Genomic DNA, 55,661 nt, shown 5'->3' on the forward strand with positions numbered 1-55,661 from the left:
CTTGCCCGAGCCACTTTCACCGGTCACGGCAACAATTTGTCCGGCACCAATACACAAGCTGACCCGCTTCAGAATCTCGGTCTCATGGATGGTCAGAGAAAGGTTTTCGATCTCCAGCAAGCTCATGCGCGCGCGACTCGTATTCTGGGATCAAGCCAATCGCGCAACCCATCGCCTAACAGGTTCAGTCCCAGCACAGTGACAATAATTGCCAGCCCCGGAATCAGAGCCAAATGCGGGGCAAAACTGACCATTGTCTGCGCATCAGCCAGCATTCGACCCCAACTGGGTGTGGGCGGCTGCGCACCCAGACCGACATAAGACAAGCCCGCCTCGGCTAGGATACCCAGCGAGAACTGGATGGTCCCCTGAACTATCAGCAGATTCGCAATATTGGGCAGAATATGTTCCGCCGATATCCGCGCCGCGCCTTTGCCCGCGACACGCGCGGCCAGAATGAACTCGCGTTCCCATAGGGACAAGGCCGCGCCACGGGTGATGCGGGCGAAGACGGGAATGTTGAAAATACCGATCGCGATGATCGCGTTGATCGCGCCTGCTCCGAACACCGCTGTGATCAGAATGGCGATGACTAGCGAGGGGAAGGCAAAGACCAGATCGTTGCCGCGCATGATCACCTCATCCAGCCATGATCCTTTACGCGCTGCCGCCGCCAGGCCCAGCGGTACGCCCAGCGCCATACCGATCCCCACCGCCACCAATGCCACCGCGATGGACGTACGAGCCCCCACCATGATCATCGAGAACATGTCACGCCCGAAATGATCTGTGCCGAACCAATGCTGTGCATTAGGCGGCTCCAGCTTGTTGGGGATATCCAGCGCCGCATAATCATACGGCGTCCAGACAAAGGACATCAGCGCCGCCAGCAAGACCAACGAGGACAATACTGAACCAAGAAGCAGGTTGCGGCTCATGACCGACCTCTCAGTCGTGGGTCCACGGCGGCATAGGCGAGGTCGACCAGAAAATTCACGGTGATGACAGCAAAGACAAGCAACATGACCACCGATTCCACCACGACCAAATCGCGGGCCGAGATCGCCTGAAACACCAGCCGCCCGAGTCCGGGCAGATAAAACACCTGCTCGATAATAATCGACCCCGCCAACAGAAACGAGAACTGCAGCCCGAGGATGGTCAGAACCGGGATCAGCGCGTTGCGCACACCGTGCCGCCACAGCGCTTGACGGCGTGACAATCCCTTGGCGCGGGCAGTGCGCATGAAATCTTCGCCCAGTATATCCAGCAGCGAAGACCGCATGACCCGCGCCAAGATCGCCGCCTGCGGCAAGGCCAGCGCAATGGCGGGCAATGTCAGAGAATGCAGGCCGGTCCAGACGCCTTTGTCCCAACCCGCAAAACCTCCGGCGTTGAACCAGCGAAGGTTGATGGCAAAGATCAGCACCAGCATCATCGCGAACCAGAAATTCGGCACTGCGATACCTAATTGCGTTACCCCCATCACCGTCAAATCCCCCGGCTTGCCACGACGGGCTGCGGCGTAAATCCCGGCGGGGAAGGCAATCAGGGTCGATAAGGTCAAGGCGTAAAGCGCCAGCGGCAATGACACCCATAGCCTGTCCGAAATCATCTGCGACACCGGTGTGCGATAGGTGTAAGAGGTCCCAAAATCCCCCACCATCATACCGCCAATCCAGTTGAAATAGCGCTGGATCTTGGACCCGTCCAATCCTAGCTCGGCCCGCAGCGCGGCCAGTGTGTCCTCTTGCGCGTTGACGCCCAACATGAACGAGGCCGGATCGCCTGGCGCCACCTCGATCACCGCGAAGATGACCACCGAGGCGACCGCAAGGCTGATGACCAGCGATATCAGACGTTTGAGGGCATAGCGCAGCATTGAAGCCACGTTAGGATCACATATCGCGCGGGTCCAGCACCTAAGGCACCAACAGATAGGCAAAAATCGCGTAACCGACAATGGCCGCATAGCCCAGCGGGTAAATCCACTTGATCGCGTAATTGTCCAGTTTTCTGGCTCCGTCCTCGTGCCCGGACACTTTCATCTTGCGCAAAGCCACGTTGAACACGATCAGGGCCCCGGTCATCAGGAACATGCATTGCAAGACGAAATCCAGAAAGGTCAGATAACCCAGCTTGGGCAAATCGGCTGAGATGGCCCAGTTAAAGGCCACGAAAACCAGCAGGTTGCCCCCGGCAATCTCGATCCGGCGGCGATACTCGTCAAGGAAGAACAACGCCCAACCCACCGAGATCAGAACCAGCATCGGCAAGAACACCCGGATCACGTAATAAGTCAGGTGCCGGTAGCCCTGAAACGCCAGCGCGACCTGATCGCTGTCCCGACCCGACAGCCCGATGACAGTGGAATGTACGACCTGTGGATTGTCCAACACCCACTCTTCCTCGCCCAACAGATCGCCTAGGCCGGAATACTCTTCCAGCGGATAGTAGGAGACATATTCGGACGGAAAGATCGAGACGACCTCGAAGAAGAACTCCTGCGTGTCGAACGGGTATTTGCGGAAATCGAAATGCGGGGCCTGCAATGTCAGCGAGGATTTCTCGACATAAACCACATGCCCGTCATGGCGCAGCGAGGCTGCGGCTTCGTGTATCCATTTGTTGGATTGCTGGTTGTGGATGACAAAGGCCGGAACAACCGCCCCGATATCCGAGGCATGTTCGGCCAGCGCACTAGGGTTAAAGACCTGAATCTCGCGCCCGACGGCCTCGCGGTCAAAGGCCAGCGCCGGGTCGGTCCATTCGACACGTAGAACGACAACGGCGCCATAGTTCTCGGCCTTTTGATCCACGCTGGTGACTTGATCGATACGGATGCCGATCCCCACCTTCAGCGGGTTTTCCGGCGTGCCAACCAGACCACCGAGCCCACCATCCAGCACATTTTGCGCCTGTCCCTTGCCGCCCAGCGCACACAGGCAGGCAGTCACAGCAACAAAACACAAGAAACGGACCAGATTCATTTTCAGGCTCACTCGGAAACAGGTAATCCGAGGCCGATATCGGCCCCGGACCCGATTATTCGGACCAACTGATCTGGGTCAGGTCGATGGCGGCCGTTGGCGCGTTCTCCCACAGGCCCTGAACACCGGCCTTGGCGACCCCCAGCTTGGCCAATTGGAACAAGTAGCCGTTGACATAGTCCGTGGCGATCAGGCGCTGCATATCGCCCAACAGCTTTTTACGTTCCTCCGGATCGGTGGTCGCGTTCAATGTCTCCATCAACGTCTGGGCATCCAGACTGTCATACTGGAAATAATAGTCGGGGCGGGCATAGATGCCGATATCCATTGGCTCAGTATGGCTGATGATGGTCAGTCCGTAATCCTTACCCTTGAACACAGATTCCAGCCACTGCGCCCATTCCACATTGATAATCTCGGCCTTGATTCCAACCTCGGCCAGTTGCGCGGCGATGATCTCGCCTCCGCGTCGGGCATAAGAGGGCGGCGGCAGGTGCAGGGTGGTCTCGAACCCCTCTTCATACCCCGCATCGGCCAGAAGTTTGGCGGCCTGTTTCGGGTCATGGGCCGAGGTGCCGGTCAGATCGACATAGGCAGGGTTGTGCGGTGCGAAATGAGTGCCGATGGGCGTGCCGTAGCCGAACATCGCACCGTCAATGACCGCCTGCCGGTCAATGGCATGGGCCAGCGCCTGCCGCACGCGGATATCATCAAACGGGGGTTTCTTGTTGTTGGTCGACAGGATGGTTTCCCCCTCGGTCGACCCCACCAGCACCTGAAAACGCGGGTCAGCCTCGAATTGAGGCAGGTTTTCGGGTGCGGGGAAGTTGTCGAAGACGTCCACATCTTCGGCCATCACCGCGGCAAAGGCGGCAGTGGGGTCCGAAATGAATTTGAACGTAGCAGTCTCTAACGCAGGTTGTTCGCCCCAATAGTTGGGGTTCCGGTTTAGCGTGATGCTATCGCCCTGCACCCAGTCACCAAAGGTAAAGGCACCGGTCCCCACCGGGTTGGTCTTGATGTTGTCGATGCTTTCGGGCGCGACGATCACCGCATCCCCCCAAGCCATGTTGAACAGAAAATTGCCGTTCGGCTCGGACAGGGTGACCTTTACGGTCAGCGGATCCACAACCTCAACGCTTTCGATGCCTGCAAACAGCGCCTTTTGCGCATTGGCACTGTCTTCGGCCGTAGCGCGGTCGAGGCTGAATTTGACGTCCTCGGCATCCATGACGGTGCCGTCATGAAAGGTCACCCCGTCGCGCAGCTTGAATGTATAGACGGTGCCGTCCTCGGAAATTTCCCAGCTTTCGGCCAGGCCGGGCACGACCGAGCCGTCACCCATAAAGCGGGTCAGACCCTCGAAGATATTTGTGTAAACCACCGAATCAATGGCCTGCGCGGCGGCGCTGGTCGGGTCCAGGTGTGGCGGCTCCAACTGCATCGCAATCGTAATGTCCGATTTGGCCAAAGCCTGCGAGGCAAACAGGCTGGCGCCCACCGCCAGAGCCGACGCAATACTCCGAAACATCTGCTTTGTCATGAAAAACTCTCCCTGTTTGAATCCTTGGAACCGGCTGTTTTACAGGCTTTTCTGCACTCAATGTCCCTTTAAACCTCGGGTCAATCAAGGAAATGTTCGCGCAACCGGGGTTTCTATAACCTTGTGCAATCTGCTATGCCGCACTGCAACATGAACCCCGCAGGAGCGATCATGAGCGCCACCGCCCGCAAAACAGCCCCGAATGCCGAGGATATCCGCGCCCGCAAAGGCAGCACACCATTGGTCAGTTTGACTGCCTATACCACACCAATGGCACGGCTGATGGATGCCCATTGCGACTTTGTTCTGGTCGGCGACAGCGTCGGCATGGTGCTGCATGGGCTGACCTCGACCCTGGGTGTGACGATGGAGATGATGGTGATGCATGGTCAGGCCGTTGCGCGCGGTCTGGACAGGGCGATGATGGTTATCGATATGCCCTTTGCCAGTTACGAACACGACCCGGCCCATGCCTTCAAGAATGCCGCTCGCCTGATGGCCGAAACCGGCGCAGGCGCGGTCAAGCTGGAAGGCGGCGTGGAAATGGCCGAGACCATCCGCTTTCTGGTCAAGCGCGGTATCCCGGTGATGGCGCATATCGGCCTGACGCCACAATCGATCAACACGCTGGGCGGCTACAAGGTGCAGGGTCGCGACGAACAGGCGAAGGCGGTGTTGGCCGATGCCCATGCGGTGGCCGAGGCTGGTGCATTTTCCGTTGTGCTTGAGAAGGTACCGCAAGGCCTGGCTGATCAGATCACCGCCGAGGTCGCGATTCCGACCATCGGCATTGGCGCCTCAGCCGGATGTGATGGGCAGATTCTGGTCGTGGACGACATGGTGGGCTTTTTCACCGCGTTTAAACCGAAATTTGTCAAACGCTATGCCGAACTTGGTCCGCAAGCCGAGGCCGCCATCGCGGAATATGCCTCCGATGTGCGCGCCCGCAGCTTTCCAGCGGATGAACATGTCTTTGCCGATCAGGCTCCGTCCAAAGGACCTAAGACATGACCGCACCCATTCTGCGCCGCCTAAGTGATTTGCGCGCGCTGACGACCAAATGGCGCGGCAACGGCGAAACGATCGGCGTCGTCCCCACCATGGGCGCGCTACATCAGGGGCATCTTTCATTGGCCGAGGCCGCGAAGGCCGGAACCGACCGGGTGATCGTTACGGTTTTTGTGAACCCCAAACAGTTCAACAACCCCGACGATCTGGCCAATTACCCGCGGACCGAGAACGAAGATGCGCAGAAACTGGCCCCTTACGGTGTCGACGCGATCTATGTCCCCGATCCCGAGGAGATCTATCCGCAGGGCTTTGCCACCACCGTATCAGTCGCCGGTTTGACCGATGTGATGGAGGGTGAATTCCGCCCCGGCCATTTTGATGGCGTCGCCACTGTGGTCGCTAAGCTGTTCCTGCAAACGCAGGCAGATCGAGCCTATTTCGGGCAAAAAGATTATCAACAATTGATGATCGTCCGCCGCATGGCCCGCGATCTGGACATCCCCATCGAGGTGGTCGGCTGCCCAACGGTACGCGAACCCTCGGGGTTGGCAATGTCCTCGCGCAACCTCCTCCTCTCGCCCGAGGGGTTGAACATTGCGGCCAACAAGCACCGGATCATGCAGGGTGTGGTCCAGTCGCTGAAAGCAGGGGCCGCGTTTGAAACTGTGGCCGCGCGGGCCGAGTCTGATCTGCTGGCGGCAGGCTTCACTCAAGTTGAATATATTCAACTGCGCTGCGCCGACACACTGGACCCGCTGACCCATGCCACACGGCCCGCCCGGCTGTTTGCGGCGGCTTGGGTGGATGGCGTGCGGCTGATCGACAATATTCCTGTCTGAACGCTCTGGCACGATCGTCATTGTTTGCGCTAAAGTCCGGCAAAACCAGACCGGAGGGGGGCGCAGGCGTGACCTATATTCTTGCCATTGATCAGGGCACCACATCATCACGGGCCATATTGTTTGACGCGGTAATGCAGCGCGCAGGCACCGCGCAGCACGAATTCACACAGCATTTCCCGCAGGAAGGTTGGGTCGAACACGACGCCGAAGAAATCTGGGAGAGCGTTCTACGCGTCTGCCGCGAGGTGATGGAAACCACCGGCGTCACCGCCGACCAGATCGCAGGCATCGGCATCACTAACCAGCGCGAAACCACTGTGGTCTGGGACCGCGCCACCGGTCAACCACTCCACAACGCCATCGTCTGGCAGGACCGCCGCACCGCCGAAATTTGCGCGCGCTACAAACGGGCGGGGTGCGAAGATGACGTGACCGCCCAAACCGGGTTGTTGCTGGACCCCTATTTCTCGGGCACCAAGGTTAAATGGCTGCTCGATACCGTGCCAGGCGCACGCGACCGCGCCGAGGCCGGAGAGTTGATGTTCGGCACCATCGACTGTTTCCTGATCTGGCGTCTGACCGAGGGGCGCAGCCACGCCACTGACGCCACCAATGCTGCACGCACCCTGTTGTTCGACATCAACAAAGGCGCGTGGAGCGCCGAGATTTGCGATCTGCTGGACGTGCCGATGAACATGCTTCCAGAGGTACACGATTGCGCCTCGGATTTCGGAAATACGACCCTATTTGGGGGAAATATCCCGATTCTAGGCGTGGCGGGGGATCAGCAGGCTGCCACTATCGGGCAGGCCTGTTTCCAGCCCGGAATGATGAAATCGACCTATGGCACGGGGTGTTTTGCCCTTTTAAACACCGGAGACAAACCGGTTGAATCGAAGAACCGCCTGCTGACCACCATCGCTTATCAGTTGGACGGCAAGCGGACCTATGCGCTGGAGGGATCGATCTTTGTCGCTGGGGCCGCTGTGCAATGGCTGCGCGATGCGCTGCAGATCATCGAATCGGCCCCCGAAAGCGGCGAGTTGGCGCAACAAGCCGATCCGAACCAGCATGTCGTGTTGGTCCCCGCCTTTACTGGCCTCGGCGCGCCCTATTGGAAACCTGATTGCCGTGGCGCGATATTTGGCCTGACCCGTAATTCCGGCCGCGCGGAATTGGCCAAGGCCACGCTGGAAAGCATTGCCTATCAAACGCGCGACCTTTGGCACGCCATGCAGGGCGATTGGGGCGCGGATACCGACGTGACACTGCGCGTGGATGGCGGCGCCAGCGCCTCGGACTGGGCGATGCAGGGGCTGTCGGACTATCTGGGGGCCGAGGTCGACCGCCCGGTGATGCAGGAAACCACGGCATTAGGGGCGGCCTGGCTGGCCGGCATGCGCGCCGGTGTTTACCCGGACCAACAGGGTTTTTCCGAAACCTGGGCACTGGATCGTCGGTTTGAACCGGAACTGTCTGCCGAAGAACGCGACGCCGCCTATGATCGCTGGAAACGCGCGGTTGAGGCCGCGATGGCCTTCTAGCTGTGATCCTTCATCAGCCGCTGTTTCTGCCGTGACCAGTCCCGCTTGGCCTGAGTCTCACGCTTGTCGTGCAGCTTTTTACCTTTGGCGATGCCGATCTTCAGCTTCGCCCGGCCCTTGTGGTTGAAATACAAAACCAGCGGCACCAGCGTCATGCCCTTGCGCTGGGTCGCATTCCACAGATTCGACAGCTCTTTGCGCGACACCAGCAGCTTGCGGCGGCGGCGTTCTTCGTGCTTGAAGACCTTGGCTTGCTCATAAGGCGCGATATAGCTGTTGATCAGCCACAGCTCGCCATCCTCGACCGAAGCATAGCTTTCGGCAATGTTTGAACCACCAACGCGCAGGGATTTGACCTCGGACCCTTCCAGCACGATGCCGCACTCGATATCGTCCTCGATCGCGTAATCGAAGCGCGCACGCCGGTTTTCGGCGATAACTTTGTAATTCGGGTCTGTCTTTTGCTTGGCCATGACGCGTTGATTTAGGTGGCTTGGGCGGCCCTTGCAAGCCGTTGCGGTCAGGACGTGGCCGAGATGATCAGATCAGGACCGAAAATCGTGTCGGCGTGACTGTGCAGATAGATCTTCAGCCACGGCGTGAACCGCTGCGGATGTCGTTGCACTTCAGCCAGCAGATCATGGTAGTCGATCCACCGGATATCCATGACTTCTTCCGGATTAGGCTCGATTTTAAGCGGCCCACGAACATGAGCCAGAAAGATATCGACCACTTCGTGTTCGATCATGTTGTTGCCAACATCGGCGTGATATTCCAGCCGGTGCCGGTATTCCGGGTACAAGCCGGTGATCCCCAGCTCTTCTCGCAAACGACGCACGGCACATTCCGAGGGCGTCTCGCCCCAATCGGGATGGGTGCAGCAGGTATTCGCCCACAGGCCCGGCGTATGGTATTTGCCCAAAGCCCGGCGTTGCATCAAGATCTCGGTGCCGCGCACGACAAAGACCGACACTGCCTTGTGCCGCAGGCCCTTTTCATGCGCCTCAAGCTTGTCCACGGGGGTCAATTCACCATCAACCCAGGCCGGGATCATGATTCCCATCTGTCGTCTCCTGCTGCCGATCCGCCAGGGCGGCGGGATGTATGGAATTGGCTGCCGCCGGACCGGCTTGGCTCTGCGAAGTCATGCAAGGGCATGATGAACCGCGTAACCCCAAGGTGACCTTGATCCAAGCTGTTATCAATCGCACGAAAGGCCGCAGGGGGCTGCGGCCTTTTGCAATCTTTCGAATGGTCTGGATTCAGACGTTATTCGCCCGAGACACTGACGATGTAGGCATAGACGTCTTCGCCGCCCTTCTTCAACTTGAAGGTCATTTTCGACTTGGCCGATGTCTCACCCAGGTAATCTTTCAAAAACGCCTTGGGATCCTGCGCGTATTCGACAAAGGTGGCTTCATCCCAGACCAGACCGTTTTCACCAGCCTCAACGATGCTGTCTCCGTATTTGAACCCTTCAACGGTACCCGCGGTGCGGCCCGCGATACCGTATAGGTTCGGACCGGTCTTACCGCCCTTGACGATGACTTCACCGGCCGGGTCAGCGATCTGATGGCAGGATTTGCATTTATTGAAGGCCTTTTTGCCGGCCTCGGCGTCACCTTCCGCATAGGCAGGAAGGGCCAGCAGGCCGACAATTGCGGTAGCGAGGATACGATTCATGAGTTTTGCTCCGATACGAATTGGCTGCACCGAATGGACCGTCGGCGCAAAAAAGAGTCAACGCGCAGATTGCCGCGCGAGGGTAATGTGCACTGCGGCATAAAGACAGTCCTTAACTTTTGTCATGTGGTGCGGTCCAACAGGGCAATAGATCGCCCGCTGCCGGGGTCGCCAGATAAATAGCCCGCGCAATAGCTCGTGCCAGACAGACCGAGGCCGCATGTCCGATCAGCCCCAAGCCGGCTTCGGCGTCGATGGTCTGCGCGCCAGTGCTGACTGCAAAGACCAGATCTCCGTCCCCTGGTGTGTGTGCCGGCAGAATGGCGCGGGCAATGCCATCATGTGCTGCCACTGCCAGTCGCTGGCACTGCGATTTCGACAAGGCAGCATCCGTGGCCACAATAGCGATTGTCGTGTTGCCCTTATCCGACTCGGCAAGTCGCATCGCCTGCGCCTTGAGGCTGGGGGCTGGAAAGCCAAGACCAGCACTTGAATCAGATCCTAAACCGCCAAATTCGTCTCCAAACTCGAACGGCGCTGCCCAGAAATGGCGGTCGCCGGGTGTTGTCACACTGCCCAGCGGGTTGGCCGCAACCAGGGCACCGACGGTCACCCCATTGTCCAGAACCAATGAGGCGGACCCGAGCCCCCCCTTGTGCCGCGCCGCCAAAGCGCCGGTTCCGGCCCCCGCTGTGCCTAACGCAAAATCCACATCTGCGTCGTCAAAGGCCTCCTGTCCCAGCGCGCGATAGGGGTTTTCAACCCAGTCCTTGTCTCCGCCGTTCAACAAATCAAACAGGATCGCGCCCGGCACAATGGGCACCACGCTATCGCCCACCGGATACCCCCTGCCCTGCGACCGCAATGCATCCGAGACGCCGGAACAGGCATCCAACCCAAAGGCCGACCCACCGGACAAAGCAATTGCATCCACTTGCGAGACCGATTTATCCGGCGCCAGCAGATCGGTTTCCCGCGTGCCCGGTGCGCCCCCCATCACGTGAAACGAGGCGGTAAAGGCCTGATCTGCCGTCAGGACAGTTGTTCCCGATTTCAACGCAGCGTCCTGCGCATTTCCGACCCTCAGGCCAGGGACATCGGTGATCAGGTTACGGGGTCCGGGGATCATGGATGGATCTCAGATACAACGGCCACCGTCGACCTCCAATGCAGCGCCGGTGATCATGCTCGCCTCGTCCGAACACAGGAAACAGGCGGCGTTGGCCATGTCGTCGGGGGTCGAGAAACGCCCCAGCGGGATGGTCGACAGGAACTTGGCACGCATTTCAGGCGTATCTTCTCCCATGAAGGATTTCAGCAGTGGTGTTTCCCCGGCCACCGGACAGAGCGCGTTTACACGCACACCCGAAGGCGCAAGTTCCACCGCCATTGTCTTGGTGGCCGTGATCATCCAGCCCTTGGACGCGTTGTACCAATTCAGGTTCGGACGTGGCGACAGCCCCGCGGTCGAGGCCACGTTCAGGATCGCACCCGCCCCGCGCGCTTTCATCGCTGGCACCAGCGCCCGTGCGGTCAGATAGACCGATTTCATGTTCACGTTGAAGACGCGGTCAAATTCCTCTTCGGTGACATTCTCTAGCGGCGTCGGCAGATGCGTGACACCGGCATTGTTCACCAAAATATCCAATTGCCCGAACCGATCCATCGCCATATCCGCCATGGCCTGCACCGAGACTGCATTCGCCACGTCGACCATCTGAGCAATCGCATTCGGCCCAAGCTGATTTGCCTGAACCTCGGCCGCGTCACCATTGATATCGGCAATCATGACCCGCGCGCCTTCGGACAGGAATTTCTGCACGATCCCGGCACCAAAGCCAGACGCGCCACCGGTTACAATCGCGGTTTTCCCCTCTAACCTCATGATCTTGCTCTCCCTTGCCCTATCAAACTAGCAAGGCACCGTGAAACTGCCAGTTCAATCTTCTGCGACCTTGCCGCGCAGCGCCTTCACATCCGAGCGCGCTTTTTTGGCCGCCAGCCGCCGTTTGACCGAGCCATAGGTGGGTTTCGTCGCAATCCGCCGCTTGGGTTTCTCCAGCGCGCGGACAATCAGTTCAGCCAGACGGGCGCGGGCAATCTCGCGGTTGCGGGCTTGGCTGCGGGTTTCTTCGCATTGAATGATGATCGCGCCATCTTTGGTCCAGCGCCGCCCGGCCAACCGTTTCAGCCTGTTTTTGACCGGATCGGGCAAGGAGGGCGAGCGCGCAGCCTCGAACCGCAGCTCAACTGCGGTCGAGACCTTGTTCACGTTCTGACCACCGGGACCGGACGAGCGGACAAAGCTCTCGGTCATTTCCCAGTCCTGCAGGGTGATATCGTCGGTGATGCGCAACATGAAGTGGACCTTATCCGGCACAAGCAGAAACAAAAAGGGCCGCCCCGGCGGGACGGCCCTTCGAAAGTACAGGAGGTTGGGTCGGTTAGATCAATCGACCAGCCGGAGCGAGCGCTCCGCCAAGGGCTGCCCTAACAGGCGATCCCCCCGGTTGTTCCGACACCTCTCTCCAATCTCTTTCTCGACACTGGATCACCTCCTTTTCTATCTGTTGCGGTTAACTTTGAGCCTGACACAAGATGCGCCATTCTCAAAGCACTTTTTTACGCAGGCTGCGCGGTCAACCGCGCAACGATCACCTTGAACGGGATCAGCGCAATCATCGCCAGCGACAACTTCACCAGCCAGTCAGCAAAGGCCAGCGTCACCCACAGGGGCACCATCGGACCAGTCAACATGAAGGGCACAGGCTCCCACGCCCAGTTGATCGCCGCATCAGCATTGGCACCGAAAACCGTGACAGAAGCTGAGAATGCGATGGTGAAAAACAGCGCGGTGTCCAGCGCCGAGCCAACCAGGGTCGACACCAGCGGCGCGCGCCACCAGCGACCACCGCGAAGCGAATTGAACACGGTGACATCAGTCAGCTGTGCAATCAGAAACGCCGTTCCCGAGGCAACAGCGATCCGCAGCGGCACGGCGGCATAGGTAAATCCGTCACCTTGCAGCATGATCTGGCTGCCGATCAGCGAACAGATGATGCCGGTGACAAACCCGGCGAACACCACCTTGCGGGCCGTGGCCACGCCATAGACGCGGTTCATGATGTCGGTGACCAGAAAGGCCAGCGGATAGGTAAAAGCACCCCAGGTCAGCAGCCCGTCAAAAATCAGGAACTGAACCAGAATGTTCGAGGCCACAACAATGGCGGCCATGGCAATAATGCCGGGTATATAAGCGCGTTGCATGTTTTCAGATGCCCGTTTTGACAAGGTAGCGGCGACTTGGCCAAGGGACCGTCCCAAGGCAAGCCGTGCGTTTAGACCTTTGGTTGGGGTGTGTCAATCCGGTAGCAGATACTCCACCAGTTCAGTGCGCTGAAGGACCAGAAAGTTGTCGTCCGAGATCATCGTGGCGCGCAACCGCCCCTGATCATCGCGCCAAACCGACAACCCTTCGAGGTTATCATGCGTGCCTGTGCCGGTCGTAAACAGGTTTTCTTCGGCACCGACTGAATCCTCTGTGATCTGCCACCGCCGCAGGCGGGTGCGGAACCCTGTCAGGGACAGGACTCGTTCCAATAAATAGAACCGACCATCTGGACCAAAATCGGCAGATACAGGCAAGAATTTGCCCCGCTGTGGCAACACGAAAGGGGTCGACCAACCCTGCCCGTCCCAGCGATAAACGGGGATGTCGCCTGCTTCGGTCCGGCTTCTTTCGGGAAGGGTATACAGCCACCCCTGATTGTCGATTGCCAAGGCTTCGAACGACCCATTCAGTTTCAGATTTTCAAACGCCTTTGGGCGCGGCAGCACCCGCGCTTCGGCGTCGGGGGTCGCGTACCGGGCAACGCGATGCACTGACTCAAATGAGATGTAATGGCTACCGTCCGGTGCGACCGCAATGCCCTCGGAATCCCCTGCTTCGCCGGATAGGGGCCGTCCTGTGCTAGAGAGAACCGGCCAGTTCCCGGTGATCCGGACCCCTGTAATGTCATCCTCGTCCCGCGCAATGGTCGCGCGGACAAGAACCGACCGGTCACTAAGCGCAAGCATATGCCGACCGTTGTCCGAGATATACAGGGCCGAAAACCCACCAAACCAATCCGCCGGGTGGCGCCAGACAAAGCTGTTTAGGTATGTGGCCGTCTTGACCTCAACCGCCCAAACCGCACCCGCCAGCAAAGTAGCAATCAGTTGGATTGCAAAACAGCGGCGCATTGCTGGGGCAAATCGGTCAGAACATACTCGCGGCGTTTCTTCGGCGCAGGCGCGTTCGGGTCAGGTGGCGGCGGGTTGAGGATGTTGCGAACCCATTGCTGCGCCTCGGCACACCCATCACCCTTGGGAGGCGCGTCCTGATTGACACAGCCGCGCGATCCCTTGGGGCATTTCAGACGCACGTGGAAATGATAATGATGCCCCCACCATGGCCTGATCTTGCGCAGATAGGCCTTGTTGCCTTTCTCATCATTGCACATCTGAACCTTGGCGCCGGGAAAGACGAAAATCCGCGCCACGCGCTTGTCCTTTGCCGCCTCACGCAGCACGGCGTGGTGCTGTGCCGTCCAATTGCCATTCACATAGGCCCCGTTGGCGCGGCGCAGGGAAATCGACGAGATATTCTCGCGCGCTTTGCGCGACAGCCGCATGTTGTCGCCGGGCAGCATCCAGATATCGATGTCCAACCCCAACTGGTGGCTGCGATGACCAGAAGTCATCGGACCACCACGCGGTTGGCTGATATCCCCTATATAGAGACCATTCCACCCCGGTTGCCGGGCCGCAAACTTGCTGAGGTCCTGTACGTAATCCACCGCCTCCGGGTGGCCCCAGTTGCGATTACGCGACAGGCGCATGGCTTGCCATGTCGGCCCCGTTTCGGGCAGTTGCACCGACCCCGCGGCACATCCGCGCGAATAACTGCCGAACGCGGCTGGTTTTTGCTGTGAACTTTGCTTTTGCGCCCCGAACAATTGCTTGGCCAAGGGCTGCGCCCCGGCTGCTCCTGCCAATGTCATCGCGGCGATTATTGCTAAAAAACGTAGTAAAATCATCTGCTCTGATCCCCTTCCGGTTTAACCCAGCGCATTAGGAACAGGCCCAGAATAAACAACAGAATGATCGGTGACACCCCCAACCGCGCACTGCCCGTAACAGTTGTGGCAATCCCGATTAGCAAAGGCGCGGCAAAAGATGTCGCGCGGCCGGACAGGCCGTAAAGGCCAAAGCTTTCGACTGGCGTTTTTGGGTCGGTATGGCGCACCATCATGGATCGGCTGGCCGATTGCAGGATACCGCCCATACCGCCGATCAGAACTCCGCAGCCAAAGAACACCAGATCCGGCAGGCCTGACCCTTCGGGCAAGGAGATGCCGTAAATCTGCGTCCGATCCATCGACACCACGGTGATGCAGACAAAGATCAGCACCCAGATCGCGACCAGAATAACTGGTTTAGGGCCGTATTTCTTATCCATCTTGCCACCGACCCACGCAAAGATGGCCGAGGCCAGAACGCTGACAATCCCGAACACTCCGATCTTGATCAGCCCCCATTCCAATACCAGCCGTGCATAGACACCGCCGAAACTGTACAGCCCGTTCAGCGCATCGCGGTAGAACATGGAGGAACCCAGATAGGTCGCCAGACTGACCCGGTGCCGCAAGTCTGAGATGGATTTGCCCAGCAGTCGCAATGCCTCACGCAGGCTGCCAGTCTTGTTACTGTCCGGGTCATCACGCACCCAAAGGAAATAGGGCACCATGAACAGGATGAACCAACCGGCGGTAAAGGGACCGACGAACCGCGTGCCCTGCTGGCTCGCCGCATCCAGCCCGAACATCGGGTCCATCCCAATCAGTGTCTTGCCGTTGGGCTGCTCGACGAACAGCAACAGCATGATCGCCAATGAAATCAACCCGCCGAAATAGCCAAACGCAAAGCCCGAACCCGAAATTTCGCCCACTTCATTGTCATCGCCCAGATCAGGCAGCTGAGAGTTGATGAAGATCAGCGCATACTCCGCGCCGACAAAACCCAGCCCAAAGGCCGACAGCATCAGCCACATGTTCGATCCATCTGGCAGCGTGTACCAAAGCGCGGCAGATCCCACCGCGTACATCGCCGAAAAGGCAAAGATCCACGGAATGCGCCGCCCCGACACATCCGCCATCGCACCCAGCAAAGGCGCGCCAAAGGCGATGATCAACCCGGTGATGGTCAGGCAATTGGCCCAAACCGTCTGCGCCCGCGCGGCCGCAGCCTCGGCATCCAACCCGGTTCCTGAAAAATACCCCGCCGCAACCCCGGCGAAATAGGGGCCGAACACAAAGGTGACCAGAAGGGTGTGATATGGTTGACTGGCCCAGTCGAAAAACCACCAACCCCAAATGCGCTTGCGTTTGGAAATCTCTGCCATAACTGCCCCTGTTTATTGTTGCATTCATAAGACGGGGCTTTAACCCAATTCGCAAGCGTTGTGTTGGCGCGGGCTTGCTCTTTGTCGCGGGGGCGCTTACCTCTCATCTCACGTATTTACCGGAGGCCCCATGCTGTCGTTGATCCAAATTCTGCTGCTGATCCTGGACATTGTCTGGTTCATCATTTTGGCCCATGTGATCATGAGCTGGCTGATCAACTTTCAGGTTCTCAACCTGCACCAGCAACTGGTGGCGCAAATTTGGTATGGCCTGAACCGGATATTAGAGCCTATCTATGGCCCAATCCGCCGCGTCCTGCCCGCGATGGGTGGGCTGGACCTGACGCCTTTGGTGGTGCTGATCGGGGTCTACGCGCTGCGGATCATTCTAATTAACAATATGGGCTATTTCGTCTGACCTCTTGTTCACCGAATCTTAGTATGTGATTGTCCTGTCTTAAGAGCAGATAAACCTTAAAACAGGGCAACCCCGCACATGTTCGACGCCGCGCCTTTGCTGCGAGATGTCTTTGGATTCGACGACTTCCGCCCCGGTCAGGAAGAGATCGTCGATGCCGTCACGCTGGGTGAAAACGTGCTGGCGATCATGCCCACGGGCGGCGGCAAATCCCTGTGTTTTCAGCTACCCGCCCTTCTGCGTGACGGGGTGACCGTGGTGATATCCCCCCTGATTGCCTTGATGCGTGATCAGGTGCGCGGGCTGCAAGAGGCCGGGGTCGAGGCCGGTGCGCTAACCTCGGGCAACACCCCCGAAGAAACCGATGCCGTGTGGGAGGCGCTGGAGGCCGGGCGCCTGAAACTGCTCTACATGGCCCCCGAGCGTCTGGCCGCCGGGTCAGCCTTGGGCATGTTGCGTCGGATCAATGTCAGCCTGATCGCCGTGGACGAGGCCCATTGCGTCAGCCAATGGGGCCATGATTTCCGCCCAGATTATCTGCGGATCGGAGAGCTGCGACGCGCATTGGACGTGCCTTTGGCCGCTTTCACCGCCACTGCGGATGCCGAAACGCAGGACGAGATTGTCGAAAAACTGTTCGACGGCACCGCCCCGCGTAAGTTCCTGCGCGGCTTTGACCGGCCCAATATCCATCTGGCCTTTGCCGCCAAGGACGGCCCACGCAAACAGATCCTCGACTTCGCCGAAGCGCGCAAAGGCCAATCCGGTATCGTCTATTGCGGCACCCGCAACAAAACCGAAGTGTTGGCCCAGGCCTTGCGCGCCGAAGGCCACACCGCCTGTCATTATCACGGCGGAATGGAGGCCGAAGACCGCCGCATCGTCGAAACCCGCTTTGCCCGCGAGGATGGGCTGATCGTGGTTGCCACCGTTGCGTTTGGAATGGGCATCGACAAGCCCGATATCCGCTGGGTCGCGCATGCGGACCTGCCCAAATCCATCGAAGCCTATTATCAGGAAATCGGCCGCGCGGGTCGCGATGGCGGGCCTGCCGAAACGCTGACCCTGTTCGGTCCGGACGACATTCGCCTGCGCCGGTCCCAGATCGACGAGGGGCTCGCACCACCGGAACGGCGCATGGCGGATCATGCGCGGCTGAACGCTCTGCTCGGGCTGGCCGAGGCGCTCGAATGTCGACGCAAGACCCTGCTGGGGTATTTCGGAGAACAGATCGAACCTTGCGGTAAATGCGACCTGTGCGACAGCCCTCCGGAAGTGTTCGATGGAACCACCCCCGTTCGCATGGCCTTGTCGGCGATCCTGCGCACCGAGGAATGGTTCGGCGCGGGCCATTTGATCGACATTCTGCTGGGTAATGAAACCGACAAGATTCGCGCCCGGCGGCACGACAACTTGTCCACATGGGGCATCGGCAAGGACTGGTCGCGCCCGCAATGGCAGGCGATCTTCCGGCAGATGATGGGCCACGATCTTGTTCGCCCCGATCCCGAACGCCACGGCGCGTTGCGCATGACCGAAGCAGCCAAGCCGATCCTGAAGGGTGAGGCACAGATCAACCTGCGCAAAGACACGATCCGCAAGGCCACCCGGAGGCCCGCCGTCAAGATGATGGTGTCCGAGGAAGACGCGCCGCTGCTATCTGCGCTCAAGGCCAAACGTCGCGCGCTGGCGGAAAGCGCGCGAGTTCCGGCCTATGTTATCTTTCCCGATCGCACCCTGATTGAAATGGCCGAAAAACGCCCGGCCTCTTTGGACGATATGGCCCGGATCAGCGGAGTTGGCGCGAAAAAGCTGGAACGGTACGGCGACACCTTCCTTGAGGTGCTGACCGGCGCGGTTGAAGAATTGCACCCAGCACGCCGCAAACTGGCGGGCCGCGAACAAGGGGATATCTATGACCGACTGCTTGAGGTTCAAACACGGCTTTCACGCGGCTCCGACGGGATTGACAAACCGCTGACCTGTTCGGCCTCACAACTGGCCAAGGTCGCACAACTGCGCCCCAATGACCCGCGCGGGATGGAACAGGTGCTGGGCAACCGTCGTCACGAAAGGTTTGGTGCCGCGTTTCTGGACGTGCTGCGTCAGGCGGGCTAGATACCCTGCATCAGGCAAGAAACGAGGGCGGATATGCTGGTAGTGGTTTCCCCGGCCAAGCGGCTGGATTGGGCAGAGCGGGACGTTGAGGTCACGCAACCCGACTTTCAGGACGACGCGATCCGACTGTCGAAAACCGCCCGCAATCTGACACTGGGCGATCTGAAAAAACTGATGGACCTCAGCGACGATCTGGCCCGTCTGAACCGTGACCGGTATCGAGCATTTTCGGACTCGCCGAGCGCTGAATTGACCCGACCTGCAGCGCTGGCCTTTGCTGGGGATACCTATCAGGGGCTGGAAGCGACCTCGCTGGATGCCGAAGAAATGGCCTGGGCACAAGACCATCTGCGTATCCTGTCCGGTCTGTATGGGGTGTTACGCCCGCTGGACGCGATTCAACCCTATCGTCTTGAAATGGGCAGCAAGCTGAAAACCCGGCGCGGCAAAAACCTGTATGAATACTGGCGCGATCAGCTGAGCAAGGCGCTGAACGCACAAGCTGATGAGGTTGGATCGGACATTCTGGTGAATTGTGCCAGTCAGGAGTATTTCGGCGCTGTCGACTTGAAGGCGCTAAAACTGCGGGTGGTCACGCCGGTCTTTATGGAAGACAAGGCCGGCACCCCCAAGATCGTCAGTTTCTTTGCCAAAAAAGCCCGTGGAGCCATGGCGCGCTACATCGTTCAACACCGCCTGACCGATCCCAAAGGTCTGTTGGATTTCGACACTGGCGGTTATGAATACCGCCCGGACCTGTCAGAAGAAGACAAGCCCGTCTTCGTGCGGCCCTATCAGGCCTGATCCAGCATCGATGGGTCGTAAGCAACCAATTCAACTGTGTTGCCCTCGGGGTCTTCGGTGAAAATGCCACGCCATCCGATCCAGCCGAATTTTTCAACGCGGTAGGGCTGACCGATTTTGCCATACCAGCGCATCACGGCCTCTTGTTCGGCAAAGGGCAATGACAGAGCAATATGATGCAGCGATGACCCGGCGCCGGTAGTGGGCTTGTCGGCGCCGGTCGGGTGCAACCCAGACCGCGGGGCGGCCGCATGGTGGAACAAAGCCAACACCTGTGTATGTCCGCCAAACCCTTCGGCGATGCGGAAAAAGGTGATGGCGCTGTTGTGATCACCGCTCAGGCGTTCCAGCCCGATCACATCTTCATAAAACGCCACCATCGCGCCCATATCAGCACAGCGAATGGCAATCTCACCCAAGGCACGAGGCTGAAATCCACGGTCAGTCATAGGCTTACCCTATTCAGCCTGTGCATCTTCGGCAATGACAGGCAAAACACTCTCGGGCTGATGGTCCAATATCATCTGGTGGATTCTCCGCTTTTGCAGCGGTTTGGTCAGATAGTGATCCAATCCGGCCGACAGAATGCCCTGATCATCCCCAGCCATGGCATGCGCCGTCAATGCGACGATCGGCACATGCCGATCCGTGTCAATCTCGCGCCGCCGGATTTCCGCCGTGGCCTGTTTCCCATCCATCTTGGGCATCGAAATATCCATGAAAATCAGGTCCGGGTCGAATTTCTGATGCTGGTCCACGGCTTCCAGCCCATTCGCGGCGAATTGCAGGTCAATATTCAAATCCTTGACCATCTTTTGCAGGATCAACTGATTGGTCCGATTGTCCTCGGCTGCCAAAACACGCATCTGGCGTTCACCCTGCGGCTCTGACGGTGCCTCGGGATCACTTGAAGCAGCTTCAGGCGTGACAGGCAGCCGCCCCAATGTCGTCAAGCGCGAATACAGTTCGGCGCGGGGAATAGGTTTCTGCAAAACCCCGTCAATCAGGTTACGTGCCGGGTTGGCGTGGATGACACCGGGATTGGCCGACATCACCACCACGGGCAAATCCCCCCAGCCCCGGCCTTTCAGCGTGGTCGCCAGTTCCAACCCATCCATGTCCGGCAGGTCGTGATCACACAGCAACAGGTCCACACTGCCATCAACAGCGGCCAGCGCCTCACCCCCCGAGGCGCAAACGGTGACTTTCGATCCCAATCGCCCTAGCTGTTTCGACAGGATGGCACGGTTCACCGCCAGATCCTCGACAACGACCACGTGGCGCAACCGACCAGCCAAATCAGGCGGTGTGGGTTGCGGGCCTTCGATGGTGGGCAACGAGATGCGAAATCCAAAACAGGAGCCCTCCTCAGGTTCGCTTTCCACCCAGACCGACCCGCCCATTAGTGTGATCAGCCGCTTGGTGATCGCCAACCCCAGCCCTGTACCCTCGAATGCGCGGTTTTTTTCATCTTCGACCTGATTGAATTCACCGAAGATGTGCCCGATCTTGTCCTCTTCGATGCCGATACCGGTGTCTTCGATCGCAACGTGAATATCGCATGTGTTCGTGTCTGCATTCGGCACACCAGTGACGCGGATCAACACATGGCCTTCGGAGGTGAACTTGACCGCATTGCCCACCAGATTGGTCAACACCTGCCGCACGCGACCGGGATCGCCCACGAACAAGGTCGGTAGGAACAAATCATAATCGACCAGTAAGGACAGCCCTTTGTCGCGCACGCTGGGTTGCATCAGCATCGCAACCTCAAGAATGCAGCGTTCAAAATCGAACTGTTCAGGGTGCAGGATCAGCTTGTCCGCCTCGATCTTGGAATAATCCAGAACGTCGTTGATGATCACCAACAACGCCTCGCCCGAGTTGCGGATGGTGTTGAGATAGAGCCGCTGTTCCTCGTCCAGCGGGGTTTCCGACATCAACTCGGTCATGCCGACAATGCCGTTCATCGGGGTTCTGATTTCATGGCTCATATTGGCCAGAAAGGCAGATTTGGCCCGGTTTGCGGCCTCGGCCCGTTCGCGGGCGGCCTTCAACTCAGCCTCATCCCGAACCGAGGCGGTGATATTCAGGCCCAAACTGACCACGTCACCGCCATTGCCGCGCTGGTCGATCATCTTGAAATATTCACCATTCCACAGCTTGATCACCACCGCTTCCGGCTGGGGTTGTGCCCAGCGGTTCAGCATTCTGGCCTGCCAATCGGTCGGAGATTCCGCGCCAATATCGATCAGCCCTTCATCGGTCAAAATCTCAAGGATACGCGCATAGGAAATACCCGGCGACACTTCATCCAACCCATCAAACAGGCTGAGATAAGTCCCATTGGCCCCAATCATGCGGCACTGATCATCGAAAAAGGCAAATCCGTCCTGAATGGTCTGCATCGAATGCCACAAGCGGCGCTCGGCCACTTCGATCTTGGCATTGGCTTCGGTCAGGTCGGATTTGACCTTTTCGTTTTCATCCCGAACCGTTTCGACCTCGGCCTGGGTTTCACCGATGCGTTTGGTCAGGGCCATCGCATGCAAACCGAGCTTGCGATTGGCGGCTGACAATTCGACCTGCTTCATTTCCAACAGCCGCTCGGCCGCCAGCCGCGCACGCCGTTCCTGTGCCAGTTTGGTTGCTAGACTCATCGTTTCTGATCCCAGGTAACTTGCGCCCAGCATCCCGACAGAGCGTGAAAAAGTGTTTAAGCCGTTGCCCGAACACGGACCATCGTGCCAGAGTTTTCGAAAACCCGGAGGTCTGCCATGCCGCGAAAAACATACTTGCCAATACTCTGCGCCATCACGCTGGGTTCTCATGCGGTGGCGGATTGCGCCACAGAAGCGCAGATTGACCAATATGTGCAGGACTATCTGACCAACACACCGACGACGGCCCTTTCTGCGGATGGCAGCATGGAAGACGCGTTGTGTACACAGGCCAAGATAGTCAGTGTGTTAGAGCCACATTTGGGGCCGATCATCGGCTATAAGGCAGGCCTGACCAGCGCCCCCGCGCAAGAGCGGTTCGGCGCATCTGAACCGGTTCAGGGCGTTCTGTACCGCGATATGATGCTGGACGACGGGGCCACTGTACCCGCCACATGGGGTGCGCGTCCGGTTTTTGAGGCCGATTTGGTGCTGGTTGTCGGCGACGCTGGCATCAATCAGGCGACTGCCCCGGTCGAAGTTCTTGCCCATATCTCAGCCATCCGCCCCTTTATCGAGCTGCCGGATCTTACCCTGGCCGAGGGGGAGCCAATCACGCCGGTTACCCTAACCGCCATTGGGGTTGCCCCGAAACTCGGCGTGTTAGGCTCTGAAATTCCCGTATCCGATCCTACAGCGATGACGCAGGCGTTGCAGGATATGACGGTCACACTCCGCGCCGCGGATGGAGAGGTACTGGCGCAAGCCCCAGGGGCGGCCGTTTTGGGGCACCCGGCAAATGCGGCCCTATGGCTGATGTCGAAAGGTATCGAGTTTCAAGCCGGCGACCTGATTTCCGTCGGGTCTTTCGGCCCGCTTGTGCCGCCTGCAAAGGGCAAAGGCGGGGCGTCCGTCACCTATGCGGGTCTGCCCGGTGATCCCACGGTCAGCGTGGTGTTCGAGTAATCAACGTCGCCCTTCGCGCAACCATCCGGCCAGCAAGAAGCCACCGGCCAGCACCAGCACCAGCCAGGGCGGTAAAAGCCCGGCCTGTGTGACATCGCGCGTCTCATAGGCTTCTCGCGGGGTCAGGCCGATCCATCCGCGCCCAGCAGCTGGACGCCCGGCGCGGACATTGCGGATAGACGGCAACCCGTCTTCCAGTCGGATTGTACCCCCGCGCAGTTCGGCCAGTACGGGTTTCAGCACCTCATCAGTGGCGATGGTGCGCTCAAACTCTTTCGGCGCAGCGGGGCCCAGCCCGATCACTGCCATCTGGTCACCTTCCTGAAGACGGTAGAGGCCAATCTCGGGTCCAAAATAGGTCGCCTCAAACCGCCCAGGGGAGACCTCATCGAGCGTTATTTCAAGCGTTTCGCCATCGGGGCGGGTGATGGTCACCGGTCCGACCTCATCCTCCAATGTCTGACGGACGATACGCATGACCTGCCCGTTGGCTTCGGCCCATAAGGCTTCTTCCTCAAGCTCGGGTTCTTTCATCATCCAATGGGCCAGACGGCGCAACAGTTCCAATTGCGGCCCGCCGCCCTCAAAACCCCGGCTCCACAACCAGGCATGGTCCGACGCCAAGAGCGCCACGCGCCCTTCGCCCACGCGGTCCAGCACCAGCAGGGGCCGCTCATCCACACCGGTCATCAACAGCTCACCCGTGCGGTGGTTGACGTCGATCTGGCGCAGCCATGCGCCCCAATCCTCGGAATCCCCCAGATCTGTCGTCACCGGGTGGCGATGGCCCAGATCGGTCACCATGGGCACGAAACGTTCCTCGATCACTCGGGCAGTGGGTTGTGCCGGCAGAATCGGCGCCAAAGGTGAACGGAAGATGCTGTCGGCGCTGGCAAAATCCGGCCCCGCCGCAATCAAAACAGCGCCGCCTTCGTTGATATAATTGGTGACATTGTCCAGATAGATCGCGGGCAGGATGCCGCGCCGTTTGTAGCGATCAAAGATGATCAGGTCGAAATCGTTGATCTTTTCCAGAAACAGCTCGCGCGTTGGGAAAGCGATCAAGGACAACTCGTCCACCGGCACGCCATCCTGTTTCTCGGGCGGGCGCAAGATGGTGAAATGCACCAAATCGACCGAACTGTCGGATTTCAACAGATTGCGCCAGGTCCGCCCACCCGGATGCGGCTCACCCGAAACCAGCAGCACGCGCAACCGGTCACGCACCCCGTTCATCTGGATCAACGCGGTGTTGTTGCGGTCGGTCAATTCGCCCTCTGCCTGAGGCACAGTGAACTGGATGACATTGCGCCCACCATGCGGCAGAGCGATGGGCAATTCGACATCGACGCCGATGGGAATGGTGAATTGTTCCGGCTCGGCCCCATCTACTGATATCTCAAGCGGCGCAGTGGTCGCCCCGGTAGGCGCAGCACCGCTGTCTTCCACGCGCAAGGTCAGGGTGACAGGTTCACCGATAATGGCAAAGGCGGGGGCATTGCGGACGATCAGGCGGCGATCCCAGTCGCTTTCACGTCCGGTTTGCAGCAAGTGCATCGGCGCGGGCAGGTCGGGGGCCTGCTCGACATCATGCACCAGACCGTCTGAAACCACCAGAATACCCGCAATCCGTGCGCGCGGCTCTTCGGCCAGTGCGGCGCTCAACGCGGCCATAACCTGCGTGCCTTCGTCCCCATCTCCGTCGGCGACCTTGATCCGGCGCAGCTCGGTATTGTCACGGGCTTCGATTTCAGCAGCCAAACCCTCGGCCGCCTGTGCGGTTTGGTCGGCGCGATCCGAAAGGGCCTGACTGGCGCTTTCATCCTCGATCATCAGCACGATATCAGTCAGTGGCGCACGGTCTTCGACCTGATAGACCGGACCCGCCAAGGCCGCGATCACCACCAGCGCCGCCAACCCGCGCAAGGCCCAACCAGACAGGCCGCGCCAAAGGGCCAGCAGAACCCCTGTGACCGCAATCGCGGCGACAATGGCCAGTACTGGCCACGGGATCAGCGGATCAAAGATGACTGTTCCGGTCATTGTCCCAACCTGTCCAAAAGCGCAGGCACGTGTACCTGATCCGATTTGTAATTCCCGGTCAGCACATGCATCACCAGATTGACCCCAAAGCGATTGGCCAGTTCACGCTGACGTTCCCCGGCATAACCACGCCCGACTGGCAACAGCGCCTGTCCGTTGCGGTCAATTGCCCAAGCCCCGGCCCAGTCATTGCCGCCAATCACCACCGGGGTCACGTTGTCGTTGAGATTGCGAAATGGCATGCCCTCGATCTGCTCGGCATCCACCGGGGCGGCCTCGACCCAGATTTCTGTACCAGCGTAGCGACCCGGGAAATCCTGCAGCAGGTAAAAGGCACGAGTCAGCACATGATCACCTGGAACAGGCTCTAACGCAGGAATATTAAGCGGAGCCGCCAGTTGTTGCAGTTTGCGCCCATTGGGGCTCGAGGCCCCAAAGCGCGCGATATCCGCATCACGTGTGTCGAACAGGATCATGCCACCCGATCGCAAATAAGCGTTCAGTTTAACATAGGCCTCAGCCGAAGGCTGCGGCTGATCCGGAGTAATCGGCCAATACAGCAGCGGGAAAAACGCCAGTTCATCGCGCTCAAGATCCACCCCAAAGGGCTCGGCAGGTTCAACTGATGTGCGATAGAACAACGTTTGCGACAAGCCACGCAGACCAGCACCTGCCACATCGTCAACCTGCGCATTTCCGGTCAGCACATGGGCCAGCACCAGCTCATGCGTGGCATTCAGTGCGAATTCTGTATCCTCGGGCGTCTGCGCCTGCGCCTCGGGCACCAACAGCATGGCACCCAGCGCAACCGCCGCCGCTTTGGCCAGACCAAGGCGGCCAGACAAGGCCAATGAGGCGATCACATCAATCGTCAGCAATAGCAGAGCGAGGCTGAGCAGGATGCCCCCGACAGGTGTCTCAGAATTCACCTCCTGCCCTTTGATCGGTACATCCGAAGGCCAGATTGCCGGGCTAATCACTGCCTCTTCTGTCAGAACATTCAAGGCCAGCTTCTGTTTGCCGCTTTCATAAAGGCCGGGCTGCAAATCGGGGCCGATTGTGCCCGAGATCAGCTCGACCCCGTCCACGCCAGCCAGATTGCCCGCATCGGACAGGGCGCCAAAGCCGTCCATCACTTGCAACGGCTCCCACGTGGTACCCTGTAGCTGCGAATCCTGCCGGGATTTCGCAGCCGAGGCCACGGCTAGACGGTCCAACATCTCAACAAACAGTCCCGAAAGCGGCAGGCTGGACCATTCTGCATCCGCCGTCACATGGAACAGAACCACCTGGCCCAAGCCCAGCGCCTTGCGTGTGACCAGGGGCGTGCCGTCGGACAGCGACGCAATCACCCGATCCGCCAAGTTAGGGTCTGGTTGCGCCATGACCTGTGTTGTGACCGTAACATCGCCGGGCACCTGCAAGCCGTAGAAAGGCGAGTTTTCCGGGAAGGGTGCCAGCCCCTTGGCCTCACCCCAGCTCATCGCGCCACCGACCGAGCGACCGCCGCTGCGGAGACGTACCGGCAGCAATATATCTTCGGAATCGCGGCCCAGGTCGCTGGCGGCCATGCGTGGACCGGCAAAGCGCAGCAATAATCCGCCCTGTTCGACCCATTCCACCAATGCCGTCTGCTCCCCGGGCGAAAGTTTGGCCACATCGGCCAGAACGATGGCATCAGGATTGGCAGGTAAAACTTCCGGCAACCCTCCATCCACGAAATCCGCAGTGGGGCTCAGGACCTGGGTCAGGTAGTGCAGCGGTGAGAGCAGTTCCAACCCTTCACGGTTCAACGTTCCGGCGATCAGGGCGACCTCGCGTCGGCGAAGGCTGTCATCCGTTAGCGTTACCGCACCGGCCGAACGCTGCCCCTGAATCTCGAACCTTGTGATCCGTCCCCGCAATTCGGATGGCAGGGCAAGCTCCACCTGCGCCGTTGTTTCATTTTCTTCGAAAACGGCATCAGCGCTATGTAGAATGCGCATGACACCCGCCGGGTCGCGGCCCTGAGCCACAAGCGTGACAGCCGTCGCCGGCCCGGGTTCAGATCGTCTTGCAGTCAGTTGAATAACCCCATCCTGATACACTGCCGGAACCATCGCCAGCACCGGGGCGGCAGTTTGATACACCGTCACGTCACCACGCGATTGCAAAGTGTCCAGAATTCGGGCGCTGTTCGGGTAAGCCAGCTTGTCGCTGAACCAGAATGTGTCAAAGTCCTCTTCGATCTGATCCAGCACGTCAATTGCCTGCGTGATCTGGGTTTCGCTTGGTTGCCACGGCACCGGAACCATCCCCGGCAACCGCCCGCGCCAGGCCTCTGCCGCCTGAAAGACAGGGGTTTCCGGCTCTGTAAGGCGCAAAATGGATACCGGACGGCCCGCGCGTCCGGCCTCAACCAACTGGGCGTCAATTTGCTCCAGCGTTGCTGGCCATCCCGTAGCCCCGGCCCAGCTTGCATCCAACACCAAAAGCAACGGGCCGGACCCGGCCTGAATACGTGACGGGTTCAATACCGGTCCGGCTAATCCGATGATGATCGCGGCAACTGCCAACATCCGCAGCAAAAGCAACCACCATGGGGTACGGTCCGAAACGCTTTCCTTGTCCTTCTGTCCCAAAAGCAATGTGACCGCGGGAAACAAGCGGCGGATCGGTGCAGGTGGAACCGCGCGCAGAATCAGCCACAGGATCGGCAGGGCCAGCAGGCTCAGCAATACCCAAGGGGATGTGAAGCTGATCACTGACAGAAATGCCGTCATCGCAAGCTCCCGTCCAAAGCGCGGTACAACCACAGCAGCGCCGCCTGTGCGCTGTCTTCGGTGTGGTGCAGGCCATATTGCCAATTTGTCGCCCGGCACAATTGCTGTAGCGCTTCCTTACGCTCCGCCAGCCGCTCAAGGTACCGGCCACGCAAAGCACCAGCTTTCAGTGTCTCGTGTTTCAGGGTTCGTCCGACACTCTCGAACACGGTGCGGCCGTGATAGGGAAAAGATTCCTCGCTCGGATCCAGAACATGCATCAAAACGCCCCGTACACCACGGTCGGCAGCTTTGGTCAGGGCCAGCTCCACCTCGCTCATCGGGCCCAGAAAGTCCGATATGAACACGGCACGCGCGCGCGGGATCATGGCGCGATGCTCGGGCGAGGCGTAATCGTCCTGCACATCGCCTGACCAGGCCTGCGCCAGTCGGATGATTTGCGCGTTTCCGCGCCGGGGCGGCAGCGTGGTGCCGGTTAGGCCCACGCGCTCTCCACCGCGTACCAGCAGGATCGAGATTGCCAAACCCAGCAAACGGGCCCTGTCACCTTTCGTGGGAAGGTTCTTGTTGGACGCAAACCGCATCGAGGCACCCTGATCCACCCACAGCATCACCGATTGCGCGATTTGCCACTCCCGTTCACGCACAAACTGCTGATCCCCGCGGGCCGAGCGCCTGTGATCGATCATCCGACGGCTGTCACCGATCTGCGCCGGGCGGTATTGCCAGAAATCGTCACCAAGGCCCGAGCGCCTGCGTCCATGATCGCCCAGCAACACGGTTCCGGCCAGATGTTCGGCGCGTGCCAACAGCGGCGGTAGCCGGGATGCCTCGGCCTCGGATCTTTCCCGCAGGGTCAGCGCGGCATTCACGCCGCGGCCTCGGTACGGATTAACCCGGCGGCCGTCGAGTCGATCAGCTCAGCCAGACTATCACCACGCGCGCGCGCCGCGAAGTTCAGCGCCATCCGGTGGCTGAGCACCGGGCGGGCCATGTCCAGGACATCTTCGGCATTTGGCGCCAACCGCCCCTGCAACATCGCGCGGGCCCGCACCGTCATCATCAGCGCCTGCGCCGCACGGGGACCTGGACCCCAGGCAACTGTTTCTGCGACGCGCTCGGACGCACCTGCCTCTTCTGGGCGGAACGCACGAACCAGATCAAGAATCAACTCCACAACCGACTCTCCCACCGGCATGCGGCGCAGCAAAACCTGCGCGGCCAGCAGTTCATCTTTGGTGAAAATCTGATGGGCTTCGTCTTCTTCGACCCCTGTGGTTGCAAGCAAAATGTCTCGTTCGGTCTGGCGGTCAGGATATTCAACATCGACCTGAACAAGGAACCGGTCCAGCTGCGCCTCAGGCAGGGGATAGGTGCCTTCCTGTTCAATCGGGTTTTGCGTGGCGAGAACGTGGAACGGCTCGCCCAGCGAGCGATCTTCGCCCGCCACGGTTACGGTGCGTTCCTGCATTGCCTGTAGCAGAGCCGACTGAGTCCGCGGGCTGGCGCGGTTGATCTCATCCGCCATCAGCAACTGACAGAAGATCGGGCCAGAGATGAAGCGGAAGTGGCGGGTGCCGTCATCGGCGGTGTCCAGAACCTCGGACCCCAGAATATCGGCAGGCATTAGATCGGGCGTGAACTGGATACGATTGCCATGCAGGCCCATCACCGTCGACAAGGTTTCAACCAATCGCGTCTTACCCAGCCCCGGCAAGCCGATCAACAAAGCGTGACCGCCGCACAACAGCGCAGTCAGGGTCAGGTCAACGACCCGTTCCTGTCCGATAAAGCGACGGGTGATCGAGGCCTTGGCCTCTTGCAGCTTGTTTTCCAGCGCTTCGATCTCGGACACGAGGTCGGCAGGTTCGCTCATGACTTTCCCTTCCGTGGACTATTATGATTGAAGTGTATCGCGCTGAGAGGAAATGGCAAAAGCAATGAGCGGACAAAAACCTGTGACCCCTTCACCTGATGGTCTGGCAGCATCAGTCAAAGCAACCAAATCCAAGGGTTTGCCGCCTGTTCACCTGTGGAATCCTCCGTTTTCCGGCGATCTGGACATCAAGATCGCAAAAGATGGCACCTGGAGTTATTTAGGGTCGCCCATCAACCGGTTCGAGCTTGTGAAGCTTTTTTCCTCAATTCTTAAGAAAGAAGACGGGAAGTATTACCTGGTAACCCCGGTGGAAAAGGTTGGAATCACCGTCGAGGATGCGCCCTTTGTGGCCGTCGATTTCGATATCGAAGGGGAAGGTGACGGGCAGAGCGTGACTTTTAGCACGCATGTCGGTGACCGCGCTGTGGCGGGGCCGGATCATCCCATCCGCATTGTCATCGACGAGGAAACAGAAGAGCCGTCGCCCTATGTATTGGTGCGCACAAACCTTGAGGCGCGGATTGATCGTAAAAGCTTTTACCGCCTTGTGGACCTTGCCCAGCATCAGGATGGCTGGTTCGGCGTTCGGTCGGGGGGGCGGTTTTTTCCTTTGATTCCGTCCGAGGACCTGCCGGATTAAGCCCGTCGCGGGACCCGGCGATCCTGCGCCAGAACCACAGCGACAGCGACGATGCTCGCGCCCAGCGCGCGGGTCCAATTCCACTCTTCGCCCAATACCAACATGATCAGCATCACATAGAAGGGTGCGATGTTGATATGAAACGAGGCCAATGCCACGCCCAGCTTGCCCACCGACGCGATGAACAGCACCTGACTCAGCCCCAGCGAAACCAGCGCATAGATGACCAGCATCCCCATCTGCTGCACATCAATCGGTGCCGAGGGCAGGATATCCATGCCAGCCTGACCCGCCGCAAAGAACAGGAATGCAGCCACGATCAGCCCCCCAACCAAGGTAATCGTGCTGCGCCCGGTCTGGCTGAGTTCGGGGAAATCCCGCGCTGTCGCCATGCTGGCCCAACAAAACAGCCCGGTTGACAGGATGGCACAGCCCGCACCCAACCCCAGCTGCGCCGGAGCTACCGCACTGGTGGCGATCAGCCCGCCGACGATCGACACGACCAGACCTACCGCAAAGTTCCACCGCAACCGCCGTGTGCCGGTCGCCAGTTCCAACAGCGTCGCGAACAAAGGCGCGCAAGAGGCGATGATGGCCACTGTCACCGGGTCGGTCAGTTTTTGCGCCACAATGATCAGGAACATGCCAGCGCCCAGCGTCCCGCCAACAAACAACGCATGTCCCCAACGGGCGCGCAATACGCGTGACGGCCCGTCAATCAGCAACCAGACCGGAACCAGAAACGCCACCGCCAATACCAGTCGTGCGGCAAACAGGGCCACCGGAGGCCAGCTTTGCAACAGCACCTCGGCGGCCGGAAATCCCGCCGCCCAAGTCAGCATGGATGCAACCGCCAGACCATTGCCAGACACCGCGGATGTCCGTCCGCCAGACACAGTAAGGGCGTTCCCGCGCACGGGGTCAGGGCTCATTACCATCGTGTTCAAACCTTCTGTTGGCACGGCGCGCAAAAATGATTCGCCGCGTTGCCCCAAAAGTCTCTGATTTGATCCAGGCGATCTGGCCGATTTTCGACAATCTGTCGTTTTTGATCCCCTTCCCCAAAAATCGCCGTCCCGTTAAGGTCCGGCCAACAACTGCCCGAGACCGCCCATGCCCAAATTTGCCGCCAATATCTCACTGCTCTTTGCCGAGCTTCCGTATCTGGAGCGTTTCCAGGCGGCGGCCGAGGCCGGATTCAAAGCGGTCGAAATTCTGTTTCCTTATGAACTGGCTGCAAAGGAAACACGCCGCGCCCTGCTGGCAAATGGACTGGAACTTGTTCTGATCAACGCGCCGCCGCCCAATTACACCGGGGGTGAGCCCGGCTATGCCGCAGTTCCGGGCGGCGAGGCGCGGTTTCAATCCGATATCCGCCGTGTCTTGCGCTATGCCGAGATCCTGCGACCAGGGCTGATCCACATCATGTCAGGTTATGCCACGGGTTCGGACGCGCAGGACTGTTTCGTGCGCAACCTGCAATGGGCCGCCGATTTTGCCCCGCAACAGCAGTTCACGATCGAACCGCTGAATCCGGTTTCCCAGCCCGGGTACTTTCTGAACGATTACGATCTGGCAATGCAGGTGCTGGACCATGTGAACCGCCCCAATGTCGGCCTGCAATATGACAGCTTTCATGCTCATATGATCCACGATGACGCGGAAACTGTCTGGAATCGCTTTCACCCGCGGATCGTTCACGCCCAGATCGGCGCCGCCCCCGACCGCTGTGAACCGGGGCGCGGACCGACAGATTTCCAACGTCTGTTCGAAGCGATGGACGCAACGGGTTATTCCGGCTGGGTCAGCGCCGAATATATTGCCTCCACGTCACGAACAACGGACAGCCTTGACTGGATGCGAGGCTAGCTCTGGCGTTTTGACGGAAAATACAGCACATCAGGGGAAACAAGACCATCAGGATGCCCGCAATGATCCCCGCCCGCTTTTCCCGCGCCTTGTTCAGCCTGATCATGTCGGGCCTCATGTCCTGCCTGGTGACCGGGATCGCGACGGTAAAAGCCATTGGGTTTGGCCCCAACACCGTCAGCGACTGGATAGCGTCCTGGGCCTTTTGCTGGCCCATCGCCTTCACCGTCATCCTGCTGCTTGGCCCATCCGTGCAACGGTTCGTCAACCGCCTGGTCAGGCCACAGGACTGACCCGCTGTGAAGAGGGCCCGCCGGGCCTGATGAACTGCGCCGCCCTTGTTTTTAGCAGCTAGTGCGCCTCGGCCCAGTTGGCCCCTTGCCCCGCGTCCACGCTCAGCGTTACATCCAACTTCACCGCCGGATCCGAGGCGCCTTCCATCACGTCGCGCGCCACGTCGATCACCTGATCCACCGCGTCCTCAGCCACTTCGAACAGCAATTCGTCATGCACCTGCAACAGCATCTTTGCGGGTAACGCATTGATCGCATCCGGCATTCGCACCATTGCACGGCGGATCACATCTGCTGCTGTACCTTGGATCGGCGCATTGATTGCCGCCCGGCGCGAAAACCCAGCATGTGGGCCCTTGGCATTGATTTCGGGCGTATGGATTTTGCGCCCAAACAGCGTCTGCACGTAACCATGCTCTTTGGCAAAGGCGACGGTGTCGTCCATGTAGCGGCGAATACCGGGGAACCGCTCGAAATAACGGTCGATGAAACCCTGCGCCTCGGCTCGTGGGATGCGCAGGTTGCGCGCCAGTCCAAAACCCGAGATGCCATAGATCACACCAAAGTTGATCGCCTTGGCCTGACGGCGGATATCCGGCGTCATCTCGTCCAGCGGCACATCAAACATCTCGGACGCGGTCATAGCGTGAATGTCCAAACCATCTGAAAACGCTTTTTTCAGAGCCGAAATATCGGCGATATGCGCCAGAATCCGCAATTCGATCTGGCTATAGTCAAGACTGACCAACACATTGCCAGGCTCAGCAATGAATGCCTCGCGAATACGGCGGCCCTCTTCCGTGCGCACCGGGATGTTTTGCAGGTTGGGATCGGTCGAGGCCAAACGCCCCGTGTTCGCTCCTGTAATCGAATAAGACGTATGCACCCGTCCTGTATCAGGGTTGATATGAGTTTGCAGCGCGTCCGTGTAGGTCGATTTCAGCTTGCTGAGCTGACGCCAGTCCAACACACGACGCGGCAATTCATGCTCGGTTGCCAGATCTTCCAGGATATCGGCCCCGGTCGAATATTTACCGGTCTTGCCCTTCTTGCCCCCCTCAAGACCCATCTTGTCGAACAGGATCTCACCCAGCTGCGCAGGTGAGCCGACATTAAAGTTCTCACCGGCCAGTTCGTGAATTTCAGCCTCTAACCCGGCCATTTTCTGTGCGAATGCGTTGGACATGCGGCTCAGCACATCGCGGTCGACCTTGATGCCATGCATCTCCATCTCGGCCAGAACTGGCACCAGTGGGCGTTCGAGCGTCTCGTATACCTTCGTCACCTGCACCTGATGCAGCTGCGGCTTGAACAGCTTCCACAGGCGCAGTGTAATATCCGCATCCTCGGCAGCGTAAGCCGTAGCTTCATCAATCGGAACCTTGTCGAAGGTGATCGCCGACTTGCCCGAGCCCAGCAATGGTTTGATCGGGATCGGCGTGTGGCTCAGATACCGTTCGGACAGGGTATCCATACCATGTCCGTGCTCGCCCCCATGCATCGCATAGGACATCAGCATAGTGTCATCGATCGGGGCCACGTCGACGCCATACCGTTTGAATATCTTGGCATCGTATTTCATGTTCTGGCCGATTTTCAGGATCGATGGATCCTCAAACATCGGTTTCAGCAGGGTCAGAGCCTCATCCAACGGCATTTGCCCATCGGCCAGCGCATCCGATCCGAACAGATCATCCGTTGCACTTTCGCGATGAATCAGCGGCACATAGCAAGCTTCACCCGCCTCAACGCACAGTGAGATACCCACCAGCTCAGCGATCATTTCATTCAGCCCGGTGGTTTCGGTATCGACCGCGATCCAGCCACGCTCATATGCCTGATCAATCCACTTTTGCAGCGCCCCGGCATCGCGTACGCATTCGTATTTCGACGCATCAAAGGGGACGGCCTCAGCCTCGGCCTCTTCGACCGCAGGTGTGGGCGCATCAGCGATTACCGGGGCCTCGGCCCCCAACTTGTCGGCGATGCGCTTGGTCAGGGTGCGGAACTCCATCTCGGCCAGAAAACCCAGCAGAGTGTCCGGTTCGGGGTCTTTCACCTCAAGATCATCAAGGGTGAAATCCAGCGGCGTCTGTTCGTCCAACTGCACCAACTTTTTCGACAGCTCGATCTGATCGCGCTTTTCGATCAGCGTCTGACGGCGCTTAGGCTGTTTGATCTCTTCGGCACGGTCTAACAGGGTTTCCAGATCGCCATATTCGTTGATCAGCAGCGCCGCAGTCTTAATCCCGATCCCCGGCGCACCCGGCACGTTATCGACGCTGTCACCTGCCAGCGCCTGCACGTCGACCACCCGTTCCGGCCCAACACCGAACTTTTCGAACACCCCATCGCGGTCGATGCGCTTGTTCTTCATTGCGTCCAGCATTTCCACGCCGCCGCCGACCAACTGCATCAGATCCTTGTCCGAGCTAACGATTGTCACCCGTCCGCCGGCATCGCGCGCCTGCACGGCGAGGGTCGCGATGATGTCGTCGGCTTCATAGCCCTCCAACTCTTTGCAAGCGATGTTGAACGCCTGCGTCGCCTCGCGCGTCAGCGGCATCTGCGGGCGCAGATCTTCGGGCATCGCCTCGCGGTTGGCTTTGTACTGGTCATACAGGTCATTGCGGAAGGTGTGCGATCCCTTGTCGAAAATCACTGCCACATGGGTCGGCGCGTCCGGCCCGGCATTTCCTTCGACATATTTCTGCAGCATGTTGCAGAACCCGGACACAGCGCCAATCGGCAACCCGTCGGATTTCCGCGTCAGTGGGGGCAGCGCGTGATAGGCCCGAAAAATAAAAGCTGATCCGTCGATCAGATGCAGATGGCATCCTTTTCCGAAATTGCTCATGTACGCGCTCCGTTCTGGTTGGGAACGGTTCTGCCACAGGGTTGTGCAGGTGACCAGCGCAGAAGACAAACAAACTGCGGATCCGCTTGCTTAGCCGAGGTTGAATACCCTGCGCGCCTTATCCCAGACCAGCCCTGTACGATCTGCGATTTGCTGCATCTGCTTGTTTAGGGACCGATCATTCAAACGACGACTCAGTGACCGCAAGGGAACAAGGTTACGCTCACCATACCCATCGATCAGAAAAAACATCCGGGTCTGACCGCGCAACCCGTAGACGATGTTTTCCGCATGGATGTCACGGCCCACAATCTGCAGTTCGAACAACTTTTCCACAAAACGGTTGAGGTCACCCAGCATCTGATCGCTCAGCCCCTGCTGTCGGCACATCGACAAAAGATGGTTCGCAAGCTGGCCATCGCTGGATTGAATCCGTTCAACCACAACCCCCGGCCCGACATCTGTCTGCACAACGCCGAACGACCGTGCCAATGGCAGCTGCGCGATTTCCTCACCGCTTTTCAGCGCGGCTTTCATCTCACATTCGATCTCTTTCAAGGCGTTGCGAAAGGCGGTGTCCGGCAATATCCGCCGCACCAACCGTTTAGAGAACGAGCGGTTCCGGCGTGTACGGGGCCGTGTCACCTTGATCAAAAGCGCGGGCTGATCCGGGTAGGCATACACATTTCTGTGGCCGCCTTTGGCCAGTGGCTCCTGATCCGATAGCCGCAAAAGCTGCACTGCATATGGCATCCGGCCTCCGTTTCGCGCGGCACCTGCCACTCTGTCAGCTTTGTGCCTGGCTGCCGGACAGCACATATTTGCAATCGCAGTACGGACACTCGACCCAACCGATATCCTCGGGGATTTGCAGCCAGACGCGCGGATGGCCCAATGCGCCTTCGCCGCCGTCACAGGCGACACGGGCGGTTTCGACGATCTTGGTTTCCGGCGCTTCGATTGTCACGGCTGGCGATCCTTCTTCGGTTGTCGGCCTCGCGGGCATGCATTAGGTGCGTTTATGAGCGATGAGCAAACCGGGGGCAAGGGTCACATGGCCGATGCGGCAATCAGGATCGAAGGGCTGCGCAAAACCTATCGTGGCGGCAAGGGTCAGCCCGAGAAGAGCGCATTGAAAGGCATCGACCTGACCGTTCCACGAGGGTCAGTCTTTGGCCTGCTGGGGCCGAACGGGGCCGGAAAATCGACCCTGATCAACATCCTGGCCGGGCTGGTGGTGAAAACCTCGGGCCATGTATCGATCTGGGGCTACGATCAGGACCAGAACCCGCGCCAGTCCCGTGCTTCCATTGGGGTGATGCCGCAGGAACTGAACCTCGACCCGTTCTTCACACCGCGCGGTGCGCTTGAGGTGCAGGCTGGCCTTTACGGCGTGCCCAAAGCACAGCGCCGCAGCGATGAGATTCTGGAGTTGGTTGGCCTCAGCGACAAGGCCGAGGCCTATGCGCGAACCCTCTCGGGCGGGATGCGGCGGCGGCTGCTGTTGGCCAAGGCGCTGGTGCATCATCCTAAGATCCTTGTGCTGGATGAACCGACGGCGGGCGTGGATATCGAACTGCGTCAGATGCTGTGGGCCAATGTGCGCAAGCTGAATGAACAGGGCATGACCATCATCCTGACCACGCATTACCTGGAAGAAGCACAGGAAATGTGTGACGAGATCGCCATCATCAACCACGGCGAAATGATCGCGCAGGACAGCACCGCCAACCTGCTGGGCCGGGTGGACAGTCGCACCATGGTGATTGCTCCGGATAGCCCGGTGATCGATTTGCCGACGACCGAAGGCGTCGAAGCCGCTTTGCGAGACGATGGCACCCTGGTATTGAGCTATCGCAGCGCCCAGACCAGCGCCGAACAGGTTCTGGAATCCGTACGCTCTGCCGGCATCCGCATCCGCGATGTTCGTACCGAAGAAGCGGATCTCGAGGATGTCTTCCTCGCCCTTACCTCATCCCGCGCGAATGAGACCCCAGCAGACGATCAGGATCAGCCGCGCCGGGGCCTGCACCGGGTCAAGCTTTAGACCCGGTCGATTCGAGCCTGGTAGCAATTGTTTCGCGCGGATCGGACGTGGATATAGCCCACATCGGGGCGGGCAAAGATATCCCTAACCGCAGTGGCAATCTGGTCTGTGGGTGTGATCGCTCCGGTGCCATAGACGATCCGGTCATCGGTTCCGTAGCCCTTGATCAGATAGTCGGGTGACGTGGTCAGAATTTCAGGCAGCCCTTTCCCCTCGTACCGCTCACACTGTGCAGCGCATAGAAATATCGGACCCGTTTCTGCGTAAGGATGTGTCTCTAGAAAAGGCCGGTGCGCCAATATCAGCATCTCTTCGCCCTCAGGAATATTCTGCAGGCAATGGCGGCATGGATTGCCTGTGCCTGTGGATGTCGCGCGCTCTGGCGTGGCACCATAAGCATCCGGGTGACCAGCCTGAAGGGCGCGCACTTCGTCGGTTGCCAATGCGGTGATCTTGAACATTTTGCGTCTCCTTTTGCCCAATCATGCCCACCCGGAAAATCCCAATCGACCCGTTTCCTGCGCAAAGGACTCGAAAAAGAACAAAACGTGAATATAATATAGAATCGCCATGTATGCCGAACTGTCGATCACGTCGAATTTCACCTTTCTCACCGGGGCTTCACATCCCGAGGAATATATGGAGCGTGCCGTCACCCTTGGCCTACCGGCCATCGCGATTGCCGATGACAATTCGGTCGCCGGAATCGTCCGTGCCCATACCCAAGCGCGCGAAATCGCCCGCAAGGTACGTGAACGGCTGGAGTGGGAAGCGCAGAACACCTCTATCGGCCCACCTTGCCCCGATCACATCCCCAAACCGCCCTCTTACCCCATCCACGCGGTGCCGCGCCTGATTCCAGCGGCGCGGCTGATCTTTACCGACGCGCCCACCGTCACCGCCCTACCCCTGAACCGGCAGGGCTGGGCCAACCTGTGCCGTATCCTGTCCAAAGGCCGCCTGCGCGCCGAAAAGGGCGACTGCATTCTACAGCTGTCCGACCTGTTGGAATTCTCCGACGGTCTCCACCTGCTGCTCTGGCCACAGGCGACACCGTCTCCGGGCGGCGCGAACGGATGGCGGACACAGGCGCAACAGCTGACGCGCCGCTTTGCCGGACGGATGCATCTGTTGATGCACCCCCGGTATGATGGCGCAGATACTGTCTATTTCTCTTTATTAGAGACTGAATCAAAGCAACTCGGCATTCCCACCCTAGCCAGTGGCACACCGCTGATGCATCACGGCACCCGTCGCAAGCTGGCCGATGTGGTGACCGCCATCCGCCTACGCCGCAAAGTCGATGAGCTCGGTCGCGAGGCGCTGGCCAACGGGGAACAGCGCCTGCGGTCTGAGGCCGAGATGCTGCGGATATTCAAAGGCCACGAAGGCGCGGTCACCCGCGCCCATCAACTCAGCGAACAGCTAACCTTTTCTCTGGACGAGCTGCGCTATGAATACCCAAGCGAGGGCAGCGAGCAGGAAACCCCGACCCAACGCCTGCACCGCCTGGCGCATGAGGGTTTAAAATGGCGCTATCCGGCGGGCGCGTCGGAAAAGGCGCAAAAGATGCTGGCGCATGAACTGACCCTGATCGGCAAGCTGAAATACGAACCCTATTTCCTGACCGTGCGCGACATCGTCCATTTCGCCCGCTCACGCGGTATCCTGTGCCAGGGGCGGGGCTCGGCGGCCAACTCGGTGGTCTGCTTCTGCCTTGGCATCACCGAAGTCAGCCCCGAGATGGGCACCATGGTCTTTGAACGCTTCGTGTCCGAGGCCCGCGATGAGCCCCCCGATATCGACGTCGATTTCGAACATGAACGGCGTGAAGAGGTGATCCAGCACATCTACGACCGCTATGGCCGCCACCGTGCGGGTCTCTGCGCCACCGTGATCCACTATCGCGGCAAACGCGCCATTCGTGAGGTCGGACGGGCGATGGGCCTGACCGAAGACACCATTTCAGCCTTATCCTCACAACTCTGGGGCTTTTTCTCTGCCGCCGGGCTCGAGGCTGAACGCATGCGCGAAATCGGTCTCGACCCCGAGGATCGCCGCCTAAAACAGACTCTAATGCTGGTCTATGAGATCAACGGCTTTCCCCGCCACCTTTCGCAACATGTCGGCGGTTTCATCATCACCGAGGGGCGTTTGGACGAGCTGGTCCCCATCGAAAACGCCACGATGGAGGACCGCACAGTCATCTGTTGGGATAAGGACGACATCGACTCTCTGGGTATCCTCAAGGTCGATGTCCTCAGCCTCGGAATGCTCACCTGCATCCGCAAGGCGTTTGACCTGATCGGCCAACACCACCAGACCAGCTATACGCTGGCCACCCTGCCGCCCGAGGACCCAATGGTTTATGACATGCTGTGCAAGGCAGACAGTATCGGCGTGTTTCAGGTAGAATCACGTGCGCAGATGAACTTTCTGCCCCGGATGCGGCCCCGCAATTTCTATGATCTGGTGATCGAGGTCGCCATCATCCGCCCCGGCCCCATCCAAGGCGACATGGTCCACCCCTATATCCGCCGCCGCAACGGAGAAGAGGAGGTCAGCTTCCCCTCGGACGCGTTGGGCGAGGTGCTGGGGAAAACGCTGGGCGTTCCGTTGTTTCAGGAACAGGCAATGCAGATCGCCATTGTCGGTGCCGGGTTTACCCCGGAACAGGCCGACCGCCTGCGCCGGTCGCTGGCAACCTTCAAGAAACATGGCAATGTCAGCGAATTCCGCGCGCTGTTCCTACGCGGCATGAAGCGCAATGGCTATGACGATGACTTTGCCGAGCGTTGTTTTTCGCAGATCGAAGGCTTCGGCTCTTACGGTTTTCCCGAAAGCCACGCGGCCAGCTTTGCGCTGTTGGTCTATGCCTCGGCCTGGATCAAATGCCATCACCCGGGGATTTTCGCCTGCGCGCTGCTGAACTCGCAACCGATGGGGTTCTATGCCCCCGCCCAGATCGTGCGGGATGCACGCGAACATGGGGTTCAGGTGCGCCCGGTCTGCATCAATGCCAGTTTCTGGGACAATGTGATGGAGCCCGACGGCCATGGCGGGCTGGCCCTGCGGCTGGGGTTTCGCCAGATCAAAGGCCTCAGCGAGGAAGACGCCAGTTGGCTGACCGCCGCACGTGGCAACGGCTACCATCAGGTCGACGATGTCTGGCGTCGTGCGGGCCTTGGACCGTCGGTGATCGAACGACTGGCCGAGGCCGACGCCTTCGCCACTTGCGATCTGACCCGGCGCGAGGCGCTGTGGCAGGCCAAGGCGATTGCGACTGCCAAACCGCTGCCGCTGTTCTCGCGGGATCTGGAGGGCGAGGCGCTGGACGAGCCCGAGGCCTATCTGCCTCAGATGACATTGGGCGAACAGGTGGTCGAGGATTATGTCGCCACCCGTCTCAGCCTCAAGGCGCATCCGGTGGCCCTGCTGCGGCATATTCTGACACCGGACCAGCGCGACAAAACCACCCCTGTAGCGTAACCCCTGAACCGGCTATTGACCGCGAACAGAATCGAAACCCCGAGATCACCCATGTCCAGACCGCCCCTGCCTCCGCGATTTCCCGCGACGCCCGAGCAAATCAACGCGCAGGTCAGCGCTTTCTATGCGCGTGTCCGGGAAGACAATGTGCTGGGGCCGATCTTCAACCGACATGTCGATGACTGGCCCGCGCATGAGGAAAAAATTGCCGCCTTCTGGCGCAACGCCATCCTGTACGAGCGTAGCTATGACGGCAATCCACAGCGGGTTCATATCGAGCGGCCCGATGTAAAACCCGAATTCTTCGCCCATTGGCTAGATCTGTTCGAAGAGGTCGCCACCCGGATACTGCCACCGGAAACCGCCATTCCCTGGGTCGCCTTGGCGCGTCGTATCGGAGTGGGGATGAAAGCGGGTGTTCAGTCTGCCCGTCAGCCTAAGGACGCGCCGCCGATCCTGCGATGATCGGATATCATACCGGCTTTGACATGTTAGCGGTAAAATAGGGGCTATCAGACTCTGCAAAATGGGTTTATGCAGCGCTAATAGACAGCCCGAGATCGCTCCGTGCCGTCCTAAACACCGCACATCACCCGAGGCCAGACTCATGAGCACTCAAAACACCACCCTCCGGGGTCTTGGCTATGCGTTTGCAGGCTTTGCAGTTTTTGCGAGTCATGACGCACTGATCAAAGTGCTGGGCGGGACCTATTCGGTGATGCAGATCATCTTTTTCGCCACGCTGTTTTCCTTCGTGCCGATGGCGGTGACAATCCTGACCGACCGGACAACCGGGAACTTCCTGCCCCATCACCCTTGGCTGGTACTGCTTCGCTCGGCCTTGATGGTTTCGTCCATGGTCTGTGCTTTCTATTCCTTTTCGGTTCTGCCGCTGGCCGAGGTCTATTCGCTGCTGTTTTCCTTTCCGCTGATCGTCACCGTCCTGTCGATTCCGATATTGGGAGAGGTCGTCCGCGCCCAACGCTGGGCTGCTGTCGGCGTCGGCCTGATCGGCGTGCTGATCGTCCTGCGTCCTGGCGCGACCGATATCACCCTGGGCCACCTCGCCGCCCTGACGGCCGCGTTCTGCAGCGCCTTTGCATCCGTTCTGGTGCGCAAGATCGGGAATGAGGAACGCTCGGCCGTATTGATCTTATACCCGATGCTGTTAGCCATTGCAGCGATGAGCCTTGCCCAACCCGCCGTGTATCTGCCACCCTCGCTGCTGCATCTGGCAATGATGGCGCTGGTCGGCGTGTTCTCGGTCATCGCCCAGCACCTGATCATCCTTGCCTACCGCGCCGCGCCCGCCGGTGTCATTGCGCCCAGCCAATACAGCCAGATCATCTGGGCCACGATTTTTGGCATGGTTTTCTTTGGTGAACGCCCGGACATCTGGGTGGCGGTTGGCGCAAGCGTCATCATCGCGTCCGGTGTCTATGTAGTCTGGCGCGAAAGCCGCACCAACACCACCTCGGCCAACACCCCTGTTCTGCGGGTACGGTCACCGCGGTCAGATACCGGGGCGTCACGGCCGGGGGAGTAAGGGCAAAAACACGCAAATTCAGGGATCTCTGACAGCCTTTTTCAGCTGTCCTTATGCCTGATCATAAAGTGGCCGTTCGCCCCTTTTTCTTCAAATTTTCCGGTCGCACGCACCAAATCGCTCAACCTCTTGTAACCGTAAGTACGGGAATCGAAATCCGCGTAGATTTTGCTGAGTTGGCTGCCAACGAGCCCAAGCCTAACCCATCCGTCTGGCTCATCTGTGTTCCGAACCACATTGTGAATCAACTGGAAGGCATGGTTCAGATCATATTTTGTTTTTTGGGGGGCCGCAGTCTCAGCCGGCTGGCTGACTGATGCAGTTTTTTCGATATTCTCAACGTAAATAAATCTATTGCACGCTGTGACAAAGGCTTTGGGTGCCTTACGTTCTCCAATACCAAAAACATCCAATCCCTGTTCCCGGATCCGACTAGCAAGTCGGGTGAAGTCGCTGTCAGACGACACCAGAACAAACCCACCAAACCGTTCCGAGTGCAGAATGTCCATGGCATCAATCACCAACGCGATATCGCTGGAGTTTTTACCGGATGTATTGGCAAATTGTTGGTGGGGAACAATGGCGTATTTGGCCAATGACTTAGCGTCCCAACCTTGTGGCGACCCGTTCGAGAAATCACCGTAAATGCGCCTCAGGCCAGCTTCGCCTAAAGTAGCTATTTCTTCAAAAATCTCTTCGGCATGTTTTGCGGGCACGTTGTCCGCATCAATCAGAACCGCAAGGCGGTCTGTCCTTCCTGTTGTCACCTCAATCCCTCAACTATAAATTTTATTCGTAACAAGGAATGTAATGACAAAAAGGGCGGGCAAAAGCCCACCCTTTCAGATTTTTCAAGTTTTATCAGTAAACAACCACCGACCGGATGCTCTCACCTTTATGCATCAGGTCAAAGCCGTGATTGATGTCGTCCAGACCCATGGTGTGGGTAATCATCGGGTCAATCTCGATCTTCCCGTCCATGTACCAATCAACGATCTTGGGCACATCGGTCCGGCCCCGCGCACCGCCAAAGGCGGTGCCGCGCCACGACCGGCCTGTGACCAGCTGGAAGGGGCGGGTCGAGATTTCGGCACCAGCAGGCGCTACGCCGATAATGATCGATTCTCCCCAGCCCTTATGCGCCGATTCCAGCGCGTCACGCATCACACCGACATTACCGGTGGCGTCGAATGTATAATCCGCACCGCCCTTTGTCAGGTTGACCAGATAGGGGACCAGATCGCCCTCGACCTCTTTGGGGTTCACGAAATCGGTCATGCCAAACTTGGTGGCCATTTCCACCTTGGACGGGTTCAGGTCAACGCCAACGATCTGGTCAGCTCCGGCCAGACGCAGGCCCTGGATCACGTTCAGGCCGATACCGCCCAGACCGAACACGATGGCGCGGCTACCAATCTCGACCTTGGCGGTGTTGATCACCGCGCCAATACCGGTCGTCACGCCGCAGCCGATGTAACAGATCTTGTCGAACGGAGCGTCCTCACGCACCTTGGCCAGCGCAATCTCGGGCAGGACCGTGTGGTTAGCGAAGGTCGAGCAACCCATGTAGTGCAGGATCGGATCGCCATCCAGCGTCGAAAAGCGCGAGGTGCCATCGGGCATGAGGCCCTTACCTTGGGTTTCGCGGATCGCCTGACACAGGTTAGTCTTGGGGTGCAGACAGTATTCGCATTCGCGACATTCCGGGGTGTAGAGCGGGATCACGTGATCGCCCGGCTTCAGGCTGGTCACTCCCGGGCCGACCTCGACCACCACGCCCGCGCCTTCGTGGCCCAGAATGGCGGGGAACAGCCCTTCGGGGTCAGCACCCGACAGGGTGAATTCATCGGTGTGGCAAATGCCGGTGGCCTTGATTTCCACCAGAACCTCGCCCGCTTTGGGGCCTTCGAGGTTTACTTCCATCACTTCCAAGGGTTTGCCGGCCTGAACGGCGACGGCGGCACGGGTACGCATATCGTTGTCTCCCTGTCTTCTTTGCCCCGACCCTGCGTCAATCGCAGAGGGTTTTCAACTGCGCTTTGGTGACAGATCGGCTAATGATTTGATATTGCAGAAACGACATTGCCGCAAAGAGGAACGCCAATGCGCCGATTTATTCCGATTTTGATCTTGCTGGCCGCTTGTGCCGAAACGCCACCCGCACCGGAAGACGCCCGCCTTGCACCCGAAGCCGCACCGGTCGATCTGGCCTTTTGCGAGGGTGAACCCTTTGGCGATTCCATTGGTCAGCCGGTTTCGACCATTCAGGGCCAGCTGCCCGAACGCGCGCGTGTGTTAGGGCCGGATGATTTGGCCACGCAGGATTACCGCATCGACCGGTTGAACGTGTTCGTCAATGACGCCGGGATCATTCAGCGTCTGACCTGCGGGTAGGCGTGGACTCGGGGCATGATTCTACGGTAAGAACAAAATGGGAACATTTTGATGTCTGCCGATGCCCAAACGACGAATACTCTCACTCTGGTTTCCCCGTCTGGGGGCTGAACGGCTGGTCCGCGCTGCGCGGGGCCTGCAGGATGGGCCTTTGGCCGTGGTGGCCGAGCAGGCGAACATGCAGGTTGTCACCTCGCTGAATGCACAGGCTCAGGCCGCCGGGTTGCGCGTGGGTCAGCCGGTGCGCGATGCCCATGCCATGTGCGCGAATCTTGTGACGCGCCCTCGCAATACCCCCGCCGAGACCGCGTTTCTAACCGCTTTGCGCCGCTGGGCAGGCAAATTCAGCCCCTGGGTAGCCGAAGAATCACCGGACGGGCTGATTGTCGACCTGTCGGGCTGCGCCCATCTGTTCGGCGGCGAAGAGGCGTTGCTGAGCGTACTTGAGGTCGACTGCGCCGATATGGGCCTGAGCGTACAGATGGGCATCGCCGACACGCTGGGCGCGGCCTGGGCGTTGGCGCGATACGCCGGGCAAGAAGCCACGTCCGACCGCAACGGCGACGCCATCAGCCAAGAGGCCCGTGCCACCCGTGCCCGCGCCACCAAACGGCGGCACTGGACCAAAGGTGGCGCCGCGCCGCAGGTGATGGCCTTGGGTGGTGGCGCGCGGATTGCAGCGCCGGGACAATCCTATGGCGCGCTCAGCCCCCTGCCCATCGCGGCGCTGCGGTTGGAGGATCAGACCGTGGCGCAGTTGAACCGGCTGGGCCTGCGCCGGATCGGCGATCTGTTGGGCCAGCCGCGTGCCAGTTTGGCGCGGCGGTTCGGGCGGGGTCTGGTGCTGCGGTTGGATCAGGCCATGGGCAGCGCGCCCGAACCGGTCTCGCCCGCCCGTCCGCCCCATCGCTTTGCGGTGCGGATGACCCTGCCCAACCCAATCGGTCTGATCGAAGACGTCATGGCCGCCATTGATCGGATACTGCCCACGCTTTGCGCAAAACTGGAGGAGAAAGGCCGCGGCGTTCGCACCCTGCGGCTTGAGGCACATCGCGCCGATCAGGCCGCTGAGATTGTCGAAGTCGGTCTCGCCCGTCCGACCTTTGACAAATATCGTATTCGCCCTTTGTTAGAGATGAAAGTCGACAAGATTGATGCGGGTTATGGCATCGACATGCTGCGGCTTGTGGCAGTCCAGACCGAGCCTATCCACGCCCGCACCATGGCGGGCCATGCCGAGGCCCGCCGCGCCGTGCGGGATCGGCTTGAGGGCAACACGGGCGTCGATGATCTGATCGGCAAGCTGGGCGCACGCGTGGGGCTGGAGGCGATCACGCGGCGGCACCCGGCGGCCTCACATATCCCCGAGAAGACGGCGCAGACGCTGGCCGCAGCCTGGTCGGAACCGGCGCATGACTGGCCTGCCCCTCCGCGTCCCCGCCCCTTGCAGATGTGGCAACCCGAACCGGTGATGGCGCCGGAAACCCCGGACGTGCCCAGCGCCTTTCGCTGGCGTGGGCGCGACTGGCAACTGGCACAAGCCACGGGCCCGGAACGCATTGCGCCGGAATGGTGGCTGGACGATCCCAACTGGCGCAGCGGCGTGCGCGATTACTGGGTGGTGGTGACCGAACAGGGCGAGCGGCTGTGGCTGTTTTATGGCCATGGCGGTACCATGTCGGCAGGATGGTTTTGCCAAGGACAGTTTTGTTAGAGTCTATTTTCCACGATAAACCAGCCAATCAGGCAGATAGTCGATCAGACGCACCAGCCAGGAAAATGGTGCTGGAAAATCCGTACGGAATCGGCGACGTGACATCGCTTTGACCACACGATCTGCCGCCTCCTCGGGCGTCATCAGCATCGGCATCTTGAAAGTGTTCTTCTCGGTCAGGCGGGTCTTGATAAAGCCCGGATTGACGATGCGCACCGTCACCCCTGTGCCCGCCAGGTCGAACCGCATGGTCTCGGCCAACGAAACAAGTGCTGCCTTGCTGGCCGCATACCCCACCGCTGCAGGCAAACCCCGATACCCCGACAAAGACCCAATCAGCGTGATATCCCCGCGCCCCCTGCGTACGAACCTGCGTACAACCTCACCCAGAACCCGCAGGGCACCCGTGTAATTCACATCCGTCATCGCCAGCACGGCCTCGGAATTCCAATCGGCAGAGCGCATCGGTTCATAAGCTCCGGCGTTATAGACCAACCCGTCCACCTCTCCGGCCTCGACCGCGGCACGACGTACAGCGTCCAGATCTGTCACGTCGCACGGAACAGCTTGCGCATTTGGCAGGGCAGAGCAAATCTCGGTCAGACGCTCGGTATTGCGGGCAGACAGGATCAGATGTGCGCCCTGACGGCTCAGCGCCTCGGCCAAAGCCCGGCCCAGCCCTTCGCTGGCGCCAACGATCCAATAGGTTTTTCCTTCAAAGCTGCTCATGCCCTGGCCAATACAGTTGTGTCTATGATTTTACGGCCAGAGCGACGCACTGGATCAAACTCCAGACGTCACAACATAGTGCTTTTGCGAAAAACTTCTAATCCGATTGATCCACCCCGGCATTTCCTGCGTATCCTATTGTAAAATGTCGCACAAAGAGGATGGCATGTTCGACGAAACCCGAGGCGTACGCAAGAAAATCGCGGTAGTAGGTGCAGGTATCTCAGGTCTGTCGGCCGCTTACTATTTGTCAAAAAACAACGATGTGACCGTGTTCGAAGCCGAACCCCGGCTGGGCGGCCATGCCCGAACCGTCATGGCAGGCAAAAACGGCGACCAACCTGTCGATACCGGTTTCATCGTCTTCAATTATGCCACCTACCCCTATCTGACGCGCCTCTTCGATGAGCTGAACGTGCCCGTCATCAAATCCGAGATGAGCTTTGGTGCCACCATCGACAACGGCCGCATTGAATACGGTCTGAACAACCTGCGCACCCTGACGGCGCAGAAACGCAACCTCGCACGGCCTGCCTATTATAAGATGATCGCGGACATCCTGCGCTTTGGCAAAGAAGCCCCCGAAGCCGCACGTGACGATGACACCACGATCGGAGAGCTGGTCGATCAACTGCGCCTAGGCCATTGGTTCCGCCACAATTACCTGATGCCGATGTGCGGCGCGATCTGGTCCACTCCGGTGGAGTTTGTGGATCAGTTCCCGGCCCGCTCGCTGGTACAATTCTTCCGCAACCATGCCCTGCTGGCCAGTGGTCGCGCCAATCAGCATCAATGGTACACTGTCAAGGGCGGCAGCATCGAATATGTCCGCCGCATCGATGCCGCGTTACGTGAGCGCGGTTGTGAAATCCGTCTGGCCTGCCCGGTTGAGCATATTCAACGCGGCGATGCCGGTGTGACTGTCCACAGCCAGGGTCAGGTTGATCTGTTCGACGAAATCATATTGGCCACCCATTCCGATCAGTCCCTTGCCATTCTGGGCGAGACCGCAACAGATGCGGAAAGAGCTGCGTTAGGCTCTATTCGTTATCAACCGAACACGGCTATCCTGCATTGCGACCCAAGCCAGATGCCCCGCCGTCGCGCGTGCTGGTCCAGCTGGACCTACCGTTCGCAAGCGGGGAATGTTGGCGTGACTTACTGGATGAACCGACTGCAGAATATTCCAGACAGCGATCCGCTGTTTGTGACGCTGAACGCATCTTCGGAAATTCCTGCGGGTAAAATCTATGACAAGGTCGAGTTTGCCCATCCGGTGTTCGACAAAGCGGCCCTGAAAGCTCAGGGGCAAATCCGCGAGATGCAGGGACAGAACCGAACCTGGTTTGCCGGGGCTTACAACCGGCATGGCTTTCACGAAGACGGGATTGCCAGCGCGATGCATGTTGTTGAGCGTCTTAACGGCACCCCGCACACACTCGGAGCTGACAATGGCATTCCTGCACAAGACCCGGCCATCCCTGCCTCGGCTGATCTCTGATACCTGCCGCGCTGCACTGTTTTCTGTGATCGTGCTGGCCCCGGGCGGGTTGGCCGCGTCACCGATCACCCAGACGCTGACTGATGCGCAACTCAGAGGCAGCGCAACCTTCCGGTTTTTGGGCATGCCGATCTACGAAGCCAAGCTGTATACGCCGCAAGGCAGCGCGCTCAATTGGACGAAGGACTTTGCATTGCAGCTGACCTATCGCAAATCCCTGAAACAGAAAGCACTGGTTGAATCGACGTTGGATGAGATGGCTCGACAAGGAAACCCTGCCCCGACGCAGGCCCGGTTGCAGAAGTGTTTTCAGGCGGTTAGCAAGGGCGACAACTATATTGCAATTTCGGAAGGCCCGAACAAAGTTGGATTTTGGCGAAACGGCCAAAAGACCTGTACCCTGTCCTATCCCGGCGCCAAAAGCGCCTTTATGTCCATTTTTCTGGGCGACAACACCCGATCGGGCAGTTTCACCCGACAATTGAAGGGCGGATGATGCTGTACCCTCGTGTCAGTCTGTATGCGCTGATGCTCGCTGCGGCGGGGATACCGCTATATATCCATCTGCCGCGATTTGCTGCCGTCAATCTTGGTATCGGGTTGGGTGTGATCGGCACCGTTCTGCTGGTGATCCGGTTAATCGATCTGGTGCAGGATCCGCTGATTGGTTGGGCCATAGACCGCTGGCCAAACGCGCAACTGCTGTTTGCTGCGACCGCTGCGATTGGTTTGGCGATCGGGTTTCCAATGCTGTTTGGACTGCCGCCGGGAACAAATATTGCCTTATTAGTCTCTGTTTTAATCTTACTGTTCTCAGCCTACAGCTTGGGCACCATCCTGCTTTACGGTCGCAGCGCGACGCTTGCCATACAGCCAGAGCCGAAAGAGTTAATAAGAATGGCCGCATGGCGCGAAGGCGGGCAGTTGACAGGTGTCATCCTTGCAGCCAGCGCCCCAGCCTTGTTCGTAGGATTCGGAGCCAGCGCGCAGGGCTATCCCGCCTTTGGCCTGTTTCTGGGCCTGATCGCGATCTTCACCCTGACCCTGACGATCCCAATCTGGCGCCGACCCCCGATTACTGGCGACGGCCTGTCGTTCAATGGGCTCGCACAAGCTGGTGCGCTGCGCTTGCTGCTGCTGGCGCTGGTCAACAGCCTGCCAGTTGCCATCACTTCGACCCTGTTTTTGTTCTTTGTCGAAGATCGCCTGCAATTGCCGGGAAAAGCCGGACCACTGCTGATCCTGTTCTTCCTCAGCGCCGGGGCCAGCGTTCCGCTTTGGGCAAAGCTGGCTAATCGGATTGGCCCGAAACGAACACTGATCATCGCCATGCCCCTGTCGATCGCGGGATTTGTTGGCGCAGCTTTGTTGTCCGCCGGTAATCTGACCGGGTTCGCCGCAATCTGCCTGGCTTCGGGCGCGGCACTGGGGGCGGATATGGTGGTGCTACCCGCGATGTTCTCAGTCGCGCTGACGCGGGCGGGGCTGAACGCATCCGCCGCATTTGGCATCTGGTCATTCGCTGGCAAGCTGGGCCTCGCGCTCGCTGCCTTTTTCACTCTGCCGCTGCTGGAACGCAGCGGGTTCACCCCAGGACAGGCAAACTCGGCCGAGGCGTTGCGGACGCTCACCCTCGCCTATGCCGTGCTGCCCTGCATCCTGAAACTCGGCGCGTTCGGGCTGCTCCTGACGTTGCCTTCTGAGGTCTCAGCCAAATGACTATCGTAGCTATCCTACTGCTTGCCATCCTTGTTCTGGTCGCAGCTCAGCGCCGGTTCCTAAGCTTTCGCTCGCAATCCCCTGCCGATTACAGCGGCACCGGGCCTGCCTTTAAAATGAAAGGAGTCCTGAACGGCGAAATCCTGTCCGAAGGGCTGATCTATGGCCCCAATGGGAAGATGTCGAACAGCTTTGTCGCCCGTATGGTGGGGAAATGGGATGGCAACACCGGCACGCTGACCGAGTATTTCACCTATTCCAACGGCAAGAAGATGGCCCGCAAATGGCATCTGACGCTGGGCACGGGCAACACGTTTACCGCGACGGCAGATGATATCGTCGGTGAGGGTCACGGCACAATTTCGGGATCGACCGTGAAGCTGACTTATCGGATCATCCTGCCCCAAGACGCGGGCGGGCACACACTGGACGTCACCGATTGGATGTACCTGACCGAGAACGGTGTGATCATGAACCGGTCCGAGATGCGCAAATTCGGCATCAAGGTCGCTGAACTGGTCGCCACCATGCGCCCCGCGCCCGAAGCTAAAGCTGCGCATGTCAGCGGTTCAAATGGCTATGACACCGCGGTAGAAACGAGGACCTTGCAATGACGCCCCGCCGCATCCTGATCGCGGCCCTTGCCATCGCGGGGCTTGCCGCGCTGACCGCCTGTTCCGCCAAGCCGCGCGTACCTAAAAGCTTTCTGTCCGACCGGCAGTTGAACCTTGAGGAGTTCTTTGAAGGCAAAACCGTCGCCTATGGTCAGTTTCAGGATGTTCTGGGCAATGTCCCCCGCCGATTTACGGTGGATATCCAAGGCACTTGGGATGGTGAAACCCTGACCCTGATCGAGGATTTCGTCTATGACGACGGCGCCACCGAACAACGCATCTGGACCCTAATCAAAACCGGTCAGGACACCTGGACCGGAACTGCGCCTGGCGTTCTAGGCGCTGCCAGCGGGGTCGAGCGTGGTGATACCTTCAACTGGACATACAAGATCGATCTGCCGATCAAAGACGGCACCATGCGGGTCAACTTTGACGACTGGATGTGGCTGCTAAGCGATGATCGTCTGCTGAACCGCGCCTATGTTTCGCGATATGGCGTACGGCTGGGCGAGGTCATCCTGTTCTTTGAAAAACAGTAGGCCACCGAAAAGGGCGAACCTAAAGGCCCGCCCTTGAATCTAGGTCAATCAGGTCACTTTAGAAGTTGAACCAGACACCAAAGTCGGCCTGAATCCGGCCGTCGTCGTCACCGTCTTTAACTTCGCCAACGGCACCACGCAGTGAAGCGCCCGCACCCAGATCATAGATGGCGCCCACACCGATGTTGCGCGTGTCATTATCGGCCGATCCGTCACCATAGACCAGCTGCAACGTGGTCGCTGCACCCAGGTTATAGGCGACCGAGAAACCGTAAGCAGTGCCGTTTTCATCATCATCGGCCACATCGTCGTCCGCCAGGAACAGCGTTCCGTAGAAGTCATTGAATTCGGCACCCAAAGTGAAGACGGTCAGGCTTTCGTCGTCACCATTCACCAAATCCCGCTGACCGTAAGCCAACGAGGCCGTGATGCTGCTGAATTGGTAGCTTGCAAAGACATCCCACCGGTCTGTGTCTTCGGAAGAACCGTTCAGAGCCTGAGTCTGCTGGTCGTACGAACCCCCAAATGAGAGATCGCCAGTAGCATACTGAAAGAACACGGCATGCCCACCAGAGCCCGTGGAGTCATACTCGAGGAACGAGTAGTTCACGCCGGAATACTGACCCAAAAACTCTTCCAGGCCGGGCTCGGTTCCGAAATAGTCGTCCAGGTTGTCGAACGACCCGGCCACGTTGCCGGCGTCAACACGCAAGCCACCATAGATAACAGAGAACCGCGCGCCGTTCAGACCAGCATTGTTGGCTTCGCCAGTGCTGGAGTTTTCGTCAGCCTGCAGGCGAACACGGCCCTCAAAACGCACCCCACCGTCAGTTTCGGTGAAACCGTCGATGTTCAGCCGGAAGCGCGAAATTAAAATAGCGTCGTTGGTGTCGACCTCAGCCGTGCCAGTGGTGGTTTGACCAGGAGTTTGAACGACGGCACCTCCCACGATCGAGGTGGTGGTCACGTTGGTGTTAACATTGGTGACTGCACCGGCACGGTCCTCAAGGTAACCAATACCAAAACGGCCATAACCGCTGAGGTTGATGCCGGACTCGGCCGCAGCGATGCCTGCGGTTGCAATTGTTGCGGTCGACGCAAAAAGAAGTTGTTTCATGATAAGTCCATGAGAGTGTGAGGAGTTTGGCTTCAAAGTGTGGCTGAGCGCCTAGTCGAACAAATCGCGGGCATGCTCAACAGGGCCCGCGGACATTCGAACGTCTTGCCCTCGGCTTGCGTTGCAACTTTGCACAGGTGAAATCAGATAAACTAATTTTTATTGTTTATTTTTAGATAATTAGCATAGCTTCCAGAAGCCGTTACAAAAAGTTGATCGCAGAAAAAGGCCGCGACCACTTTAATTTAGAGAGACTGACCCAATAGCCGTAAATGGTGTTTTCGATACTCATGCCAACGCCTTTCGGCCACGCTGATCGGTAAAATCCAACGCTTTCGAATATACCTGCTCAGCCTGCCAAGCTCTTCGGCAGATCAGTTGCCGTAATAGACAAATGACAGCGACCGGCTGACACCTCCGGGCGGTTTCGGAAAGGGCGAGGCCGCTGCCACCTGTGCCTTGGCCGCCCGTTCAAGATCTGGTGTGCCATTGGTATCCACAACTTCGACATAGTCCAGGGTTCCGTCCGGCTTGATCACGAAAAACACCCTCGCAAAGCCCCGCGCTGCTGTATAGACGATCGGCGCGCGGTTTAGATGAACCAGAACCTCCCCTGCATAGTTGGTTCGGTCCGAATTTCCCGGCCCCCGCCCGCCTGAGCGCCTGCCGCTATTGCCCGATGTAAATCTGTCGACACCTCGGCGCGCGTATGTGGTCAGGGGGGATTCAATTTCGCGCGATGGATACCGAAGGTTGCTGAAATCCCGCACGCTACGCAACACGTCCCGCGGCTCAGACTGTGGGCGACGATCCGGCAGTTGTGGGCGGATCGAAGAGGCCACGGCCAGCTCTGATCCTTCGCTGCTTTCCTCTGCCTGCGGTGCGGATTCGACTTGGGCTGCGGGAATATCGGGCTCGACCGCCTCGCTTTCAATGGGGATATCCGGTGCAACTGCTGGCAATACGTCTTCCGACGGGTCCGGCAGCGCGGCAAGCTGCTCGGCCTCAACCGGTTCAGGTGCCGCGGCCTCAGTAATCGGCTCGGTCACCTCGGGGTTGCTTTCTGGGATTTCGACAACCTCGGCAGTTTCTACGTCCGGAGTTTCTTCCACCTCGTCACTGGCGCTCTGGTCGCCATCCGTGGTCTCTTGGGGTTCGGGGGCTTCTGACTCGACCGGTTCGGGGGAAACGGGCTGCAACACTTCTGAGGTGCCCGTATCGGGCGCAAAGGTTTGTTGGGGATCGTCCGAGGCCACATGCACTTCGCTGGTTGGAATCTCGGCAGGTTCGGGCGGGTCTTCGACCGGAGGTTCAGGCGTTTCCTCCGGTTCGGGCTCAACAGGTTCAGCGACGGCTTCAACCAGATCTTCGAAACTGTTGCCCAGTTCAACCCTGTCGGGTGTATCAGTGTCACCTGATTGTCCGGTCAGTCTGGGTGCGGTCAGGCTTAGCCCCGTCAGATGCAGCAGCAGCGACAGAAGCGCGGCCAGAACCGCAATGACCACCGACCCCCGGATCATTCCAGCGCCTTTTCGGTCACGACAAACACGGATACGGCGCCCAGTCGCCGCAGTTCAGCCGTCACTTCCATCAGCCGAGCGCCCGGCGCCTCGCGATCCGGGACGATACGTACCGGTCCGGGGTCGCGCCCTGTCATATAGGTTTCGGGGTCCATCGGCGCGCCGCGAAAGCTGAGCGTTCCGTCCCGGTGCAACACCAGCGCATCGGGCGGTTCGCGGCCTTCCAACTCGGACGTGTCGACCAGATTCAGATCAGGGTCCAGCGGCGTGGCCACCGTTCCCGCGATCAAAAAGAAGATCAGCATCAGGAACACGACATTGATCAGCGCAATGGTCGAGTCGCGTTTGCGGCGGGGGCGGCCAGGACGGATCATTCCAGCACCAGAACGCTGAGGCCCTCGCGCCCGCGCAGCAAAACCAGCAGGTCCACCAGCCGCTGCGCCGTCGTGTCAGGGTCCAAACTGACCAGCACCTGCCCGGTCGTCACCTGTGTGGTCAGGTCCGCAAGCGTGACCGGAGTACCGTTCAGAACCAGCCTTTCTTCTCCCAGCTGCACAAAGGCGCGATCTTGAGGTGTGTCCGCGGTCGGGTTGCCCGCTGTGGCAGCGCTCAGCTCGATCTCGCCATATTTGGAAAAGGTCGAGGTCAGCATGAAAAACAGCAGCAACAGAAAGATCACGTCGATGAGCGGTGTCATCGCCAGTGGTCGCCTGACAAAGGGTGCGAGGTTACGCATGTCCGGGCGTGGCCGCCATGCTCTGTGCGTCCTCGGCCAGCGGGATGGCCTGCCCCGGCACCAGTACGGTGCGCAGCGCCTTATCGGCGAACACCCGTTCCCGTGCGGTGCGGCTTTCGAACCACGACAGCACCATCGAGGTCGGCATCGCCACCGCCAGGCCCACCGCAGTGGTCACCAGCGCCACCCAGATACCACCCGCCAACAGCGACGGATCAACCGAGGACCCGGCGGTTTGCAGACTGCGGAACGCTTCGATCATGCCCAGAACCGTACCAAACAGACCCAACAGCGGCGCCAGCTGCGCCACCGTATCCAGCAGACGGAAACCACGTTCAAGCCCGGCCAGCGCCAGCCCCGCCTCGGCATCCAACCGTTGATCCAGACCGGGTGCGTCCGGCGCATCCATCGCCACGCCGACCAGCGGCGCAAGATAGCTGTTGCTTTTGGCCAGTCGCGCGCGGGCGGCTTGCTTGTCACCGGCATCCCAAGCGTCCAGCGCCTGCGACAGCACCCGGTGCCGACCAACACCCGAGGCGGCGAATTGCCAAAGCTTGTAAAGCGTCACCGCCAGCGTCACCACGGACATGGCGATCAGGATGGCCACAACCGGCCCGCCCAGGGCCAGAATT

General features: G+C 59.2%; 55 protein-coding genes (2 of these 55 only partly in view). 21 read left to right on the forward strand and 34 right to left on the reverse strand.

Features of this window, described 5'->3' with window-relative positions; translation table 11 throughout:
- The 5 genes in view from ACR0JB_RS10015 to ACR0JB_RS10035 are tightly spaced (at most 55 nt apart) and all read right to left on the reverse strand, a layout consistent with a single transcriptional unit that may run on beyond the window.
- Positions 1–126, reverse strand: the start of a protein-coding gene (locus ACR0JB_RS10015; protein WP_480789891.1) for an ABC transporter ATP-binding protein. It extends 1,473 nt beyond the left edge of the window; the window shows 126 of its 1,599 coding nt (coding positions 1–126); it begins with the start codon at positions 124–126; the stop codon falls past the left edge of the window.
- Positions 123–938: an ABC transporter permease gene (locus tag ACR0JB_RS10020; RefSeq protein ID WP_170360830.1), complete on the reverse strand. Its 816-nt coding sequence runs from the start codon at positions 936–938 to the stop codon at positions 123–125. The genes ACR0JB_RS10015 and ACR0JB_RS10020 overlap by 4 nt, the downstream gene beginning before the upstream one ends.
- Complete coding sequence (locus tag ACR0JB_RS10025) at positions 935–1,882, reverse strand: ABC transporter permease (RefSeq protein WP_170396643.1); 948 nt, start codon at positions 1,880–1,882, stop codon at positions 935–937. The genes ACR0JB_RS10020 and ACR0JB_RS10025 overlap by 4 nt, the downstream gene beginning before the upstream one ends.
- A 40-nt stretch (positions 1,883–1,922) precedes the next feature.
- Positions 1,923–2,990, reverse strand: a complete 1,068-nt coding sequence (locus ACR0JB_RS10030) for a ligand-gated ion channel (RefSeq protein WP_170396645.1) — start codon at positions 2,988–2,990, stop codon at positions 1,923–1,925.
- A 55-nt stretch (positions 2,991–3,045) separates the two neighbouring features.
- Positions 3,046–4,533 carry an ABC transporter substrate-binding protein gene (locus ACR0JB_RS10035; protein ID WP_170396647.1) on the reverse strand — a complete coding sequence of 496 codons (1,488 nt, stop codon included), beginning with the start codon at positions 4,531–4,533 and terminating at the stop codon, positions 3,046–3,048.
- A gap of 171 nt (positions 4,534–4,704) precedes the next feature.
- Here ACR0JB_RS10035 and panB point away from each other — a divergent pair, with 171 nt between their 5' ends.
- The 3 genes from panB (at position 4,705) to glpK (ending at position 7,930) form a co-directional block, all read left to right on the forward strand.
- Complete coding sequence (gene panB / locus ACR0JB_RS10040; RefSeq protein WP_170396649.1) at positions 4,705–5,544, forward strand: 3-methyl-2-oxobutanoate hydroxymethyltransferase; 840 nt, start codon at positions 4,705–4,707, stop codon at positions 5,542–5,544.
- Complete coding sequence (gene panC, locus ACR0JB_RS10045) at positions 5,541–6,383, forward strand: pantoate--beta-alanine ligase (RefSeq protein WP_480789892.1); 843 nt, start codon at positions 5,541–5,543, stop codon at positions 6,381–6,383. The genes panB and panC overlap by 4 nt, the downstream gene beginning before the upstream one ends.
- Positions 6,384–6,451: 68 nt before the next feature.
- On the forward strand, positions 6,452–7,930 hold the full coding sequence (gene glpK / locus ACR0JB_RS10050) for a glycerol kinase GlpK (RefSeq protein ID WP_170396654.1): 1,479 nt from the start codon (positions 6,452–6,454) through the stop codon (positions 7,928–7,930).
- On the opposite strand, the gene smpB is transcribed toward glpK, so the two are convergent.
- The 10 genes from smpB to ACR0JB_RS10100 all read right to left on the reverse strand — a co-directional run bounded on the left by smpB (position 7,927) and on the right by ACR0JB_RS10100 (position 16,055).
- Positions 7,927–8,403: an SsrA-binding protein SmpB gene (gene smpB, locus ACR0JB_RS10055; protein ID WP_170360845.1), complete on the reverse strand. Its 477-nt coding sequence runs from the start codon at positions 8,401–8,403 to the stop codon at positions 7,927–7,929. The genes glpK and smpB overlap by 4 nt on opposite strands.
- 47 nt (positions 8,404–8,450) lie before the next feature.
- A complete protein-coding gene (gene idi, locus ACR0JB_RS10060; protein WP_480789893.1) occupies positions 8,451–8,993 on the reverse strand; it encodes an isopentenyl-diphosphate Delta-isomerase in 543 nt (180 codons plus the stop codon).
- A 206-nt stretch (positions 8,994–9,199) separates the two neighbouring features.
- Positions 9,200–9,613, reverse strand: a complete 414-nt coding sequence (locus tag ACR0JB_RS10065) for a c-type cytochrome (protein WP_170349719.1) — start codon at positions 9,611–9,613, stop codon at positions 9,200–9,202.
- Between the two features lie 112 nt (positions 9,614–9,725).
- A complete protein-coding gene (locus ACR0JB_RS10070) occupies positions 9,726–10,742 on the reverse strand; it encodes a P1 family peptidase (RefSeq protein WP_480789894.1) in 1,017 nt (338 codons plus the stop codon).
- A gap of 9 nt (positions 10,743–10,751) precedes the next feature.
- Entirely contained in the window at positions 10,752–11,498 is a 747-nt protein-coding gene (locus tag ACR0JB_RS10075) for an SDR family oxidoreductase (RefSeq protein WP_480647688.1), read from the reverse strand.
- A gap of 54 nt (positions 11,499–11,552) precedes the next feature.
- The gene (gene arfB / locus ACR0JB_RS10080) at positions 11,553–11,972 is read right to left on the reverse strand and encodes an alternative ribosome rescue aminoacyl-tRNA hydrolase ArfB (RefSeq protein WP_170396658.1); all 420 of its coding nucleotides are present in this window, start codon (positions 11,970–11,972) and stop codon (positions 11,553–11,555) included.
- 263 nt (positions 11,973–12,235) lie between these two features.
- Positions 12,236–12,880 (reverse strand): queuosine precursor transporter, encoded by a 645-nt coding sequence (locus ACR0JB_RS10085; protein ID WP_058282690.1) that lies wholly within the window; start codon positions 12,878–12,880, stop codon positions 12,236–12,238.
- A gap of 93 nt (positions 12,881–12,973) precedes the next feature.
- Positions 12,974–13,855: an esterase-like activity of phytase family protein gene (locus tag ACR0JB_RS10090; RefSeq protein WP_170396660.1), complete on the reverse strand. Its 882-nt coding sequence runs from the start codon at positions 13,853–13,855 to the stop codon at positions 12,974–12,976.
- Positions 13,828–14,691 (reverse strand): penicillin-insensitive murein endopeptidase, encoded by an 864-nt coding sequence (gene mepA / locus ACR0JB_RS10095; protein ID WP_170376310.1) that lies wholly within the window; start codon positions 14,689–14,691, stop codon positions 13,828–13,830. The genes ACR0JB_RS10090 and mepA overlap by 28 nt, the downstream gene beginning before the upstream one ends.
- Positions 14,688–16,055, reverse strand: coding sequence for an MFS transporter (locus ACR0JB_RS10100; protein WP_170396663.1), 1,368 nt, complete (start codon positions 16,053–16,055; stop codon positions 14,688–14,690). The genes mepA and ACR0JB_RS10100 overlap by 4 nt, the downstream gene beginning before the upstream one ends.
- Positions 16,056–16,185: 130 nt before the next feature.
- Between ACR0JB_RS10100 and ACR0JB_RS10105 the strand changes: the two genes are divergently transcribed.
- The 3 genes from ACR0JB_RS10105 (at position 16,186) to yaaA (ending at position 19,395) form a co-directional block, all read left to right on the forward strand.
- Positions 16,186–16,473, forward strand: a complete 288-nt coding sequence (locus ACR0JB_RS10105) for a YggT family protein (RefSeq protein ID WP_170349712.1) — start codon at positions 16,186–16,188, stop codon at positions 16,471–16,473.
- 78 nt (positions 16,474–16,551) lie between these two features.
- A complete protein-coding gene (gene recQ / locus ACR0JB_RS10110) occupies positions 16,552–18,591 on the forward strand; it encodes a DNA helicase RecQ (protein ID WP_170360861.1) in 2,040 nt (679 codons plus the stop codon).
- Between the two features lie 33 nt (positions 18,592–18,624).
- Positions 18,625–19,395, forward strand: coding sequence for a peroxide stress protein YaaA (gene yaaA / locus ACR0JB_RS10115; protein ID WP_170396665.1), 771 nt, complete (start codon positions 18,625–18,627; stop codon positions 19,393–19,395).
- On the opposite strand, the gene ACR0JB_RS10120 is transcribed toward yaaA, so the two are convergent.
- Positions 19,386–19,844, reverse strand: coding sequence for a VOC family protein (locus ACR0JB_RS10120; RefSeq protein ID WP_170396667.1), 459 nt, complete (start codon positions 19,842–19,844; stop codon positions 19,386–19,388). The two genes, yaaA and ACR0JB_RS10120, sit on opposite strands and share 10 nt — an antisense overlap.
- Positions 19,845–19,853: 9 nt before the next feature.
- Positions 19,854–22,055, reverse strand: coding sequence for a response regulator (locus ACR0JB_RS10125; RefSeq protein WP_170396669.1), 2,202 nt, complete (start codon positions 22,053–22,055; stop codon positions 19,854–19,856).
- A gap of 117 nt (positions 22,056–22,172) precedes the next feature.
- On the opposite strand from ACR0JB_RS10125, the gene ACR0JB_RS10130 reads away from it, so the two are divergent.
- The gene (locus tag ACR0JB_RS10130; RefSeq protein WP_170396670.1) at positions 22,173–23,021 is read left to right on the forward strand and encodes a 2-keto-4-pentenoate hydratase; all 849 of its coding nucleotides are present in this window, start codon (positions 22,173–22,175) and stop codon (positions 23,019–23,021) included.
- Here ACR0JB_RS10130 and ACR0JB_RS10135 read toward each other — a convergent pair whose 3' ends face one another.
- The 4 genes from ACR0JB_RS10135 to ACR0JB_RS10150 are packed head-to-tail and all read right to left on the reverse strand — an operon-like array spanning position 23,022 to position 29,702.
- Positions 23,022–25,064, reverse strand: a complete 2,043-nt coding sequence (locus ACR0JB_RS10135) for a hypothetical protein (RefSeq protein WP_480789895.1) — start codon at positions 25,062–25,064, stop codon at positions 23,022–23,024.
- Complete coding sequence (locus ACR0JB_RS10140; protein WP_480789896.1) at positions 25,061–27,826, reverse strand: DUF4159 domain-containing protein; 2,766 nt, start codon at positions 27,824–27,826, stop codon at positions 25,061–25,063. The genes ACR0JB_RS10135 and ACR0JB_RS10140 overlap by 4 nt, the downstream gene beginning before the upstream one ends.
- On the reverse strand, positions 27,823–28,698 hold the full coding sequence (locus ACR0JB_RS10145) for a DUF58 domain-containing protein (protein WP_170349704.1): 876 nt from the start codon (positions 28,696–28,698) through the stop codon (positions 27,823–27,825). The genes ACR0JB_RS10140 and ACR0JB_RS10145 overlap by 4 nt, the downstream gene beginning before the upstream one ends.
- Complete coding sequence (locus tag ACR0JB_RS10150; protein ID WP_170360874.1) at positions 28,695–29,702, reverse strand: AAA family ATPase; 1,008 nt, start codon at positions 29,700–29,702, stop codon at positions 28,695–28,697. The genes ACR0JB_RS10145 and ACR0JB_RS10150 overlap by 4 nt, the downstream gene beginning before the upstream one ends.
- Before the next feature lie 64 nt (positions 29,703–29,766).
- Between ACR0JB_RS10150 and ACR0JB_RS10155 the strand changes: the two genes are divergently transcribed.
- Positions 29,767–30,345 (forward strand): DUF1285 domain-containing protein, encoded by a 579-nt coding sequence (locus ACR0JB_RS10155; protein WP_170396677.1) that lies wholly within the window; start codon positions 29,767–29,769, stop codon positions 30,343–30,345.
- On the opposite strand, the gene ACR0JB_RS10160 is transcribed toward ACR0JB_RS10155, so the two are convergent.
- Positions 30,342–31,277: a DMT family transporter gene (locus ACR0JB_RS10160; protein WP_170360879.1), complete on the reverse strand. Its 936-nt coding sequence runs from the start codon at positions 31,275–31,277 to the stop codon at positions 30,342–30,344. The genes ACR0JB_RS10155 and ACR0JB_RS10160 overlap by 4 nt on opposite strands.
- A 181-nt stretch (positions 31,278–31,458) precedes the next feature.
- Here ACR0JB_RS10160 and ACR0JB_RS10165 point away from each other — a divergent pair, with 181 nt between their 5' ends.
- Entirely contained in the window at positions 31,459–32,214 is a 756-nt protein-coding gene (locus tag ACR0JB_RS10165) for a hydroxypyruvate isomerase family protein (RefSeq protein ID WP_170396679.1), read from the forward strand.
- Between the two features lie 62 nt (positions 32,215–32,276).
- On the forward strand, positions 32,277–32,507 hold the full coding sequence (locus tag ACR0JB_RS10170; protein WP_170396681.1) for a DUF2798 domain-containing protein: 231 nt from the start codon (positions 32,277–32,279) through the stop codon (positions 32,505–32,507).
- Between the two features lie 58 nt (positions 32,508–32,565).
- On the opposite strand, the gene polA is transcribed toward ACR0JB_RS10170, so the two are convergent.
- From polA to ACR0JB_RS10185, 3 genes are all read right to left on the reverse strand, one after another.
- Positions 32,566–35,364 carry a DNA polymerase I gene (gene polA, locus ACR0JB_RS10175; RefSeq protein WP_170396683.1) on the reverse strand — a complete coding sequence of 933 codons (2,799 nt, stop codon included), beginning with the start codon at positions 35,362–35,364 and terminating at the stop codon, positions 32,566–32,568.
- 90 nt (positions 35,365–35,454) lie between these two features.
- Entirely contained in the window at positions 35,455–36,117 is a 663-nt protein-coding gene (locus ACR0JB_RS10180; protein WP_170396686.1) for a YrbL family protein, read from the reverse strand.
- Between the two features lie 34 nt (positions 36,118–36,151).
- Positions 36,152–36,331 (reverse strand): zinc-finger domain-containing protein, encoded by a 180-nt coding sequence (locus tag ACR0JB_RS10185; RefSeq protein WP_170396688.1) that lies wholly within the window; start codon positions 36,329–36,331, stop codon positions 36,152–36,154.
- Positions 36,332–36,418: 87 nt separating this feature from the next.
- Between ACR0JB_RS10185 and ACR0JB_RS10190 the strand changes: the two genes are divergently transcribed.
- Positions 36,419–37,411 carry an ABC transporter ATP-binding protein gene (locus ACR0JB_RS10190; RefSeq protein WP_480789933.1) on the forward strand — a complete coding sequence of 331 codons (993 nt, stop codon included), beginning with the start codon at positions 36,419–36,421 and terminating at the stop codon, positions 37,409–37,411.
- Here the strand turns inward: ACR0JB_RS10190 and ACR0JB_RS10195 are convergent.
- Positions 37,408–37,872, reverse strand: coding sequence for a DUF1203 domain-containing protein (locus ACR0JB_RS10195; protein ID WP_170396690.1), 465 nt, complete (start codon positions 37,870–37,872; stop codon positions 37,408–37,410). The genes ACR0JB_RS10190 and ACR0JB_RS10195 overlap by 4 nt on opposite strands.
- 109 nt (positions 37,873–37,981) lie before the next feature.
- Here ACR0JB_RS10195 and ACR0JB_RS10200 point away from each other — a divergent pair, with 109 nt between their 5' ends.
- From ACR0JB_RS10200 to ACR0JB_RS10210, 3 genes are all read left to right on the forward strand, one after another.
- Positions 37,982–40,900, forward strand: coding sequence for an error-prone DNA polymerase (locus tag ACR0JB_RS10200; RefSeq protein ID WP_170396692.1), 2,919 nt, complete (start codon positions 37,982–37,984; stop codon positions 40,898–40,900).
- A gap of 51 nt (positions 40,901–40,951) precedes the next feature.
- The gene (locus ACR0JB_RS10205; protein ID WP_170396694.1) at positions 40,952–41,365 is read left to right on the forward strand and encodes a group III truncated hemoglobin; all 414 of its coding nucleotides are present in this window, start codon (positions 40,952–40,954) and stop codon (positions 41,363–41,365) included.
- Positions 41,366–41,507: 142 nt separating this feature from the next.
- Positions 41,508–42,446: a DMT family transporter gene (locus tag ACR0JB_RS10210; protein ID WP_480789897.1), complete on the forward strand. Its 939-nt coding sequence runs from the start codon at positions 41,508–41,510 to the stop codon at positions 42,444–42,446.
- A 41-nt stretch (positions 42,447–42,487) separates the two neighbouring features.
- Here the strand turns inward: ACR0JB_RS10210 and ACR0JB_RS10215 are convergent, their stop codons facing one another.
- The gene (locus ACR0JB_RS10215; protein WP_170349692.1) at positions 42,488–43,213 is read right to left on the reverse strand and encodes an NYN domain-containing protein; all 726 of its coding nucleotides are present in this window, start codon (positions 43,211–43,213) and stop codon (positions 42,488–42,490) included.
- A 94-nt stretch (positions 43,214–43,307) separates the two neighbouring features.
- Positions 43,308–44,420 carry an S-(hydroxymethyl)glutathione dehydrogenase/class III alcohol dehydrogenase gene (locus ACR0JB_RS10220; protein ID WP_170410934.1) on the reverse strand — a complete coding sequence of 371 codons (1,113 nt, stop codon included), beginning with the start codon at positions 44,418–44,420 and terminating at the stop codon, positions 43,308–43,310.
- 129 nt (positions 44,421–44,549) lie between these two features.
- Here ACR0JB_RS10220 and ACR0JB_RS10225 point away from each other — a divergent pair, with 129 nt between their 5' ends.
- Positions 44,550–44,840, forward strand: coding sequence for an I78 family peptidase inhibitor (locus tag ACR0JB_RS10225; RefSeq protein ID WP_170349690.1), 291 nt, complete (start codon positions 44,550–44,552; stop codon positions 44,838–44,840).
- 61 nt (positions 44,841–44,901) lie between these two features.
- The gene (locus ACR0JB_RS10230) at positions 44,902–46,554 is read left to right on the forward strand and encodes a DUF6504 family protein (RefSeq protein ID WP_170396698.1); all 1,653 of its coding nucleotides are present in this window, start codon (positions 44,902–44,904) and stop codon (positions 46,552–46,554) included.
- A 3-nt stretch (positions 46,555–46,557) separates the two neighbouring features.
- On the opposite strand, the gene ACR0JB_RS10235 is transcribed toward ACR0JB_RS10230, so the two are convergent.
- Entirely contained in the window at positions 46,558–47,283 is a 726-nt protein-coding gene (locus ACR0JB_RS10235; protein ID WP_170396700.1) for an SDR family NAD(P)-dependent oxidoreductase, read from the reverse strand.
- A gap of 166 nt (positions 47,284–47,449) precedes the next feature.
- Here ACR0JB_RS10235 and ACR0JB_RS10240 point away from each other — a divergent pair, with 166 nt between their 5' ends.
- From ACR0JB_RS10240 to ACR0JB_RS10260, 5 genes are read left to right on the forward strand one after another with little or no spacing between them, the layout of a single operon-like run.
- Positions 47,450–48,784 (forward strand): NAD(P)/FAD-dependent oxidoreductase, encoded by a 1,335-nt coding sequence (locus ACR0JB_RS10240; protein ID WP_170396702.1) that lies wholly within the window; start codon positions 47,450–47,452, stop codon positions 48,782–48,784.
- Positions 48,735–49,280 carry a hypothetical protein gene (locus ACR0JB_RS10245; protein ID WP_170396704.1) on the forward strand — a complete coding sequence of 182 codons (546 nt, stop codon included), beginning with the start codon at positions 48,735–48,737 and terminating at the stop codon, positions 49,278–49,280. The genes ACR0JB_RS10240 and ACR0JB_RS10245 overlap by 50 nt, the downstream gene beginning before the upstream one ends.
- Entirely contained in the window at positions 49,280–50,503 is a 1,224-nt protein-coding gene (locus ACR0JB_RS10250; RefSeq protein WP_170397002.1) for an MFS transporter, read from the forward strand. Before ACR0JB_RS10245 ends, ACR0JB_RS10250 begins: the two co-directional genes overlap by 1 nt.
- Entirely contained in the window at positions 50,500–51,117 is a 618-nt protein-coding gene (locus ACR0JB_RS10255; protein WP_170396706.1) for a DUF3833 domain-containing protein, read from the forward strand. Before ACR0JB_RS10250 ends, ACR0JB_RS10255 begins: the two co-directional genes overlap by 4 nt.
- On the forward strand, positions 51,114–51,656 hold the full coding sequence (locus tag ACR0JB_RS10260; RefSeq protein ID WP_170349684.1) for a DUF3833 domain-containing protein: 543 nt from the start codon (positions 51,114–51,116) through the stop codon (positions 51,654–51,656). Before ACR0JB_RS10255 ends, ACR0JB_RS10260 begins: the two co-directional genes overlap by 4 nt.
- 58 nt (positions 51,657–51,714) lie before the next feature.
- Here the strand turns inward: ACR0JB_RS10260 and ACR0JB_RS10265 are convergent, their stop codons facing one another.
- The 5 genes from ACR0JB_RS10265 to ACR0JB_RS10285 form a co-directional block, all read right to left on the reverse strand.
- Complete coding sequence (locus tag ACR0JB_RS10265) at positions 51,715–52,773, reverse strand: porin (protein ID WP_170396708.1); 1,059 nt, start codon at positions 52,771–52,773, stop codon at positions 51,715–51,717.
- Positions 52,774–53,147: 374 nt separating this feature from the next.
- Entirely contained in the window at positions 53,148–54,293 is a 1,146-nt protein-coding gene (locus tag ACR0JB_RS10270; protein ID WP_170396710.1) for a TonB family protein, read from the reverse strand.
- On the reverse strand, positions 54,290–54,667 hold the full coding sequence (locus ACR0JB_RS10275) for an ExbD/TolR family protein (protein ID WP_170349681.1): 378 nt from the start codon (positions 54,665–54,667) through the stop codon (positions 54,290–54,292). The genes ACR0JB_RS10270 and ACR0JB_RS10275 overlap by 4 nt, the downstream gene beginning before the upstream one ends.
- Positions 54,664–54,990 carry a biopolymer transporter ExbD gene (locus ACR0JB_RS10280; RefSeq protein WP_170349680.1) on the reverse strand — a complete coding sequence of 109 codons (327 nt, stop codon included), beginning with the start codon at positions 54,988–54,990 and terminating at the stop codon, positions 54,664–54,666. Before ACR0JB_RS10280 ends, ACR0JB_RS10275 begins: the two co-directional genes overlap by 4 nt.
- A 31-nt stretch (positions 54,991–55,021) precedes the next feature.
- Positions 55,022–55,661 carry the 3' portion of a MotA/TolQ/ExbB proton channel family protein gene (locus ACR0JB_RS10285; RefSeq protein WP_170349679.1) on the reverse strand. It continues 26 nt past the right edge of the window, so only the last 640 of its 666 coding nucleotides appear in the window; its start codon lies beyond the right edge, outside the window; the stop codon is at positions 55,022–55,024.

It is taken from the genome of Ruegeria sp. BI7 (assembly GCF_056537925.1).

What these genes read in the sequence shown, in the direction of transcription:
- ACR0JB_RS10075 (WP_480647688.1), bottom strand. Translation starts at nt 11,498, where the DNA reads ATGAGGTTAGAGGGGAAAACCGCGATTGTAACCGGTGGCGCGTCTGGC.
- ACR0JB_RS10235 (WP_170396700.1), bottom strand. Translation starts at nt 47,283, where the DNA reads ATGAGCAGCTTTGAAGGAAAAACCTATTGGATCGTTGGCGCCAGCGAA.
- ACR0JB_RS10085 (WP_058282690.1), bottom strand. Translation starts at nt 12,880, where the DNA reads ATGCAACGCGCTTATATACCCGGCATTATTGCCATGGCCGCCATTGTT.
- ACR0JB_RS10275 (WP_170349681.1), bottom strand. Translation starts at nt 54,667, where the DNA reads ATGATCCGTCCTGGCCGCCCCCGCCGCAAACGCGACTCGACCATTGCG.
- ACR0JB_RS10225 (WP_170349690.1), top strand. Translation starts at nt 44,550, where the DNA reads ATGCGCCGATTTATTCCGATTTTGATCTTGCTGGCCGCTTGTGCCGAA.
- recQ (WP_170360861.1), top strand. Translation starts at nt 16,552, where the DNA reads ATGTTCGACGCCGCGCCTTTGCTGCGAGATGTCTTTGGATTCGACGAC.
- ACR0JB_RS10100 (WP_170396663.1), bottom strand. Translation starts at nt 16,055, where the DNA reads ATGGCAGAGATTTCCAAACGCAAGCGCATTTGGGGTTGGTGGTTTTTC.
- ACR0JB_RS10240 (WP_170396702.1), top strand. Translation starts at nt 47,450, where the DNA reads ATGTTCGACGAAACCCGAGGCGTACGCAAGAAAATCGCGGTAGTAGGT.
- ACR0JB_RS10155 (WP_170396677.1), top strand. Translation starts at nt 29,767, where the DNA reads ATGAGCGGACAAAAACCTGTGACCCCTTCACCTGATGGTCTGGCAGCA.
- smpB (WP_170360845.1), bottom strand. Translation starts at nt 8,403, where the DNA reads ATGGCCAAGCAAAAGACAGACCCGAATTACAAAGTTATCGCCGAAAAC.
- ACR0JB_RS10265 (WP_170396708.1), bottom strand. Translation starts at nt 52,773, where the DNA reads ATGAAACAACTTCTTTTTGCGTCGACCGCAACAATTGCAACCGCAGGC.
- ACR0JB_RS10140 (WP_480789896.1), bottom strand. Translation starts at nt 27,826, where the DNA reads ATGACGGCATTTCTGTCAGTGATCAGCTTCACATCCCCTTGGGTATTG.
- polA (WP_170396683.1), bottom strand. Translation starts at nt 35,364, where the DNA reads ATGAGCAATTTCGGAAAAGGATGCCATCTGCATCTGATCGACGGATCA.
- ACR0JB_RS10250 (WP_170397002.1), top strand. Translation starts at nt 49,280, where the DNA reads ATGCTGTACCCTCGTGTCAGTCTGTATGCGCTGATGCTCGCTGCGGCG.
- ACR0JB_RS10245 (WP_170396704.1), top strand. Translation starts at nt 48,735, where the DNA reads ATGGCATTCCTGCACAAGACCCGGCCATCCCTGCCTCGGCTGATCTCT.
- ACR0JB_RS10220 (WP_170410934.1), bottom strand. Translation starts at nt 44,420, where the DNA reads ATGCGTACCCGTGCCGCCGTCGCCGTTCAGGCCGGCAAACCCTTGGAA.
- ACR0JB_RS10160 (WP_170360879.1), bottom strand. Translation starts at nt 31,277, where the DNA reads ATGAGCCCTGACCCCGTGCGCGGGAACGCCCTTACTGTGTCTGGCGGA.
- ACR0JB_RS10120 (WP_170396667.1), bottom strand. Translation starts at nt 19,844, where the DNA reads ATGACTGACCGTGGATTTCAGCCTCGTGCCTTGGGTGAGATTGCCATT.
- ACR0JB_RS10195 (WP_170396690.1), bottom strand. Translation starts at nt 37,872, where the DNA reads ATGTTCAAGATCACCGCATTGGCAACCGACGAAGTGCGCGCCCTTCAG.
- ACR0JB_RS10125 (WP_170396669.1), bottom strand. Translation starts at nt 22,055, where the DNA reads ATGAGTCTAGCAACCAAACTGGCACAGGAACGGCGTGCGCGGCTGGCG.
- ACR0JB_RS10260 (WP_170349684.1), top strand. Translation starts at nt 51,114, where the DNA reads ATGACGCCCCGCCGCATCCTGATCGCGGCCCTTGCCATCGCGGGGCTT.
- ACR0JB_RS10025 (WP_170396643.1), bottom strand. Translation starts at nt 1,882, where the DNA reads ATGCTGCGCTATGCCCTCAAACGTCTGATATCGCTGGTCATCAGCCTT.
- ACR0JB_RS10070 (WP_480789894.1), bottom strand. Translation starts at nt 10,742, where the DNA reads ATGATCCCCGGACCCCGTAACCTGATCACCGATGTCCCTGGCCTGAGG.
- arfB (WP_170396658.1), bottom strand. Translation starts at nt 11,972, where the DNA reads ATGTTGCGCATCACCGACGATATCACCCTGCAGGACTGGGAAATGACC.
- ACR0JB_RS10030 (WP_170396645.1), bottom strand. Translation starts at nt 2,990, where the DNA reads ATGAATCTGGTCCGTTTCTTGTGTTTTGTTGCTGTGACTGCCTGCCTG.
- ACR0JB_RS10270 (WP_170396710.1), bottom strand. Translation starts at nt 54,293, where the DNA reads ATGATCCGGGGGTCGGTGGTCATTGCGGTTCTGGCCGCGCTTCTGTCG.
- ACR0JB_RS10280 (WP_170349680.1), bottom strand. Translation starts at nt 54,990, where the DNA reads ATGACACCGCTCATCGACGTGATCTTTCTGTTGCTGCTGTTTTTCATG.
- ACR0JB_RS10105 (WP_170349712.1), top strand. Translation starts at nt 16,186, where the DNA reads ATGCTGTCGTTGATCCAAATTCTGCTGCTGATCCTGGACATTGTCTGG.
- ACR0JB_RS10150 (WP_170360874.1), bottom strand. Translation starts at nt 29,702, where the DNA reads ATGAGCGAACCTGCCGACCTCGTGTCCGAGATCGAAGCGCTGGAAAAC.
- ACR0JB_RS10135 (WP_480789895.1), bottom strand. Translation starts at nt 25,064, where the DNA reads ATGACCGGAACAGTCATCTTTGATCCGCTGATCCCGTGGCCAGTACTG.
- ACR0JB_RS10190 (WP_480789933.1), top strand. Translation starts at nt 36,419, where the DNA reads ATGGCCGATGCGGCAATCAGGATCGAAGGGCTGCGCAAAACCTATCGT.
- ACR0JB_RS10130 (WP_170396670.1), top strand. Translation starts at nt 22,173, where the DNA reads ATGCCGCGAAAAACATACTTGCCAATACTCTGCGCCATCACGCTGGGT.
- mepA (WP_170376310.1), bottom strand. Translation starts at nt 14,691, where the DNA reads ATGATTTTACTACGTTTTTTAGCAATAATCGCCGCGATGACATTGGCA.
- ACR0JB_RS10065 (WP_170349719.1), bottom strand. Translation starts at nt 9,613, where the DNA reads ATGAATCGTATCCTCGCTACCGCAATTGTCGGCCTGCTGGCCCTTCCT.
- ACR0JB_RS10210 (WP_480789897.1), top strand. Translation starts at nt 41,508, where the DNA reads ATGAGCACTCAAAACACCACCCTCCGGGGTCTTGGCTATGCGTTTGCA.
- idi (WP_480789893.1), bottom strand. Translation starts at nt 8,993, where the DNA reads ATGGGAATCATGATCCCGGCCTGGGTTGATGGTGAATTGACCCCCGTG.
- ACR0JB_RS10205 (WP_170396694.1), top strand. Translation starts at nt 40,952, where the DNA reads ATGTCCAGACCGCCCCTGCCTCCGCGATTTCCCGCGACGCCCGAGCAA.
- ACR0JB_RS10035 (WP_170396647.1), bottom strand. Translation starts at nt 4,533, where the DNA reads ATGACAAAGCAGATGTTTCGGAGTATTGCGTCGGCTCTGGCGGTGGGC.
- ACR0JB_RS10255 (WP_170396706.1), top strand. Translation starts at nt 50,500, where the DNA reads ATGACTATCGTAGCTATCCTACTGCTTGCCATCCTTGTTCTGGTCGCA.
- ACR0JB_RS10230 (WP_170396698.1), top strand. Translation starts at nt 44,902, where the DNA reads ATGCCCAAACGACGAATACTCTCACTCTGGTTTCCCCGTCTGGGGGCT.
- ACR0JB_RS10090 (WP_170396660.1), bottom strand. Translation starts at nt 13,855, where the DNA reads ATGCGCCGCTGTTTTGCAATCCAACTGATTGCTACTTTGCTGGCGGGT.
- ACR0JB_RS10165 (WP_170396679.1), top strand. Translation starts at nt 31,459, where the DNA reads ATGCCCAAATTTGCCGCCAATATCTCACTGCTCTTTGCCGAGCTTCCG.
- panB (WP_170396649.1), top strand. Translation starts at nt 4,705, where the DNA reads ATGAGCGCCACCGCCCGCAAAACAGCCCCGAATGCCGAGGATATCCGC.
- ACR0JB_RS10020 (WP_170360830.1), bottom strand. Translation starts at nt 938, where the DNA reads ATGAGCCGCAACCTGCTTCTTGGTTCAGTATTGTCCTCGTTGGTCTTG.
- ACR0JB_RS10180 (WP_170396686.1), bottom strand. Translation starts at nt 36,117, where the DNA reads ATGCCATATGCAGTGCAGCTTTTGCGGCTATCGGATCAGGAGCCACTG.
- ACR0JB_RS10200 (WP_170396692.1), top strand. Translation starts at nt 37,982, where the DNA reads ATGTATGCCGAACTGTCGATCACGTCGAATTTCACCTTTCTCACCGGG.
- ACR0JB_RS10170 (WP_170396681.1), top strand. Translation starts at nt 32,277, where the DNA reads ATGATCCCCGCCCGCTTTTCCCGCGCCTTGTTCAGCCTGATCATGTCG.
- yaaA (WP_170396665.1), top strand. Translation starts at nt 18,625, where the DNA reads ATGCTGGTAGTGGTTTCCCCGGCCAAGCGGCTGGATTGGGCAGAGCGG.
- panC (WP_480789892.1), top strand. Translation starts at nt 5,541, where the DNA reads ATGACCGCACCCATTCTGCGCCGCCTAAGTGATTTGCGCGCGCTGACG.